Origin of the sequence: Neobacillus niacini (assembly GCF_031457145.1) — a bacterium.
GTDB lineage: Bacteria > Bacillota > Bacilli > Bacillales > Cytobacillaceae > Neobacillus > Neobacillus niacini_J.
Genome location: NZ_JAVDVZ010000002.1, coordinates 748901 through 806571, shown reverse-complemented (window position 1 = coordinate 806571; position 57671 = coordinate 748901). Strand labels below are relative to the sequence as shown.

The following is a 57671-nucleotide window of genomic DNA, read 5'->3' as shown; positions in this document are numbered from 1 at the left end:
CTTTGTTCGTCATTTTCAAAAATCTTGGGTTAATCAGTAATCCACTTTCACTCATTATTACTTATACAGCAATAGAAATTCCGTTTACTACGATCTTGATGAGTGGATTTATCTCAAATGTTCCAAAGGAATTGGAAGAAGCGGCTGTGATTGATGGCTGTACAAAACTGCAAGCACTGCGTTTTGTTGTCTTCCCATTATTGCTGCCTGGGATTGTAGCAACAGGAGTATTTACCTTCATTTATACATGGAACGAATTTTTAATTGCACTCATGCTGACCAATCAACAATCCAAGTTCACGCTCCCAGTTGGACTAAGTACGATGATGGGTGAATTCAGTATCAACTATGGAGCCTTGGCGGCTGGAAGTGTAATCGCTTTAATTCCTGCAGTTATATTATTTGCCTATGCACAGAAGCACCTAGTAAACGGTATGGGTGGAGCTGTAAAAGGCTAATTATAAAAAATATTAAGGGGGCATTACAATGATTAAGAAAAAAATGACAACGGCTTTTTTTGCACTAACAATGGCAACCGGAATGTTGCTTACAGGCTGCGGTGGTGAAGAACAAGCTGCAACTAAAACGAAAAAAGAAGCAGCCAAATCGGATGAACCTGTAACACTCCAATTTTGGGATGAAAACGCAGGCCCAGCACGTACCCCTGTTTGGGAAGAAGTAATTAAACGATTTGAAGAAAAGAACCCTAATATTAATGTTGAGTATGTTGGTATTCCGAATAGTTCAGCAAAATCAAAATATGATGCAGCGATTGCAGCAGATGATATGCCAGATATTGGCTCTGTGCAAACAACTTGGCTGCCAGAATTCTCTATTCGTGAAGCTTTGCTGCCACTAGATTCTCATTTCGAGAAGTCTGACATCAGCAAGAAAATTAACCCAAGTGCTACTGGTGTAAATAAGAAAATCACTCAAGATGGCAAGCTTTATGGTATTCCGTATGCACAAAATTTAGATGCTTTATGGATTCGTACAGACTGGTTTGAACAAGCTAGTGTACAGGAGCCTAAAACATGGGATGAGTTCTTTACAGTTATTGAAAAAATGAGAGATCAAGCGAATAATCGTTATGGATTTACCATCCGCGGTGGTGCAGGTGCATCCTTCACGATTCAAAGAGCAATGTTTGCTTATAGTGGTTTAGACTTTTTTGATAAAAATGGTAAGACGAACATCAACGATCCGAAACACGTAGAATTTGTTGAGAAGTATTTCTCTTACTATGACAAATTAACACCAAAGAGTGATATCACAAATGGTTATAAAGAAATGATTGCAGGCTTTGATACAGGTGTAGTAGCTATGGTACACCACAATCCTGGTTCTTATGGTGAGCACAATAAAGCGTTACCAGCAGGGTCTTACAAGTTAATTCCACTTCCAACAACAGAAAAAGGACAATATGTTGCAGAAGGTGGTAATGCAGTTAACCTGGCTATCTTCAAATCAACAGAGCATGCTGATGAAGCATGGAAATTCGTAGAATTTGTTAACTCAGAAGAAGCACAAAGCTATTGGAATCAACAAACTGGTCAAATTCCTACAAACTCTGATGTGTTAGATGATAAATGGGTACAAGATGCACAGCATATCAAAACAGCCTTTGAAGTTTACAATAATCCTGATACAAAACTATATGAACCGCCATTCTATCTGCCAGATTATCGTGCAATCCTTGATGGCGTAGTAGACCCAGGTGTACAAGCAGTGATGAGTGGAAAAATGTCAGCAAAAGACTTCCTAGATGAGTGGGCAAAAGCAATTGAAGATTCTAAAGCAAAATATGACCAAACTTTTAAAAAATAATTAAATCTACATTCTGGGTGTTGATTCTATTAACACCCAGTTTCCCTATATGGACCATTAAATTAGATGAATGAGAAGGAGATAGGATAATGGGAAATACAACAGATAAAATCAGAACAGAAACTCCGTTGGTGATGGCGGAAAAGGCATGCCAAGCATTAATGAATACTTTCCGTGCTGAGGACTTACCTCCAGTAAATTGGTTCCATTATCACCAAGGGGTTTTTCTATATGGAATGTACAGAGTTTGGGAAGCAACGGGTAAGGAAGAGTACTTTAATTACATCCAAGCATATTATGACCATTTAATTGATGATGAAGGAAATGTTGTTTTCGAGAGAGATCAGTTAGATTCTATCATGCCGGGGATTCTATTGTTTCCTTTATATGAAAAGACGAAAAATCCTAAATATTTGATTGCTGCAAAGAAATTAAGAAGTGCCTTAGATACCATCAACAGAACGACTGAAAATGGTTTCTGGCATAAGGAAAAATACCCTTATCAAATGTGGTTAGATGGTCTCTTTATGGGTGGGCCATTCATGCTTATGTATAGCAACCATTTTCAAGAAGAAGAATTGGTTCAGCATGTATTACTTCAAGAAAAGCTAATGAGAAAACATATGACAGACCTTAAAACTGGTTTGCTCTTCCACGCATGGGATGAGAAAAAAGTACAGCCGTGGTCTGATCCAGAAACAGGCTGTTCTCCGGACTTCTGGGGCCGTTCAGTTGGCTGGTACGGTGCGGCATTGATTGATTTGTTAGAAGTATTGGGAGAAAAGAAACGTGGTCAGGAAGAATGGATTCAATCTCTTCAAAGTTTCATTCCTGCCATCGTGAAATTCCAGGATGAACAGTCTGGTCTTTGGTACAATGTGGTCGATAAAGGCAATCGTCCAGACAATTGGTTAGAATCTTCTTGTTCAGCACTCTTTTTATACTTTATTGCGAAGGCAATAAAGCATGGCATTATTGATGAGTCTTACCGTGAAGTGTGTGATAAAGCCTATGCAGGTTTATTAGAACATATGACGGAAAGCGATGATTCTTCTTTTACATTAAAAGGAATTGTGATTGGAACTTCCGCAGGCACATACGATTACTATGTTTCACGCCCAACATCTGAAAATGATCTTCATGGGATGGGTGCCTTCCTTTTAGCAAGCATGGCGTACTACGACCTGCTTAAGTAAAGCTGTCGGGTACAATATTTTTGATATGACCTTTTCCTGTGCAGCTTTTTTTGCATAGGGAAAGGTGCTTCACAAAGTCAGATAAAAGGTGGTAATTTGAGTTGAAAATATTTAAAACAAGTCTCTCTCTATTTTTCATAATATTGCTAGTATTCAGTAATTTAGCAACAGCATCTTTGGCAAAAACAAAAACCTCTACTCCGGGAGCACCCGTAAACCTACAGATACCGACCCTTGCTTTTGACGAAGACAGCATCACCCTTGTGTGGGAAAAACCTAAGGATTATAAGGATATTGTAGATTTTAATGTTTATATGGATGGAAAGAAAATTGGCAGCGCTCTAAAGGATAACGGCGGGCCTGCAAAAGAGTATATTGATAATTTCTACGAAAATATTGATAAATATGATTTTCATGTCGACATTCTCATTCATAATTTCACCATAGAAAATTTGGAATCAAACCGGTCTTATGAATTTTATGTCACTTCTGTAAATAAAGATGGAGTTGAATCAGCACCTTCAAACAAGATTGATGGAAAAACAACGCCAGTACCAGAGGTTTTCAATATTGTTGATTTTGGTGCCACTCCAAATGATGACACAAAGGATACCAAAGCGATCCAAGCGGCAATAGATGCAGCATCAAAAGGTGCGAAAGTTTTAATTCCAGAAGGAAAGTTTATTTCAGGCGAAATATGGCTTAAATCCGATATGACGTTACAAGTAGATGGTTATTTACTAGGCGCCGATGACCCAGAAGATTATAGCAGGAATTTCTGGGTATACGATTACTCGACAGATGAGCGTTCCTATTCCCTGATCAATGCTCATACATACGACTATGGCAGTCTTAAGAATATCAGAATTACAGGGAAAGGAACGATTGATGGGAATGGATGGAAGCTGGACTCTTCAAAAAACCCAACCATTGATGAAGCAGGTAATGAACTTCCATATTACTTTGCTGGCAATAACTCCAAAGTTACAGGAAATATAAAAGTAGAAAATGGAAAGATGAGTCCGCTAGATCTTAATTCTCCAAATACACAAGGTATTTTAGGAGCCACCCAATCGTATGCATCTCAAGAGATGGGTATGAACGTGAAGTCTGCTTATTCCACACGCTCAAGCTTGATTACGGTACGTGGTGTAGACGGCATGTATTATGAAGGATTTACACAGCTGAATCCTGCTTTTCACGGTATCGTGAACCTTCATAGTAAAAACATTGTCGTAAACGGTACAATTTCAAAAACATACGATGCCAATAATGCGGATGGATATGAGTTTGGTGACTCCCAGCATATTATGGTCTTCAATAACTTTGTTGATACCGGAGATGATGCGATTAACTTTGCAGCAGGTATGGGACAAGCAGCAGCAGGTAAAGAACCTACTGGAGATGCATGGATCTTTAATAACTATATTCGTGAAGGTCACGGCGGGGTGGTAACAGGCAGCCATACAGGCAGCTGGATTCAAGACTTTGTAGTCGAAGACAATATCATGTATAAAACGGATGTTGGTTTACGCAGCAAAACCAATACACCAATGGGAGGCGGAGCAAGAAACATTCTGTTCCGGGATAATGCTTTAGAAGGTATTGACGGCGATGGTCCATTTGTTTTTACTTCTTCATATGAAGATCCGAATGCGGCGATTCTTTATGAACCAGCACAGCAAATTTCGCAATTCAGAGATATGAAGATTGAAAATACGACTATACGCAACCAAGGCGGCAGCAATAAACAGGCAATCCTCGTACAAGGAAATAATGATGTCGGAGAAGTATACCACGAAAATATTACTTTTAAAGATGTAAAATTTGACAATGTTTATTCCGTAAAAATGGATTATGCTAAAAACTTTAAATTCATTAATGTTGCATTCACAAACGTCAAAGATAATAATGGAAATCCTTGGAGAATTACAAACTCTACAGGTCTAGTTTTTGAAAATACTACAGCAGCCCCTGCGGATGCTGCACAAAAGCCTGCGTGGGCTAAAAAAGCGGTGATACAAGCCGTCTCGTCTGAAGATGGTAAAAGTGTGACCTTAACTTGGGATGCAGCAACAGACAATTTAGGGGTAACGGGGTACACTGTTTATAAAGATGGTGAGAAGATTGGATCTGACTATACGACAACGAAAGAAACAAACTTTACTGTTTCCGGTTTAACACCTGCTGAAAAATATACCTTTAAGGTAGAAGCAACGGATGGGATTGGAAATCGTACTTCTGATGGCCCAACAACCAAAGTAATAACAAATGGAGAGCGTGATGTAACTGCTCCTGTGCTTCCTTCAAATACGAAGATTAAAGAACCAACAACTACGATTCCAGCTATTGATACTTTTAGCGGCAAGGAGGTTGAGGTTGTATATCCAGGCTTTACATGGGCTTCCGTTACATGGGAAGCAGCAAGTGACGAAACTGGCATTGCCGGATATAACGTATATGCAAATGGGAAATTGCAAGGATTTGCTAAAACGAGCAACTATACATTATCCAATCTTCAGCCAGGTACAAAATATAATGTTCAAGTGGAAGCAGTCGATCTTGCAGGAAACAAGACACCTTATAACACTTCTTTAGAAATCGAAACAGCAACTCCTTATGCAATTGGAGCACCAACCTTTAATGGAGCATTAAGGACCAAAGTCGAAAAAGATAAAGCAAGTGTGACCCTCTCTTGGAATGAGGCTAAAGCCCAAAACCAAGAAGTCATTGGATACCGCATATATGTGAATGGGCAGCCAATTATACCTAAAGGTGTGGAGTTTACACCTATTAACGCAGAAATGACAACGGCTGAAACGTCTTATACTGTAAAAGGTCTTGATAAAGGAAAAGAATATACGTTTAAAGTTGAAGCAGTCGGAAAAGGAGTGAAGTATTCCAAGAGAGAAAGACTCTCCGATGTCCTTGCAAACGGTCTTCTCAGAGTAGAAGGCTATCGTTGGAGCGGATTTGGACCAAGTAAAATGCTCACTCTAAAATAAGGATTTCCATCGTAACTATATAGAAAGCTTCCATTCATTTGGGGCTTTCTACTCTTTTAATCTATAATATTTTTGTGAGGAACATCTCCCATAAAAAAAGGAGACCAACTCTTTATACCTGCGAACGTTACTAGTTTTTCTATTGTAAATAATGGTAATCAAGCAGTTAAAGCGTTAAGACTATTTGGTCCAGAGGTAAAATAGACTACAGCAGCTAGATTTTTATCTGGCTGCTGTTTTTCGACCAATTGATCGATAATTTCTTAGTATTATAAAATGTGGAAAACGGTTACAATTGAATAAGAGAATATTTGAATTTATATACTAACAGGGAGTTCCTTCTATGACAGCTGTTAAGATTAAACACTTTATTCGCAAACATCTTTTCTATTCTTTTAAATCCACCATAAATACTCTCTATTTACCTATCATTATCCTATTTATTTTAGTTACAGGATGGGTTTCAACATTGCTTGCCACTGCACAAATAGAAGAAAATGCTTATAAAAATGTGAATGATACGATTTTTCAAACTAAGAATTATCTTGATAATATGCTGGCGGATGTTTTTCAGCAGTTTGTCTCCTTATCGAATGATCCCAGAATATTATCGTTAGTCGATAAAGACGTGTCTGAAATAAAGCCGGAATCTTATGTTGAAATTGATAATAACTTAAAGCTTATTTATTCACGATACAATGCCATTCTTGAATCCGTTCTCGTAAATTATAAGCAAAATGGTTTTTTATTATATCATACCAACTACAATTCAAATCCAACGATCAATTATGATGAGTATTTTACAAAATTTTATGGAAACAAAGAGGGTTTTTATTGGAGAAATATCCACGATGACCATGAATTTAATAAAGATAATAAGGTCATGTCATTATTTCGATTGATTGAGAAGAATCAATCATCCTCAAAAGGAATCGTTTTATTTAATTTACGGGCAGAATTTTTTGAACAAGTATTGAATAAATCGTTAATCGGCGAGAATGGATACCTGACATTGATTAGTCCAGATGGAATTTATGAATCCAAAACAGTAAAAAAGGAATACAAGCTGGATCAATCCACTTTTCACTCAGTACAAAATCTCAAAGACGAACATGGGAGATTCTCTTACGAAAATGATGCAGGGGAAGATATGATTGTTATTTACGATACATTACGCTCAAATAAGTGGAAAATTGCTGCTGTTATTCCGCAAGATGAAATCTTAAATAAGGTAAATTACATCAAAGATTTCACAATTCTATTGGTCATATTGATGATCATGAGTGCAATTTTTATTACGAATATAGTAGGAAAATATATTACCCATCCATTTAAAAAAATGGCCAGCCAAATGGGGATGATTGATAAAAAAAATCTAGACTTGAATGTTGAAATGTCGGGTCCAGAAGAAATGAAAATCCTTCATACAGGCTTTAAAGAATTGATTATCCGGATTAATACCTTAATGGACCAAATCCGTTTAGAGCAAGAAGAGAAACGACAATTAGAATTTGCGATTATGCATGCCCAAATTAATCCACACTTTCTCTATAATACGATGTATTCCATTAAAGGATTGTGTGATATGGGTCTAAATAAAGACGCTAGTCAAATGATTACTGCACTTGCAAGTTTTTTTCGAATCGGAATTAGTAAAGGAAGAGAAATCATTTCCATTAATGAAGAACTCGAACACATTCAGCATTATTTGTTTATTCAGGAAATGCGCTATGGCGATGACTTTTCCTATGAAATCCAAATGGAAAAAGAAATCCTTGCCTATAATATTATTAAACTCTCATTGCAGCCTCTTATTGAAAATGCCATCTACCATGGGGTAAAGCAAAAACGTGGCCAAGGGAAAATAACCATTCGAGGATATCAAGTTAAAGATACCATCCATTTAGAGGTGAGTGATAACGGAAATGGAATACAACCAGATAAATTAAATGATATTTTGCTAGAAATAGAAGCCTCGTATCAGGAGAAAAAGAGATATCTTGGTATTGGTCTACAAAGTGTAAATGAACGAATTAAAATTCACTTCGGAAACGGATACGGTTTGACCATTGCAAGTGAACCTGGCAATGGGACAGTCGTTACCATTACGATTCCCAAAACAAAAGGGGAGATTAACGAGTATGCATAAAGTAATTGTAGTAGAAGATGATCGAATTATTCGTCGGGGCATTTGCCAGGCAATCCCCTGGGGAGATCATGGATTTATTGTAGCAGGAGAAGCAGGAGACGGTGAGGTGGCATTAGAGTTAATCGAAAAGGAACAGCCGCAAGTCGTCGTTTCCGATATTAATATGCCATTTATGAGTGGGTTAGAAATGGCGAAGCAGATTAAAGAAAAAAGCCCGGAGACAAGAATTATTTTTCTGACTGGGTATGAAGATTTCAAATATGCCCAACAAGCTCTTAAGTTGAAGGCATTTGACTATCTGTTAAAGCCCGTCGATTCGGAATACTTGCTAAAAAAAGCCAAAGAGGCAGCAGCTGAATGGGAAAAAGAATCAGTCAAAGAAAAAAGAATCATAGAGTCCCTGCCTTTATTACAGCAGAAATTCTTTCAAACGTTGATTCGAGAAGGCGATTACCGGGTTGATGTCGAGAATGAGCTGTTGGCGCTTGATGTTCAAATGGAAGGCCCTTTCTATGCCGTTCTTCTTGTTAGGAATACCATTGAGCTTGATCTAGAGGGACACTTCTTTAAAGAAAAGATTACGAGTTTCACTTCTTCCTATTTTAATGAATTACCATGTTTGGTGATGAATGCAGATGTTGGTGAATATACCATCCTTTTATCACTTGAAAACGATCATGACTCTAGGAAAGGGGAGTTAGCCCAAGCTCTGTTTAATTATCTAAGTAAAGAAATAGACAATTCCATTACCATTACACATGGACGTGCCTATCCTAATCTGTTTGAAGTCGGTAAGTCTTTCCTCGAAGCCAGGGTAGCCATGGATATGAGACATATTATGGGGACAGGGCGTGTCATCTCTTTAGATGAAACGGTCTCAAAATGTAACCAAAAAGCAGAGCATATCCAAGATTTAGAGATGAAATTCGAGAATCACATCAAGTCCGGCTTACCAGAAAAGGCAAATGAAACACTGATGGAGTTAAGCACAGCTATAATCGATCGAAAAACGGTTCCTCTGGCAGATTTAAAGGTCCTGGCACTTAAATTCAGTACTATGCTCTTTTTTGAAATTGAAAAATGGAAAAAGGAAGACTCAACAGATCGTTTTAATTCATCAGTTGTATATAAAGATATCATGGAGTTATCAACCCTGACAGAAATGACAGAAATGCTGCATAGTCTCATCGAACAATGGTATACAGCTATGTATAAAAAGAAAGAAAAGAATTATTATAGTCATGTTGACCAAGCAATCAAGTATATTCAGGAGAATTTCCATGACAGCAGTTTAACTCTTCAAAAAGTGGCCGAATTCATCCATGTCAGCACCCCTTATTTAAGTAATCTATTTAAAATAGAGAAAGGGTTTAACTTTGGGGATTACTTGTTAGAGCTACGAATGAAAAAGGCGATGGAGCTATTGGGCGAGGGAAATATTAAAACCTATGAAGTTTGTGAACAAGTAGGTTATAGTAACCCTCAATACTTTGGTATTTGTTTTAAGAAATACACAGGTTTCACACCTGCTGAATTTAAAAAAAAGTTTAAATAAATAGAACGACTATTAAATCCGCGTGGACGATTCCATTCGGATCTTTTCAATATTGTTAAATTTTTAAGATAATCGTTAAAGATTTTAAGGACTTTGTTAGGATGAATTGTAACCCTTTTCATAGATTATTATAATCAACGTGTAAGGTAATGAACGGAACTGGAGGATGGAAATGATTGCGAATATAGGAATCCGGGCACACGATACTGGTGTTCCATCAATCGAGAATGTAGTAAATATAATCGCAAATAAAGGACTCAACTCTGTTCAGTTTGCATTAGGCAAGTCCTTAAAGGATATCAATTCCGAATTAGGAAGTTTAAGTCCTGGTTTTGCTCAAACGATACGACGTGTTTTTGAAAAGAAGGATATTCAAATAGCTGTATTAGGCTGCTATTTCAACATGATCCATCCTGATTATAACCAAAGAAGAAAAGGGATGGATCGATTCAAGGAGCATCTTCGGTTTGCACGGGATTTTGGCTGCAGCATTGTTGGAACGGAGACAGGTAATGTTCAGGCTGAAATTGTCTATACAGAAGAAAACTTTGCAGAAAAGCCGTTTCTTGAAGTAGTCGAAAGTGTCAAGGAGCTTGTGGAAGAAGCTGAAAAATTTGGAGTGATTGTCGGTATTGAGGGAGGAATCAGCCATCCGGTTCATACACCTGGGAGGATGAAGAGATTACTTGATCTTGTCCCATCTAACAATCTTCAAGTGATCTATGACCCCGCCAACTTTATCTCCCTTGATAATTTTTATCATCAAGAAGCTGTTATCCAAGAGGCATTTAACCTGTTTGGAGACAGAATGGTGATAGTGCATGCGAAGGATTTTATTATTGAGGATGAACAAATCAAAATCGTTCCGGTAGGTCATGGATTGTTAAATTATGATTTTCTATTTCACTTATTAAAAAGGAAAAAACCATTTATCAATATTTTAATGGAAAGCACAAAGGAACCATACATAGATGAAAGTTTGGCTTTCTTAATTGATAAATACGAAAGTGCATAGGTAGGGATAAAACAAATAACAAAGAAAGTTGGGTGTCGAAATGCGAAGCTTCATGGATGATAATTTCTTACTAAACAACGAAACATCGGTTACTTTGTATCATGTATATGCAAAAGATATGCCAATCATTGACTACCATTGCCATTTAAGTCCTAAGGAAATTTATGAGAATAAGAAGTTCAAAAACATTACAGAAATTTGGTTATCTGGAGATCACTACAAATGGCGGTTAATGCGCAGCAATGGGATTGACGAAGAGCTCATTACTGGCAGTGCCAGTGATTATGATAAGTTTCTGGCCTGGGCAAAGACCGTTCCAATGACAATTGGGAACCCACTGTTTAATTGGACACATTTAGAGTTACAACGATTCTTTGGGATTGATGAGCTATTAAATGAAGAAAGTGCTCCGGTTATTTGGGAGAAGGTAAATGCTTTACTTAATAGTGAAGGCTTTAGTGCGAGAGATTTTATTGAAAAATCGAATGTTCATGTGGTGTGTACCACTGATGACCCTGTAGATAGTCTTGAATATCATCAACTATTAAAGGAAGAGTCTGATTTTAATGTAAAGGTACTGCCAAGCTTTCGACCAGATAAAGGGCTGGAAATTAATCGCGATGGATATCTCGAGTGGGTGAACAAACTGCAAGAAGTTTCCGGAACCCCGTTCGATACTTATGATGGCTTTTTACAAGCGCTTGAATCAAGAGTTCGTTTTTTCCATTCGGTTGGAGGAAGAGTTTCGGACCATGCGATTGATGTCATGATGTATGCGGATACATCCAAAGGAGAAGCAGCACAGATTTTTAAACAGGCATTGAATGGTCAAAAGGTTTCTATTGAGGATGAAAAGAAATATAAAAGCTATACATTAACATTTCTAGGGAAGCTTTATTCCGAATTAGGATGGGCGATGCAGTTCCATATTAATGCTATAAGAAATAATAACTCAAGAATGTTTAACCAACTAGGGCCAGATACAGGCTATGATTCTATTAATGATGAAGAAATTGCCAAGCCGTTGGCAAGATTATTAAATACAATGGAACAAGACAATGCCCTCCCTAAAACCATTATCTATTCTCTAAATCCAAACGATAATGCTATTATTGCAGCGATGATTGGTAATTTCCAAGGAGGAGGCATTCCAGGAAAAATTCAATTTGGAACAGCATGGTGGTTTAACGATAATAAAACCGGAATGCTCGACCAAATGCAGGCATTAGCTAATGTTGGTCTATTTACCCGCTTTATCGGTATGCTGACAGATTCCAGAAGCTTTCTTTCCTACACAAGACATGAATATTTTAGGAGATTATTCTGTTATCTTATCGGTGAATGGGTCGAAAATGGCGAGGTTCCAAATGATACAGAATTCTTAGGAAAGATCGTCCAAGGGATTTCTTATAAAAATGCAAAAGAGTATTTTCAATTTTAAATGCCCCAATTATGAGGAGGAGCATTCATGGAACTTTTAAATAATCGTTTAGTAAAGGACCGCCAAAAATACCCTGAGAAAGTATTGCAATTTGGTGAGGGGAATTTTTTAAGAGGATTTGTTGACTGGCAAATTGATGTCATGAATAAACAGGGTAAATTTAATGGCAGTGTTGTCGTTGTTCAACCGCGTGGACAGGAAAAGATTGAGAAGCTAAATGCACAGGATGGCCTGTATACTCTGTACTTACAGGGAATGAAGGAAAGTAAAGCTGTTCAGGAGCACTCCATTATCACTAGTATCAGCAGAGGCATAAATCTTTTTAACGAGTATGATCAATATCTTGAGCTGGCAAAGAATCCAGAACTGAGATTTATTTTTTCAAATACAACAGAAGCGGGAATTGCCTATGATGAAAATGATTGTTTAGAAGATCGCCCGCAAAAAAGCTATCCAGGAAAATTAACCGCCTTTTTATATGAGCGCTACAATGCTTTTCAAGGAAATAAGGATAAAGGCTTTATTATCATCCCCTGTGAACTGATTGAGCGAAATGGTGAAATACTAAAGGATATTGTTCTGAAGTATGCAGAACTTTGGAATCTAGGGGGAGAATTTGCTGCTTGGATTCACGAGGCGAATACATTCTGCAATAGTCTTGTCGATCGAATCGTTCCAGGCCATCCAAGAGATAGAATTGAAGAGATTACAGTGGAGCTTGGATATAAAGATAATCTACTAGTGGTCGGTGAACAATACCATCTATGGGTAATCGAAGGACGGCAATCAATTACCGAAGAATTTCCAGCACATTTGGCTGGACTAAATACTTTGGTGGTTGATGACTTGACGCCATATCGAACAATAAAGGTGCGTATATTAAACGGTGCCCATACGGCAATGACGCCGGTTTCCTACTTATATGGATTGGATACCGTGTCTGAAGCGATTGAGCATGAAGTTGTAGGGCAATTTGTTAAACAGCTTATTTATGATGAAATCATCCCGACGCTGGACCTGCCAATGGAAGAATTGATTTCATTTGCAGAGGCTGTGTTAGATCGATTTAGGAATCCATTTATGCAGCACTTTCTATTAAGCATCTCACTTAACTCGTTGTCTAAGTTTAAGACGAGAGATTTGCCTACTTTAATAGAATATTACAATTGGAAGCGTGAATTGCCATATAAACTTGTTTTCTCTCTTGCCGCTCTCATCTCTTTTTATAAAGGAAAGAGAGGGGATGAAGAGATTGATTTAGCAGATGACCAGGATGTACTGGATTTATTCAAAGTGCAATGGAGTCAATACAGTGGAACAATTGACAGCGTTAAGGACATCGTTTCTAGTGTGTTAGGATACGAGAAGGTTTGGGAGACGGACTTAAACCAAGTGCCTGGACTAACCGCTGCTGTTACGATTGATCTCTTCAATATTGAAACAAAGGGAATGAAAAAGGCCCTTGAATCACTTTTAGGGCAGAAAGCGGCCAACTAGATGGGGGGAAATCTAATGTTGGATATTATCCAGATCCATAATCAAGACAATGTTGTGGTTGCCTTCAGAGATTTATCAACAGGTCAAACTTTTACTGTAGATGGGGTAACGATTACACTAAAGGAAGATGTGCCAAGAGGACATAAGGTAGCCATTAAAAACATTTCGATAAATGACCATGTCGTTAAATATGGCTATCCAATTGGGCATGCCATAAAAGAAATTTCTGTGGGGGAACATATTCACACCCATAATACAAAAACGAACTTAGACGGTATTCAGGAATATCAATATAATCAAAAGCTAAATATCACTCAATATGAAAATGAGAACCTGACATTCAAGGGATTCAAAAGAAAAAATGGTCATGTAGGAATTAGAAATGAGCTATGGATCGTTCCAACAGTAGGTTGTGTGAATGGCGTTGGGGAAAGAATAATTAAGCTGTTTGAACAAGAAGTTGGCGATATTAGCCCATTCGAAAATGTCCTTGTGTTAAAGCATAATTACGGTTGCTCCCAATTAGGTGACGACCATGAAAATACAAAGAAAATTCTAAGGGATGCTGTGCTGCACCCAAATGCCGGTGGAGTGTTAGTCTTAGGTCTTGGCTGCGAAAACAACAATTTATATGAATTCAAAGAAAGCTTGGGAGAATATGATGAAGATCGTGTTAAGTTTTTAGTCTCCCAAGAAGTTACCGATGAAATTGAAGCTGGAGTTAACCTGCTTAAGGAAATCTACGAGAATGCAAAGATTGACAGGCGGGAACCAGTACCTTTATCCGAATTAATGGTTGGTTTAAAATGCGGTGGTTCGGATGGATTTTCAGGGATTACGGCTAATCCGTTATTAGGAAGATTCTCAGATTTCTTGGTATCTCAAGGCGGAACGACGGTGTTGACAGAAGTACCTGAAATGTTTGGTGCGGAAACGATTTTGATGGAACGGGCGGCAGATGGTGAAGTATTTGATAAAACAGTCGAATTAATTAATGAATTCAAGGAATATTTCATTCAAAATAAACAGCCAGTTTATGAAAATCCATCACCAGGGAATAAAGCAGGTGGTATCACTACTTTGGAGGATAAATCATTAGGCTGTACGCAAAAAGCGGGAACATCTGTGGTAACAGATGTCCTTAAATATGGAGAAGTGATTAAACAGAAGGGTCTAAACTTATTAAGTGCCCCAGGCAATGACCTTGTAGCCTCTTCCGCTTTAGCTGCGGCAGGGTGCCAATTGGTTCTATTTACAACAGGCCGTGGGACACCGTTTGGAGCCTTTGTTCCAACCGTTAAGATTTCCACTAATACACCAATCTCCGAGGCGAAACCGCATTGGATCGATTTTAATGCAGGTGTACTCTTGGAAAAAGAACCAGATGTCGTTTTACGGGAATTTATTACTTACATCATCCAGGTGGCAAGCGGAGAACTGGTAAATAACGAAAAGAATGATTTTAGGGAGATTGCTATTTTTAAAACAGGAGTTACTTTATAGGAGTAGTAAAAAAACGATAGGTCAGCGTAGATAAAGGGTTCCGTTTTCGGGTGCTTTCTTATTAAAAGACACAAGAATTGGCGTATGAATTGGCATACGTCTTTTTCTTTATTTTGCAAGGTTTCTAAGATGATGGACAATAAGTATTGTACAAACAAAAAAGAGGTCAAAACTTATATCATTTGCAGTACCGTAATTAGTACCAATTTTATTGATCTTTCAGGCGCTGAATCCTGCATCTAGGATCAAGAGGGTTTGCTCTTATCGGTTACGGGATGAGGTTAAGCATCCGATCTGATAAATAGACGGAAAAATTTCGCTTATTTAGTAAATAGCATCGAAATTAGCATAAATAGACGGAGAGATTCCGCCTATTGACTCAAAAAACGCGAAATTAGAGAGGTTTGCTTTGAATAACCGGAAAACCTCCCCTTATATACCCCGAAACGAGCTCCATTCTGCATCTAACCGGAAAATCTCCGCTTATTTTACTTTTGTTGGTTATTGGTAAGGTCAAGACATCTTAAAAGGGAGTAGGTTTTTTCTCGAAAATCCAAGAGAACCTCATTTTGATGCATTACGGTGAACCGTATCACAAGTAAGTGAGGTTATATTTCTATATATAAAGTATTTGTACTCCTAATAAAGAAACTCGCCAATTATGAAGTTTTACTATTTTATATACCAATAACGATGCCAATAAGACTGTCATTTCGGCACGTATTCCAAGAAAAGTACTTCAAAACGGAACCCTTTGCCAGGAAGACCTATCGTTTTTTAAATACCGAGTTTTTTTAAGAAATCAACTGTTTCCTGATGCTCTGGTTTAATCAGCCTAAATAACTTTTTATCTGTCTCCACAAGTGGGTTTCCGTTTTCATCTGCAATGGGTCTAGTGAACGATGTACTCTTTATTACCTTCCACTTTCCAGCATTAACCTCGAGTTGAAGGTCAATAATTCCAAGTCGGCTGCCAAAAGCACCTGCCATGACAACTGGTTTCCCCTTGATTTTTCCTTCATTAATATTTGCATGCGGTAAATCTTTAAAGTTGTTTCCCGGAAATATGCTATGAGAATGTCCAGCTAAGATTACATCAATATCTTGAATGTCACTTAGGTAATAGACTGCGTTTTCTGTTTCTGGGTGATAAGGTTCACTATCTATTCCCGTATGGGCAAGTGCAATGATAATATCCGCACCTTCAGCCTTCATGATTGGTACATACTCCTTAGCTGTCTCAACGATTGGGCGGGCTATTACCTTGCCATCTAGGTTTGCTTTGTCCCATTTCATAATTTGTGGCGGCATAAATCCAATGACACCAATATTAATATCGTGATTTGCCCCTTGTTTATCAACCATTGTTCTTTTTAAAATGACATATGGCTTAAAGTATGGCTTGTTTTCTATTGCTGAGTAAACGTTCGCATTAACGACTGGCATTTTTGGACCCTTCAAAACTGTTTTTAGAAATTTTAGACCATAATTTAATTCATGATTACCAATTGTTATTGCATCATACTTCAAATAATTAAAGGCACGGTAAACTGGATGTGTTTTTCCTTTTTGAATTCCTTTGATTCTTACCAAGTATTCCCCTAGCGGATTTCCTTTTAAGTGGTCACCAACATCAAACAATAGCGAATTCACTGCTTCGCTTCGAGCATGATGGATAAGGCCCGAAGTTTTTACAAGCCCTATTGTATTGTCCGTTTTAGTCTGATAATAATCATAATTGACTAAAGCAGCATGTATATCAGTAGTTTCTAGAATTCGTAAATCGATAATTCTATTGTTGTCTACTGTGTTGTTTTCTGCATTCATAATAGACGTAAATAAAGTCCAAATGACTGTGATAATGAAGAGTAAAAGGAATAAATTTTTCTTTTTCAAAATATCAGCCTCCTCTAAACTTCTAATTATTTGTATTATTTGGCAGAGTGTAATGGTTGATACATAAGAAAAAAACTCATTTTCATTAATTTGTGACATTGGTCAGCGCAGATGTGTCAAAGAGTAATTTATAATAAAGATTAGGATAGGTATGTTTTTATTTTGTAAACGTTTACATAAATTCCTTGAGGAGGTGAACATCCCATTGGAATTACATAAAAGAATTACAATTCTCTCAGGTCATTTTGGAAGTGGAAAAACAGAGATTGCGATTAACCTGGCATTAAATGAGAAAAAAATACATGAGAAAACAGCGATTAATGACCTAGATATCATTAATCCCTATTTTCGCTCAAGAGATGTTTCAGATATTTTTCAACAACAGGATATAGAATTAATTGCCCCTGCAAATCGCCTTTCATCCTCAGATTTACCAATTGTTTCCGGTGAAATCTACCGTGTTTTACATGACCATCGGTATAGAGTGATTATCGACGCCGGTGGTGATAAAGACGGAGCAAAAGCATTAGGACAATATTATCATGAATGGAGGCAGTTAGAACCTGAGTTTTTATTTGTCTTAAATGCTAACCGTCCTTATGTTAGTACCTTAGAAGGAGCGAGGTACACGATTGAACAGATTGAAAGGGTTGCTCGTTTAAAAGTAACGGGAGTTATTAACAATTCCAATATTGGGAATGAAACGAGCATGGATGACATCCTTAACGGATATGAATTAAGCTCACGGATATCTGACATGCTTTCGATTCCACTACTATATACAACAATCTCTGTTGATTTAGAAAATAAAGCAGAGTGTTTTGCAAAAAATCATCAGGTAATGTTTATCAAGCGCTATATGAAATTACCTTGGGAAAGATAGGAGTTGATTTTCAGTGGAAAGAAAAGTTGTTTTTAATGAGGCTATTTGTAAATCGTGCGGACTTTGTGTTCAGGTATGCCCGACAAACATAATTTTTCTAGCTGACTATTTAAATGGAAGAGGCTATCGTCCGGCTGTCGTAACCGATCAGGATCACTGCATAAGCTGTGCGAAATGTGCTCAAATTTGTCCGGATACTGTCATATCGGTGTACAGACCAGTAAAGGTGCTGCAGACAGTTTAATTTGAAAGGAGTCTTAGATATGGGGAAAGTGTTAATGAAGGGAAATGAAGTCATCGCGGAAGCCGCGGTCCAAGCTGGTTGTAAGTACTTTTTCGGCTATCCGATTACACCGCAAAGTGAGCTTGTTGCATATATGGCGAGGAGACTGCCTGAGGTCGGCGGATTGTTCCTTCAGGCTGAAAGTGAAATTGCTGCAATTAATATGGTATATGGTGCTGCAGGAACAGGCGTAAGGGTGATGACTTCTTCCTCAAGCCCTGGTTTCAGTTTAAAACAAGAGGGTATTTCTTATATGGTAGGTTCCGAGCTTCCTGCAGTGATTGTAAACATTGTTCGTGGTGGTCCAGGGCTAGGAAATATTCAACCTGCACAATCAGATTACTTTCAAGTAACAAAAGGCGGCGGTCATGGTGACTACAATATCCCAGTGTTGGCACCTGCTTCCTTACAAGAAATAGTAGAGTTGACGAGTGAAGCATTTGACATTGCAGACCGCTATCGGACACCTGTGATTCTTATGGGGGATGGAATGCTTGGGCAAATGATGGAGCCAGTAGAGTTTGGAGAGCGGACACAATCTGAACTTCCAGATAAGAAATGGGCAACTACCGGTACTAGAGGCGATGGCTCGCCTAAGATTATCACCTCTCTTGACCTAAATGCTGAAGCGCTAGAGCGGCGTAACCATACGCTACAAAAGAAATTCGCGAGAATAAAAGAAAATGAGGTTCGCTATGAAACATACAAAATCGATGATGCGGACTATATCATGGTCGCTTTTGGTACGGTTGCTCGAATTACGATGAATGCCATAAATAAGGCAAGGCAAGAAGGTGTGAAGGTAGGATTAATACGTCCGATTTCGTTGTGGCCTTTTCCTGAAAAACCGTTTTTAGAAACAAGAGATAGGGTAAAAGGGTATATTTCCGTTGAAATGAGTGCGGGGCAGATGGTTGAAGATGTGAGATTGGCTGTTAACGGACATGCAGAGGTGGACTTTTATGGCCGGACAGGCGGAGTTGTCCCGACCCAGGAAGAGATTTATGCGAAGATTATGAGTGTGACCGGAGGGATTACCGTATGACAATGAAGACAGTTTTTAAAAAGACAAGCGGTTTGACTGACACCCCTACTCATTATTGTCCAGGTTGTACTCATGGTGTGATACACCGACTTGTTGGTGAAGTTCTAGAAGAAATGGATATTTTAGAAGATACGATTGGGGTTGCCTCCGTAGGATGTTCGGTTTTATCATACGAATACTTTAATTGTGATATGACACAGGCCGCACACGGTAGGGCACCAGCCGTTGCCACAGGTGTGAAAAGGGTTTTGCCTGACCGCTTTGTTTTCACCTACCAAGGTGATGGAGACCTTGCCTCAATAGGTATCAGCGAAGTCATACATGCCGCAGCTAGAGGGGAAAAGATTACGGTGATTTTTGTTAATAATGCGATTTATGGAATGACAGGAGGACAAATGGCACCGACTACCTTGATCGGTCAAAAAACAGCTACCACCCCTTTTGGACGCGATGAAAGTATTCAAGGCTCACCGATTAAAGTCTGTGAAATGCTGGCAACTTTAGATGGAGCGGCCTACATTGAAAGGGTTTCAGCACATGATGTGCCGCATATTCAAAAGGCAAAACGTGCGATTCGGAAAGCGTTTGAAGCACAAAAAAATGGCCTTGGCTTTTCAATGGTAGAGATACTATCAACATGCCCAACAAACTGGGGACTTGACCCTTACGAATCTCTTGATTGGGTGAAAGATAACATGATTCCTGTTTATCCTCTAGGTGTTTATAAGAACAAGGAGGGAGGAAAATAACGATGTTGGAAGAAATCATAATTGCAGGGTTTGGCGGGCAAGGAGTTATGTCCATGGGACAGTTGATTGCCTATGCGGGGATGCTTGAGGGGAAAGGTGTATCTTGGCTGCCATCCTACGGTCCTGAACAACGTGGAGGTACGGCAAATTGTGCAGTTGTAATAAGCGATGAACAGGTAGGGTCACCGCTAGTTACAAGGCCATCAACAGCCATTGTACTCAACAATCCTTCCTTTGATAAATTCGAGCCACTTGTCCGTCCAGGAGGGCTATTAATGATTAATTCTTCGCTAGTTACAAAAATTTCAGGGCGAAGTGACATCGAAATGATTGAATTAAGTGCTACCGATATGGCAGCTGACCTTGGGAATTCACGGGTCGCGAATATGATTTTATTGGGTGCCTTTATAGAACTAACAAAAGTGGTTACGAGTGATTCAATCATCGAATCATTGAAAAAGGTCTTGTCAGAAGAAAAGCATCATCTTATCGAGTTCAACAAGCAGGCACTGGCTAAGGGTGCCTCAATGGTGTCTAGAAGCGCGTAAATTGAAATAAGCCAGCCAACATCTGTTAGGCTGGCTTATTTATGGTTTTTTAAGAGAATAATAAACAGTGATATGCTTCACTTAATTGAAAGTGATTTTCAGTTAAGTTAGTAGTAAGAGATTATTAGGAGGGAAATTAAGATGGAAAAAAATTCAGTAAAAGCCTACCAGGAGTTCAGCGAAGAAAGATTTACAAAGCGGGTAATCTACAAAAAAGGTGAAACTACAGCGTTTGTGTTAAATTTCATGCCTGGACAGCAGCTACCAGTCCATAAGCACCCTGGTACGGAATTATACCTATATGTAGTAACAGGAAGCGGTACTTTAATTATTGATGGTCAGGAAACCGTGATATCTGAAGCAGATTTAGTTCATGTAGGCGGTGAAGAAGAGTTTGCCTTTAACCATACAGGTACTGAACCCGTAACCTTATATGTAGTTTTAAGTAAGGTACCAAGCGAAGAATACGCTAAAAATATTTAGTAAATGAGCGATATAAACAGAAAAAGCCAGCTTAAGATCAGGCTGGCTTCTTTCTATTCTTTGTTTGACCTTTATATTTAATTCCGAAGAACCACCAGTTCCAGTCACCAAACAACCTCATCAACGCAGGAACGAGAACCATTCTAACGATTGTAGCATCAATGAAAATGGCAATCGCAATCCCGACTCCTAATTGTTTAATAGGCATGACACCTGTAAATGCAAATGCACCAGTGACCACAATCATAATCGCAGCAGCAGAGGTAATAATCTTGCTTGTATACGTTAATCCCAAAATGGTAGATTCCGTATTATCTCCGGTTTTTAAATAAAACTCTTGAATTCTCGAAATCAAAAATACTTCATAATCCATTGATAGCCCAAAGACAAGGGTGAACACAAATACTGGTAGGATTAGTGCAATATCAACGGGCTCTATTCCTAAATGACCTTCCTGAAAAATCCAGACGACAATCCCGAACGTGCAGCCTAGGCTTAATATATTCATTACAATTGCCTTTAGTGGGATAAGGATTGACCGGAAAGCAGCCATAAGAATGAAAAAGGTTGATACGACAATTAACAATAATCCATAAGGTGCCTTATTAAATATCTCATCAAAGATTTCCTGCTCAAACTTAATCGCTCCCCCGAAATGGGTAATCAAGTCTAAATCTCTGCTTGACCAATCACGAACCCATTCTCTAGCTTCAGCAGAATGATCAGTAGTCATTAAATAAACCTCGATTAGCATTTTATTATCTCTGACAAAGTAGTCGAGAATTGGTGCAGTCTGTTCTTTTTGCCCAAAACGGAGCATTTGCGATAATAATTCCGGGTCTTCAATACCCATCACAGAAAAAGGAGAATCAATTGTATCAACTAAGTTATCCTTCGATAATTTCTCAAGGAAGCTGTTTACTTTCTCAAGATTACTCGCTTCAATCATATTACCTTTCGTTTCAATAACGATTGATACTTTATTTTCAGTTCGTTTGTCTTTAGGAATAAATTGATCCTCAAAGGCTTCAAAAGCTACTCTGGATGGATATTTCTCAGGAAGCGATTCTGTTCCTGGAATTGACATTGTCATTTGGGCAACAGGAACAAGTCCAGCTAGAAGAATGACCAGGGATAGCCCTGCCATTAGAACTGGGTGCCTCATCACAAACTTGGCAAACCTATGCCAAATGCTTGTTTTCGTATCCTTCAACCGAAGAATGCTAAACCTGTTAATTCTTGTGCCAATAACTGCTAGTAAGGCAGGCAGAAAGGTTAAGGCACAAAAAGCAGAAATCAATACAACTGCCATTCCACCAAGCGCTACATTTTGAAAAATATCAATTTGAATAAACCATAGGGCAGATAAACCAATAAAAACACAGAGGCCTGAAAATATGATGGAACGTCCAGCGGTTGCTACGCTAATTTTAATGGCTTCCTCAACCGGCTTGGTATGTAATTCCTCTTTGTAGCGATTTATTAATAATAAAGCAAAGTCAATGCTTAAAGCGAGTCCTATCATTGGGACAATATTTAGAATAAAGATGGTCAAATCGGCATGATAACTAAAAAAGAATACTGCTCCCATTGTAGTTAGAATGGATATAACTCCGATAACAATCGGTATCGATGCCGCGATTAATCCTCCAAAAGCAAGGACCAAGACAAGCAAGGCTATTGGCAGCCCTATCATTTCTGCTTTCGCTAGATCCTCTTGACTGGCGATATTTAAATCTTGAACAATGATAGGCTCTCCCGTCATGGTAACGGAAAGTCCCGGCTTATTTTTAAGAATTTTGTTCAATTGATCAATCTCATCTTTGAGGTCCTCTGCTTTTTTATCAAAAGCTATCAGACCATAGGATAATTCATCCTTAATCATTCCTTCTCGGTCTAAAGGGCTGGTAATGCTTTTAGCACTATCGAAGTTTTTTAAATTCTCAAAGGTTTCATTGATAAAATGATTCCATTCCCGATTACTAACGTTACTTTCTCTTTTGAATACAAGGATTATGGAGGACTTTGCTTGTCCAAAATCATCTTCAAGCAGCTTTCTTGTTTCCTTGTATTCACCTTTATATTCAAAGCCATTACCACTTAGAACGGAAGGCAATTTAAGTGCGAAAACCACTGATATTCCAATGATTAGTACCCAAAAAACAAGAATCCATTTTCGATATCGATATGTGAATGCCCCTAGTTTCTCCAAATTTAAACCTCCTTTTTGGTTCCCTACATTAGTATATCAGAACCAGTTCATGTCAAAAGGTTTCTATTTTGTGTCAAGCAATAGATAGTAGAAGATATGAGAATCATTCCCTCATTTTATTACGAAAATACAGTTTGATTTACTGCGAAATTTTTTCTCGATAACGAAAAAATTTGAATTTTAAATCTGTTTAATAACTAATTTACATTTGTTCAACCATTTTGTTATAGTTACATTTGTGTATATTAACAATAAAAATATATGCTTTTCAAAATAGAGAGGATGGACATTATGACTCAAAATGTTACTAGTGTGATTGATCATACATTATTAAAAGCTGATGCAACCAAGGAAGAAATCGTGAAGTTAGTAGAAGAAGCAAAAGAATATTCATTCGCTTCTGTATGTGTGAATCCAACTTGGGTAAAAATAGCTGCAGAAATGCTTAAAGATACCCCAAAAGTTAAAGTATGTACGGTAATTGGATTTCCTTTGGGAGCATCAACACCAGAAACAAAAGCATTTGAAACAAAGAATGCGATTGAAAATGGTGCAAATGAAATCGACATGGTTATCAATATTTCTGCACTGAAGGATAAACAAGATGAACTAGTAGAAAGAGATATCCGTGTAGTTGTTGAAGCAGCGAAAGGCAAAGCACTAACGAAGGTTATTATTGAAACTTGTCTATTAACAAATGAAGAAAAGGTAAGAGCTTGTGAACTCTCTGTAAAAGCTGGAGCAGATTTTGTAAAAACCTCTACTGGCTTTTCAACCGGCGGGGCTACAGTTGAAGATATCCGTTTAATGCGTGAAACAGTAGGACCAGAGATTGGTGTAAAAGCTTCTGGAGGCGTACGCAGTTTAGAGGACGCGCTAGCAATGGTTGAAGCAGGAGCTACTCGTATCGGCGCGAGTTCTGGAGTATCTATCAGTAAAGGTGAACGCTCTTTAAGTGATTATTAAGCTTAAGATTTGACTTCACCAGAGGATTTAAAAATGGCAGGATGACAATCCTGTCTCTTTTTATGGATTAATTTCATTGTTATTGCTAATGAAGGGAATAATTGTAAAGATAAGACCAGTCGGTGATATTCTTTCAAACGAGAGATGGAAGGAAGGTTTCATTTTGTGATGAAGAAAATCGGATTCATTGGTGCGGGGAAAATGGCACAAGCTATGATTGAAGGCATGCTAAAAACAAATCAAATAGCAAGAGAAAATATTATGGCAAGTGCTATTTCAGACAAAACGGTTGATAAAATTAAAACAACCTACCAAATAGCAGCCACAAATAATAATAAAGAAGTTGCAAGGTTTTCGGATATTCTGTTTCTAGCAGTAAAACCTGACTTACATTCAAAGGTCATAGCAGAGATACGTAACCAAATTCATCGTGATGTCATTATCATAACCATTGCTGCAGGAATTACTTTAGCAGACATTGAACGTGAATTTGGTTTTGGTATCAAAACGGTTCGGACTATGCCTAATACTCCTTCATTAGTCGGTGAGGGGATGAGTGCGATTTGTCCTAATGATAGTATAAGTGAAAATGAAATTGTGGAAGTAGAGCAGCTTTTTCATACATTTGGTAAAACCGAAAGAATGGATGAAAAATTAATGGATGCTATCCCGGCAATAAGCGGGTCATCACCTGCGTATGTGTATATGTTCATTGAAGCGCTAGCAGACGGAGGTGTACTCCAAGGTATCCCAAGGGATAAAGCGTATCGTCTTGCAGCACAGTCTGTACTTGGTGCTGCTAAAATGGTTCTCGAAACTGAAGTTCATCCAGGAGTCCTTAAAGATAATGTTTGTACCCCCGGAGGAGCAACAATAGAAGCCGTATCGACTCTAGAGAAAATGCAATTTCGTGGCTCCATACTTGCTGCAATGGAAAGCTGTACGAAAAAGGTAAAATCATTAACTTAATCGAAAAGAACCTACTTTGCTGTAGGTTCTTTCATTTTTTCATAAATAGGTTTCAGATCTTCTACTAACTGTTACAGAAGTCATTAAGCCAACAAAAATAATCGTTAATAACGAGTAGAAAAATTTTTCTAACCCGACTACTTGAATCCCGCTAGTAATAACGAGACCATCAATTAAAAAGATAATAATTCCAATATTAACAGAGGTAAATTTGGTAAGAATTTGGGCTAGTAAATCTGTTCCTCCCGTACTTGTTTCATAGCGGAGCATGAGGCCAATACCAACTCCTACTAGTATGCCACCTATTACTGTACTCGGTAATATTCCAAGCTGTATTTTTCCATTAATGAAGGAAAGCAAGTCAATGCAGAAAGATGAGATAATTAGTCCATGCAGGCTATAGTAAAAGTAACGTCTTTCAAAGAACCAAGCCAGAATATATAGTGGAAGACTTAAAACAATCATACTTAGCCCTGTTGGCCAACCGTAAAAATAATGAATGATTAGCCCTAAACCGATTACACCACCGTCAAGCAGATGATAGGGCACTAAAAAACCATTAACTCCCAAGCTTAATAATAAGCTGCCAATGAGCATTGCGATAATTTTTTGTTTCATTTTACAATCACTCCAAACTTGTCCCTACATAAAAAGTATGAAGATGATTTACAATTAGAAGTGTTGAAAATAAAAAAAGAGAATGGAAAACCATCCTCTTGAAATCTATAAGTTAAAAGAAAAGATTTAAGATGAAATAACAAATTGCTGCTAAGCCTGCTGATATAGGTAGGGTAATAACCCATGTGATCAGCATTCTTTGGGCTGTATCCCATTTTACTCCTTTTAGTCGGTGAGAGGCACCAACCCCTAAAATCCCGGAAGAAATAACATGTGTCGTACTTACGGGTACATGTAAGAAGGTAGCACCAAAAATAACAGCTGCACCAGTTAAATCTGCTGCGACCCCGTTAATTGGTCTAATTTTCATAATTTTTCCACCAACGGTTTTAATGATTTTCCATCCTCCAACAGATGTACCTAATCCCATTGCCAGCGCACAGGAGAATTGTACCCAAAATGGAACTTCTGCATCCGCGCCAAGGTAACCGTTGGCAATTAGAGCCATAGTGATAATCCCCATTGCCTTTTGTGCGTCATTTGTTCCATGTGAATAGGATTGAAGTGCAGCAGTGGCAATTTGCATATAACGGAAATTACGATTGGTTTTTGCTAAATTTGCATTTTTAAACACTACTTTAAAAATACTGTAAACAATATAACCGACGGCAAAAGCTAAGATTGGTGAAAGAATTAAAGCTTGGAGAATCTTCAAAAATCCAGAATAGTTTAGAGCACCAAATCCTGCTGAAGCTAGCGCAGCACCAGCAATTGAACCGATAATCGCATGAGAGGAGCTGCTTGGAATTCCGAAGTACCATGTAAGTAAGTTCCAAAAAATTGCTGAAATAAGTGCAGCAAGAATAACGACAGAACCATTTTCAAGTGTAAAAGGATCAACGATATCCTTAGAAATTGACTTAGCGACACCTGTAAAGGTCATCGCACCAACAAAGTTCATAATCGCAGCTAAAAGAATGGCATGCCGTGGTTTAAGAGCCTTTGTAGAAACCGAGGTAGCGATTGAGTTGGCAGTATCATGGAACCCATTTATAAAGTCAAATGCAAGGGCACCAATGACAACTAAAATAATTAATATACTCATTCTATTGCTCCTTATGCATTTTTCATGATGATGGCTTCAAGTGTATTCGCAACTGACTGGCAGCTATCGGCAATATCCTCAAGATTTTCATAAATTTCCTTAAACTGAATAATTCTTATTGGATCTTTTTCTACTGTAAATAAATGCTTAATCGATTGACGAAGGATATTATCGCATTTAGATTCATAATCTTTTATTTTTATTGCGTGTTCTCTCATATGTGGCAATTTTTTATTCGCTAACAATTCAATCGCTTTATCAATCTCATGGACACTTGATTTTATGGCGTCAACAAATTGAAGCATAAAATCATCAGCCTGTGTGATTGAATACATTTCAAATAATGCAGCTGTCGCTTCTAAGCCGTCCAACACATCATCCATACTGTTTGCTAGATGTAAAATATCTTCACGTTCAATAGGAGTGATAAATGCATCGTTTAATTGTTTAATTACTTCATGAACAAAGGAATCCCCCTTTGTTTCAATCTCTTTCATTTTTTCTGAGAAAATTTTCAAATCACTTACATTTTTTATTTTATAGTCAGCAAAGTAATCTGCACCTTCCGTTAAGTTAGAAGAAATATTACTTAAGAGAGCAGAAAATTTATCAACTTTTTTTGCCATGTTTAAATCCCCCTAATAGTATGTAAAAATTTTTTACACCAACGGACAACATTTTACCGAAAATTAACTAAAAAAACATAAAAAATTATACTAATTTACAAAAACTTAACAAAAGAATATTTCGAATATTAGCTTACCTAATTAGCTTTATTTTTTTTAATGTTACCTGAACAAATATTATTATGTATTTTTTTGAACAGACTATATTCCTTTGTATGTTAATTAATATTCTGGGTATTTTAAAGGTACACGGCAGCAATGTTTATTAGTAATAAGCCGTGTCATTAAACGAATGAATAAAAAAAGGAGTGTTCTGAATGAATTTCATTTGGGCATTAATCGTTGGTGGCGTTATTGGCTGGTTAGCTGGTCTTATTGTTGGTAGAGATGTTCCAGGAGGTATTTTCGGTAATATTATTGCTGGGTTTGTTGGTGCGTGGCTCGGTACTTTGATTTTAGGAAATTGGGGACCAAATGTTGCCAATTTTGCCATTGTCCCTGCCATTATCGGTTCTGTGGTCTTAGTCTTCTTGCTATCACTTATCATGAGATCATTTAGGAAAACAGACAGATAATTCAAAAGGCCTCCTAAAATGGGAGGCCTTTTGAATTACTGTCCAGCTCCAGCGCCCTAGCGGCTAGTGTCCTTCGCTCTCCGCCCTACGATAAGTCAACATCGAATCGCCTTCTGCTCTTCGTGTTTCCTTTATCTCAGTTGGAGCGCTCCACAAGGAACGCTTCGGCAGCATAAGCTTCGCACGAAGGAAAAGCGTTAGCTTTTCCGAGGAGGCCATACGCCGCTGACCAGGGCGCTTGCGCTTTTCTTATAAGGTATAGACGTCAATACCTTTAAATATAGGAGGTTGATCAATAAAAGGGGCATAGGAAATGATCACTTCATCTGTAATTGGGTGAGTGAATTCTAACTTTGCAGCGTGCAGAGCCTGCCTCTTGAAAAGCGGTTTTCCTCCATACAATTTATCGCCAACTAATGGGTGGCCAATGTGACTAAAATGGACACGTATTTGATGGGTTCTTCCTGTTTCTAGCCAGCATTTCACATAACAATTACTCTTATCCTCTTTAAGGACCTGATAATGTGTTTTCGCATCTTGACCAGTTGCAGATACTCTTCTTTTAGTAGGATGATGCCGATCTCTTCCTATTGGTTCAGAAATGGTTCCCTTTTCCTTTTTTAGGTGATCATGCACAATTGCAAGATAGGTTCTTTTTATTTCACGCTTTTCGAGCATTCTATCTAAGATTGCACCAGCCAATGCATGTTTTGCGAAAAGGATAGCACCAGATGTATCCCTATCTAATCGATGGATCTGCCGCACACTACTGTTTTCTCCTTTTGATTGGACATAGTAATGTGCTGCATTTACAAGTGTGTTTATATCATTATCATCATTAGGATGGGTATTCATATAAGGTGGTTTATTAAAAACAATAACATGGTCATCTTCGTACAATACTTGCACATCATAAATGAAGGCAGGTATAGAATTTTCTTCCTCTTCAGCAAATAACTCAATTAGAACCTTATCCCTTATTACCAGTGGTAAATTCCAATTCGCTCTATTTCCATTTACCAATACTTTATGTTCCATGCGGAATAAATGAGTTAGTTTCCTTGGGACCTCCCATTCAGTTCGAAAGATAGCCTCAATGGTTTTTCCTTCCCATTTCTTTGGTGTAATAATTTCCATCCAATTTCCTTTTCGAGTGTATCTAAGCATTTTTACTCCTTTTATCCGGGATATCGCCAAAAGATATGACGTGGTTATAATTACCACCGTAAATGTCCCTTTTGATATGCTATTCTTATGTATATATATTACGATAGATTATTGTTATCGCAAAGGTGGGTTACAAGTGAAAATTGTTTTTGCCTCGACGCCGGGTCAGGAAGAAGAAATTTGTGGACTTGTGAGGTATATTTATTCAACTGTTTTTCCACTCTATTTTACGGATAAGGAAATTAGTGAGTTTGACCAATTAAAAGTATTGCATACTCCAGATGACTTTAATACATTGAAGGACGCTTTTCAAGTAATGACAAGTCTGCAAACCGTGATTTCAATACTTGAGTCTCCAACTCTAGATGATCAATATGAAGCATTATTTAATAAGAATGTTTCCACATTACAAGAATTTGGTCTTTTCTTTCCGTTTGAGTTTGAACAATTTGTTGAAGCAAAGAATATGAAAAACAGTGTGTTTAGTATTTACATCAAAGCCGCAAATGAACTACTCATATAAGTTCGGGGAAAATGTCTGCAATTGCAGGCATTTTTTTATTAATTATCCTTGGAACTGACAGAGATACAATATACAATAAATAGGTGTAAGTTTATTGGAAAATCAAACAATATAAAAAAGGAAAATAAGAAGGGAGATAAACATAATGGATTGGAAAGAAAGTGCAAAAAAGTGGATCGAGTTTTCTGATTTAAATGAAGAGTTAAAGCAACAGCTTGAGGAAATAAAAAAGGATGATAAACAATTAGAGGAAGTTTTTTATAAAAATCTTGAGTTTGGTACCGGTGGAATGCGAGGAGAGATTGGGGTAGGAACCAATCGGATGAATCTATATACAGTACGCAAAGCGTCTGCTGGTTTAGCTGCATACATAGACGAACAAGGTAGTAAGGCAAAACAACGTGGAGTGGTCATTGCCTACGATTCAAGACATAAATCTCCAGAGTTTTGTATGGAGGCTGCCAAAACACTTGCCACCAAAGGGATAAAAACATACGTATTTGATGAATTAAGACCAACTCCTGAACTATCATTTGCCTTAAGGTATTTAAATGCCTTTTCCGGTATAGTTATTACAGCAAGCCATAACCCACCAGAATACAATGGATATAAAGTATATGGTTCTGACGGCGGTCAGCTGCCACTTGATGCAGCAGACGAAGTAATCTCAAAGGTAAACGAAATAGAGAATGAATTATTAATTGAGGTAGATACTGAAGAAAATCTTAGGGCACTTGGGTTAATTAACACGATTGGTGCTGAGATTGACCAAGCTTATTTAGAAAAACTAAAAACGATTTCTGAAAATCCATCGATTGCAAAAGAAACAGATGTGAAAATCGTCTTTACACCATTACATGGAACAGCCAATAAACCAGTTCGTGCGGCTTTAGAAGCATTGGGTTATACGAACGTAACTGTTGTGAAGGAACAAGAACTGCCAGATCCTGAATTTTCAACAGTAAAAAGTCCAAACCCTGAGGAGCATGCTGCATTTGAATTAGCCATCAGGGATGGTAAAAAAGTTGGGGCGGATCTTTTAATTGCAACAGACCCGGATGCTGACCGTTTGGGAATAGCTGTTCGTAATCAAGAAGGAGAATATGTTGTTTTAACAGGGAACCAAACCGGGGCTTTATTGTTAGATTACATACTTACTCAAAAACAAAGCAAAGGGACACTTCCTGCAAATGGAGTTGTGCTCAAAACGATTGTGACATCAGAGATTGGCAGAAAAATTGCTCAAGCTTACAATTTATCTACCTTTGATGTGTTAACAGGCTTTAAATTTATAGCCGAAAAGATTAAGGAATATGAGTTAACTGGAGAGTATTCTTTCCTATTTGGTTACGAAGAAAGCTATGGTTACTTAATTGGTGACTTTGCACGGGATAAAGATGCTGTACAAGCGGCAATTTTATCGGTAGAAGTGTGTGCCTATTATAAAAAGCAGGGCAAGTCGCTTTATGAAGGATTACTACAAGTTTTTGAAAAGTATGGTTACTATCAAGAAGGGCTTAGATCGGTAACATTAAAGGGTAAAGAAGGTGCAGAACAGATTCAAAGCATTTTAGCTTCATTCCGTTCTGAGCCAATCAAGAACCTTGGTAACTTAACGATTTCAATGTCAGAGGATTACCTAACTGGCATCCGCCAAACAGCTACTAGTGAAGAAAAAATCGATCTACCGAAGTCGAATGTCTTAAAATATTCCTTTACTGATGGTTCATGGGTTTGCTTAAGACCATCGGGTACAGAACCGAAAGTGAAATTTTATTTTGGTGTAAATAGTGAAAGTTTAGAGGAAAGCAGAAGTAAATTACAGGTAATTGAAAAGGATTTTATGGCACTAGTTGACGATAAAATCAAAATGGTCACAGGTAACTAATTTCCATATCTCATCTTAGTACTTCATCATGAAGGAGTGAAATACATGCTAAAGGACCAAATAGGCATTGTCACAGGGGCTTCAAGAGGAATTGGTAAAGAAATTGCTGTTAAACTTGCAGAGCAAGGGATGAAGTTAGCAATAATAGGGAGTTCGGCACAAATTTCAGAAACGGCTGATGAACTAAAGAAAAAAGGTTTCTCTGATATACTGCCTATTCAAGCTGATGTTACAAAGGAAGAAGACTTACAGCAAGTGGTTACGAAAACCATTGAAGAATATGGTCAAGTGGACATATTGGTTAATAATGCAGGTGTTGGATTCTTTAAATTAACAGAGGAAGTAACGCTTGAAGAATGGAAAAAGGTATTTGAAGTAAATGTACAAGGCGTGTTTCTTGCTACGAAAGCCGTCCTGCCTCATATGAAAGAGCGCAGGTCGGGAACCATTATTTCAATCGCTTCAGATGTAGCCAGATACACGATTCCAAACGGTGCTGCTTATACGGCTACTAAATATGCTGTGCAAGGCTTTTCTGGTTCAGTAGCACAAGAGGTACGAGAATATGGCATCCGGGTAGGCACCATTAACCCAGGTATGGTTGATACGTATTTTGCAGAATCTACACAAGGATTACCAGAGAAACAAGATTGGCTAAAAGTTGAAGATATTGCAAATGCAGTGGTCTATATGGCTTCCGCACCTAAGTATATGCTTATTGATGAGATTGTACTTCATCCTCTTGTGCAGCAATATCCAATTGCTTAATATAGAAGTATTTAAAAACGGCTTCCGGATAGGAAGCCGTTTTTTTGGTGGAATTCTTTGGTCCGGTTGTTAAATATTTCTCAACAAAAATGGTATCCACTTGTTTTTTCAGGAAAGACTATACATCGGTAACTCTTTATCTTCAGTTTCAACTGTTTCGTTAGCATGGTCGATATAACGAAGCAGTGAATATAATTTTTTTTCAATGACTGAATAGTCACGTTCAAAGTGATAAGCATGCAGGAATTGCTCTATCCGTTTTGATAAAAATTGGTCTTTTGTTCGTACCATAAGTATCAGTAAATTATCCCATTCTGATCGATGTGTATAATACAAAGCTCGATCATAATCCATTTTATTCATTTGTTTTATCTCCTCCTTACTAGGAGTTGAATTTATTTTATGATATTTTGCAGATAACTTTCACAGAAAATGTTGGACAAAGCGATAGACCGCGTTTTTCAACTTTTACCTGTATAACGCGCGAAAGTATTGGTTTAGAAAAGGAGGTAGTATGAAGAAGCTGCTATGCATTTTGTTGTTATTATCATTCAGATTTGAAAATGCCTCATTGGCAAAAATAGTTGATACTAACAAACCTTATTCGTACGATTTAATGAAACAGGATATAGTAAGTATTGAAAAAAAGTATAAGGTAGTAAAAGTAAAAAAAATCGGAAAGACCCATTTTGGAAGAACAATTTATGGTATTAAGCTTGGTAAAGGAAAACAAAATATTGTTTTAATTGGAGCACATCATGGACGTGAATGGATGACAAGCATGCTTTTAATGAAGCAGCTTAAGGGGTATACATATGCATATGAGAATCAAACAAATTTTGGCAGCCTTACAACGGATATACTAGACGATGTTTCCATCTGGTTTATCCCGATGTTAAATCCAGATGGTGTGACCATTCAACAAAATGACCTAAACCAGTTCCCGAATAAACACCGAAAATGTCTATTAGCTATGAATGAAAAATTAGAGGATTTTGATCGTTGGAAGGCAAATGGACTAGGTCTGGATTTAAATCGACAATATCCTGCTGGATGGCGAGAGCTAAGTAATCAGCCAGACTCTCCTTATTATCAATTCTATAGGGGTAAGAAACCATTGGAAGCAGAAGAAGTGAAGGCATTAACAAGATTTATTCGTAAAATTAATCCTGTGATTGCGGTCGCATATCACTCAGCAGGTCGAGAGATTTTTTGGAATTATCATAATGGTAAGCATCTTAAACGGGATAAACGTATTGCAAAAAAAATATCAAAATTGACAGGATATGAGCTGGGGAAACCACCCAAACAGGCTATCGGAGGAGGTTTTACCGACTGGTTTATTACAAAATACCAGCGCCCAGCCATGACGATTGAAATTAGTCCACTTGTAGGTGAAACTTCCCCGCCTCTTGAGGTCTTTGAGTCAGAATGGGAAAGCAATAAATATGTTGGACTGATTCTAGCGGAAGAAGCAAAGAATTTGTCCAAAGCGAAAACAAGCAGGTAGACTTGTTGTTTTTTACATCTTGTTTCATCATTCCCAGATTTACTTCATACATTGATGTAAGAGGTAAAAGGGGGGAATGGCGATGAATGGGGACGATCGCAAAGCACTTGAATACGCAATTAGTGAAATTACCGAAATCGCACGAGGTTTTGGTTTAGATTTTTACCCTATGCGGTATGAAATTTGCCCAGCAGAAATCATATATACTTTTGGTGCATATGGTATGCCGACCAGATTTTCACATTGGAGTTTTGGCAAGCAGTTTCATAAGATGAAGCTTCATTATGACTTAGGACTAAGTAAAATATATGAACTGGTTATAAATTCAAATCCATGTTATGCATTCTTATTAGATTCCAATTCACTTATACAAAATAAGTTAATCGTTGCACACGTACTTGCTCATTGTGATTTCTTTAAAAATAATGTTCGTTTCCAAAATACGAAGCGGGATATGGTTGAAAGCATGGCTGCAACTGCAGAAAGAATCCGTCTTTATGAAATTCAATTTGGCAAAAAGGAAATCGAGACGTTCCTGGATGCAGTGCTGGCAATTGATGAACATATTGACCCTTCACTAATGAGACCAAAGCTGGCATGGTCTCTCGAGGATGAATCGGAAGACGAAATACAGCCAACTGCATCTCCTTACGATGATTTATGGAAGTTAGATGACAAAGACAAGAAGCAGCCAAACCAGCCAAGGAAAAAACAATTTCCGCCAAGACCAGAAAAGGACTTATTATTATTTATTGAAACCTATAGCCGCGAGCTTACAGATTGGCAGCGAGATATTTTGACTATGATGCGCGAAGAAATGCTGTATTTCTGGCCACAGCTTGAAACGAAAATCATGAATGAGGGTTGGGCTTCGTATTGGCATCAACGAATTATCAGAGAGATGGATTTAACGAGTGGCGAGGCAATTGAGTTTGCAAAATTAAATGCTGGAGTCGTACAGCCATCAAAAACAGGAATTAACCCATACTACCTTGGCATAAAGATATTTGAGGATATTGAGGAACGATATGATAATCCGACGGAAGATATGATAAAAAGGGGAGTTATGCCTGGTTCTGGTCGGGAAAAGATGTTTGAAGTTCGCGAAGTGGAATCGGATATCTCATTTTTACGAAATTATTTAAACAAAGACCTCGTGATGAGAGAAGATATGTATCTTTTTCAAAAGCAAGGAAGGGATTATAAAATAGTTGATAAACAATGGGAACAAGTCCGTGATCAGTTGGTAAATATGAGGGTAAATGGAGGCTTCCCATATATAACCGTCAATGATGGTGACTTTTTGAAGAACGGTGAGCTTTATTTACAGCATTGGTATGAGGGTGTAGAATTAGATGTAAAATATCTTGAAAAGGTATTGCCGTACATCCAGCAATTATGGGGAAGACCAGTTCATATTGAAACCATGATTGAAGAGCGAAGAATGTTGTTCTCCTATGATGGAAAAGGTGTACACCGAAAGTATTTGTAAATCAACAGGCAGCTACTTGAATTCAGGTAGCTGCCTTATTTTGTATTAGGCTGTTTTCGGAAAGATTGTTGTTAAAATCTTAAAGTCGATTTTAACGTGGAAATAGTTATTTTGCGCTTTAGAATTTAGTTTGTAGGCTCTTTTCTTATAAAATTTATTCTATTTTCTACGGAAACTTAGCACAATCATTAAATTTTGTCCCAAAAAGCAACAAAGTTTAAGAAAAGAGCCTTTATTAATAGGGGGTATAGTCTACATTTGGCGTATAGTTATTCGCTGCATTCCATAATAAAAATTCATTGATCCCCTGTGAATGTAAAGCCCGGATTTGCTCCTCAACTTCTGTCTTGCCATAGACCTTATAGTTCCCCTTTCCAAGATAAGAGGCAGTAAAATCTTGAATCCATGGCCGGGATATTGGGGGATTTGTGATCTTCTTTAAACGCTCATTTTCAACCTTAGCATAACCTTCAACAAGTCGATAAGGTTCTAAGTCTGGCTTTTGTATCCCAAAAATGGATGTCCAATGACTAGGATAAATCATAGCGGAAATAATATCGACGTTTTCGGCTATTCTTGTGAAATTTTGACCAATTCCACTTGCCTCAGGGATAACAGTTGCATTTCCGAAGACATCGACTGAAACCTTTACGTTGTATGGAGAGAGTTGTTCTTTTGCATATTTTACAAATTCACTTACCGCTGTAACCCTATCCCCTTGAAATGTCGATTTATCGTAAATAAGCTGCATTTCTACTTTTTCAAATCTTTCCGGGAATCTTACATAATCAAATTGAATTTCTTTAAAGCCTAACTTTATAGCTTCCACTGCCATCCCTATATTATAATCCCAAACCTCTTTGAGAAAGGGATTTGTGAAGGAATCTCCTCTTGGATTTTTCCATAATCCTTGAGTTGTTTTAAATGAAAGATTGGGATTTTTAGCTGCTAACATATTGTCTTTAAAGACAACAATTCTTGCGATAGGATAAATGTTATTTGCTTTTAGCGTATTCATGAGAAAAGAAGGATTCAAAATATAGGGACGACTAACTGAAAAATAAGGTGAATTTTTTGCAGGAGTAAAGGTAAGATGACCTTGATCATCTTTAATATCTATAACCATCGCATTTAAATCGGTATTTTTAATAAGTGAAAGTAAATCATGAAACTGAGGTTTACTAGTTGTTGGGGCATTTACATAGATACCTCTGATAGGCTCTTGAACATCTGTGGAGGATAAAACCATTGCATGATAAGGAAAAACGCAAGACAGTATCAACACAAATATGACTAGGATATATTTTCGCATAGTATCTCTCCTCTGTTATTTTATTCCCTATTAGAGTGTACATTTGGAGAAATTTTATAAAAAAATAGGGCTGTCTTGTAATAAAAGACAGCCCTATTTTTAAATACCTATGAATACCTAAAAAATCAATTTCAGGCCAACTAGGAAAAGCCCGATGAGAAAACCGCAGACAGCACCATTTACACGAATCCATTGCAGGTCTTTTCCAACATTATTTTCAATCATGTCAATGAGTGTTCTATTATCCAATTTTTCTAAGTTTTCCTCGACTAGTTTCCCAATTTTTGAATGATTATTATCGACAAAAATAGAAATTTGCTGTTTAATCCAAGACTCAATAGCGATTACTTTTTCCTGATCCGATTTCAAGCTTTCGAGTGCTTTTGATAAAAGAGGGAGGAGATGCTCCTCGAAAAAGTTAGGTAATTCAATAATCGTGATTGCTTTTTGTTTAAGTTGTTCTATAAATTCTATGATTTTATCCCCTAATTGCCATTCAGCTATCATTTGATCCTTTATAGTATTTAATTCCAAAGCTAGGTTTTCATCTGTTTTAATATCTTGAAGCTTGGTATTTATATGGAAAAGTAGGGTTTGTCTATTGTGATTATAGGGGTCCTTGAAGCTTACTACCCCTTTTTGTATAAGACCTTGAATAATATTCCCTAATTTTTCTTCATTCACTATATTGGTAAATGACTTTAGAGCAAATTGCATAAAACCATCCGCTTTAATATTTTCCAATGCATCAACTGCCATCCTGCCAAGTCTTTCTTTTGTACTTTCTTTTTTAGACCACTCATCAATTTCCTTAAGAATAAAATCAAGTGCTTTTTCGTCATACTTCCTGCTTAACAGCTGATCAATAGCGAGTGGCACATAATTGCTAGCGTCTAAATCCTTAAGCTTAGATTTCAATTCTACTTCGATGATTGGTGCTAACTTCTTACTATCAACAGACTGAAGTAAATGCTCGATGAGCTTAATCGTACCATTTCTTACAGGCAGCCCTGTTAGTGCTTTCTCGGCTATATTAAATAGCTTCTCGGTAAATGGAATACTCGATACTTTCTTTCTGATACTTTCTTTGGTCAACCAATCATTTTCTAGCATGGAAATAATAGCGGCAATGATTCTTTTCCGGTTATTAGGTAATAGTGCAGTATGAGGTATAGGTAAGCCTAAAGGGTGGCGAAATAATGCAGTAACTGCAAACCAATCAGCTAATCCCCCAACCAACCCTGCTTCAAATCCCCCCTGAAGAATGGTTCCCCAAAGGGAATCCTGAAAGGGGAAAGTAGCTACGAAACCTACTCCCATAACAGCTAGAGAAATCTTCGCTAAATGCTGCGATCTATTCTTTTTTCTCGACATCTTGTATCCCCTCATTTTTTCACTAAAATATGTTTATTGCTATTATCTCAATATCACACAAAAAAGCAAAAAAAAAACTCCTCTTCGCTATCGAGAGGAGTTATTCATTTTCTTTTTTTCAGGTCGAATATGTGTAATGAGACCATCCAAATCAGTAATATAAAATTGTGTTTCAGGTGTAGTTTTTAGATAATTTTCTTGGATTAATTGGTAATAGTTCACTCTGCGATTTGGATCAAATTGCAGCATGGGGAATTCCTTGCGCTCCTTAACATACAAGTCGACTGCTTTTTGAACCATGTCCATTTCGGCTGGTATGATCTTTTCGTTTTCTTCAAAAAGATCATAGGTTTCTTTGGACATATAAAACATCTTAGATGGTATTCCACCTAAAATATTGGCTAATTGTTTAAAATCGATGCTGTTATCGTCTTGAACAATAATTGTACGGTATACACCTTTTGGCAGATTATCTGAAAATTGTCTTACAGCCTTCCGAACTTGATCTAAGGAGACATCAATAATCGGATAGTCTGTAGTCTGATTTCTTTCTTTTTGTAAATCATAATCTTTCTGAGTATTTTCATTAACAGGTTTTTTAAAATATTTTAGTACCATAACATACCCTGTAAGTCCTCCAATTCCAATGCCTATAAAAGTAAAAATAACTGTAAGCCAAGGTTCGAAGCCGTACCGGGCATCTAAGAACGAACCCAGTTTATAAAATCCAAAAACAGTTAAAGCAATTGTTAAGCCGAAAACCATATTCAGTGAGAGGGTTTTCATTAAAAAGTTTGTGAATTCATTCCAATGTTCCTCGTTAAAGTTTTTTTCATTGTTAATAAATTTTCGAACATCTTTTTTCATTTCTTCAGATACATTATTTTCTTCGAAGAAAGCCTCTATATATTCACTTTTAGTTTTATCATTATTTTTCAAAAAACAAGCAGTTTTTTCTGTTTTTCCTTTAGTGTAATGAACGTAAATAAATTTTTCTTCAAAACCTAATTCAAGATTTTCAGTCACTCTGCCTAAGTACTTAGTAAACTTGTGTCTCATAGTATTACGCCCCCTTACTATCTTTATGCACAAATGACCGGGAACGGAATGATACCTCTTTCGCTTCCTTTAGAATTTTTTTAGCCTCAAGCTTAGCGTCGGATATCATTAATTTTGCTTCGTGTTCACTATGCCTCACTATGTCTCGAGCATCTCTTCTAGCTTGATTTAGAATTTCTGCACTAAGCTCCAGATTTTTTTCTGCTTCTTGCTTATATTGCTCTGTTAATTGAAGCTGATTTTCTATATGTATTTTCCTGCTGTTCATGACACCAACTAACCTCTTGAAAACAAGTTTCTTTAAAATAAAAACTAAAACAGTAAAAATAATAGCCTGATAAACCATGGTACCTAAGGAAATAGGGAGTCCAAACAGTATAATATCACCCAAATCATTCAACTCCTTTCATTTTAGTTGTCTAGCGCAAGCAGCCTAGGGGCTCGGGTCATAAGCAAACCGTCAAGAAGGTTAAAGAGCAACCTTCATGCCGGCTCGTCTTATGCCTGTCGCTCCTGGGAAAAAATGAACTGCTTTTTTCCTTGGGCAAGGCGCTTCCGCTTTTCTAATTATGTTAAGCGGTGAGCAATATAAACCATAGTAAGTGTTACAAATATGTACGCCTGAATAGCACCAATAAATACACAGAAAGCTTGCCAAATGAGCATTGGCAATGCAGCGAGGGCAGCGGCTGCAATTCCATGGGTAACAGCACCAGCCAGTAAAGCTAGCATTACCTCCCCAGCATATATATTACCAAATAATCGAAGCCCTAGTGTTAAGGTGGTAGCAAATTGTTCCAAGATATTGATTGCAAATAAGGCTTTAAAGGGTTTGAAGAAGCTGAGCAGGTAATGTTTAAGGCCGTGGAGGCGAAGGTCGATGAAGTGGGTGTAGGCAATTATCATAATAGCTAATGTCATGGTAACATGTGCATCCGCAGTAGGTGATCGCCACCATGAAACGGGGTGCTCTTCAATTGTAAGGATAGAGAAAGGGACACCTAATAAATTGGCGATAAACAAATACATTAACAAAGATATCCCAGTGGACAAAATAAATAAATTATTGTTAGTACCCATTGAACTATTCATAATGTCCCTAACAAAGTCCAAAATCCATTCCATAAAATTTTGCCACTTTTTTGGTACACCTTCTGTCAGATTTCTTGTGCATAAATAGGCAATTGTAAAAACTAGTAGTGCAGCAATGGTTGTAGTTAAGATTATGGATAAATCAAAGGTTAAATTAAATAATACAACTTGAGGCCTAGAGTGTTCCATGATATCTAACCCCTTTCTTAAAGTTAGGTTAAATAAGCCTTATTGCTTAGGATATAGGAAATATTTACTAGATTTCGCTTTCATTATAAGACTAATCAAATATTATTGCAACATAGTTCACAATTTATTGTTAATTTTCAGAAAAAATAAACTTATCATAGTTAGAAACAAAATTAATGTAAAGTGGGTAATGTTATTAATATTGATTAGAATAGTAATTATAAAGGAAAAAAGGCACCTATCTATGTAGGGTGCCCTAAATTATTATTAGTGGGAAAAAACTAGTTTATAGCCATTGTTTCCTTGAAGGATATTTGAATTTCTTTCACTTCATCGTTATAGGATAAACAAGTTTCTGTATCCTCGAAAAACCATACATCATTACCTTCTACATAAAAGCTAATACCATTTATTTCTTTCGTAAATCCAATATTTGATGGTGCCTCTGCTGAAAATGCCAAGCTAAAACCCTTGTTTTTCTCACCAAAACCATCGTATTGTGGGAACATTCTCACCGTATTGATTTGGAACTCATTCGTAAACCAATTTGCAGCTTTTTCATCAATAGAAATGATCATATTAAATGCACCAACCTTTTCCAAATGGTAATATCCATAATAAGATTGAAACCTGTCAATTAGAAAGAAATGTTTGTTCATTTCTTATAATATTAGATTAAGGCTTTTAAATAGATTTGCATGTGATATTTTTCACAATAAATTGATCTATTGTAGCGTTTTAAAAAATTGTTCAAATTTCCGTAATATTCAACATCAAAAGTGGATAATAAAGATATATAAATCTGGAAGCGTAATGTTTTATTTTTTGTAACATGTTTAAAGTGTTAAAGATGATAAAATGAATTTACTACGAAAAGGGAGTTAGGAATATGGAACAAAAACTTGATAAATTGACTGAGAATATATCAGATATTAAAACGTTAATTCATTCTTTTAATAAAACCTTAGAAAATATCGAACACAGACTTGCTCGTTTAGAGCAAATGGACAGTATTGAGCACCGTGTAGAGGTTAACCAAATCGACTTATCAGATATTAAGGAATCACTTCAGCGTATTGAAGACGTACAGAGTAATGTAGTAAATGACCTAAAGAGAAATTTAGGTAATGGTGAGGAAGTTAAGCATATAAATCGCCGCCTTGATTCACACCTAATTAAATTAGCCAAAGCAGAAGAAGAAATTATTATTTTAAAAAATAGATAAATGTAAAAGAAGATCAGATATAATAATCTGATCTTCTTTAATGTGTTGAACAAATAAATTGGAATCGCTTTCGATTTATTTGCCAAATAATGTTTTGAGACCTTTATAAATTAATGCTAATGAAAAAATAATCATTGCTAATGAGCCTACGATATCAAATATTGGAGTTAAGAAGCTTAAATATGATACCAGTTCGACACTCATTAATACAAAACCAGATAGTATTGCAGCTAAAAATAATAAAATTAATTCCATTGTTATTTATCACCCCTTTAGTTTAAAATATGCATTAAAGTGAGAGGGTGATTGGATTATAGATGAATTATTACAAAATTATTACAAAAAAAACAGACCAATCATTTATTAGTCTGTTTTGAAATGCCTATTTTAGGAGAGTACTTCTGTTTGAGATAAAGGCATTTTATTCGTATTTGGTTCTTCATCACTTACGTTCTTAGTAACCTCGATATATTTAATATGATGGTCTTCCATATCAAGTATTTTGAAGGAATATGGGTCGTGATGAATGGAATCTCCTTTTTTTGCTTCATAATTTTCTGTTAATATCCAACCGCCAATGGTGTCAATATCCTCATCATTAATGTCGACTCCAAGCAAGTCATTAACTTCCGTAACTAATACTTTGGAATCAATAATATAATGGTTTTCCTTAATTTTACGTACCATTGGAATCTCATCCGAATCAAACTCATCACGAATTTCGCCAACAATCTCTTCGAGGATATCTTCAACCGTAACAAGACCCGAGGTACCGCCATATTCATCCATTAATATAGCCATATGCATTCGATCCTTCTGCATTTTTACTAGCAAATCATGGATTGGTATGGTTTCTATGACTCTAATAATAGGACGAGTATAGTGTTCAAGTGTTTTCGTTGAAAGGGTTTCTTTACTAATTAAATCCGTAACCATTTCCTTGATATTAACTAGACCAATTATATGGTCTTTATCACCATCTATAATTGGATATCTCGTATATTTTTCTTCTCGGATTACTTCTAGAAACGTATCAAGCGTATCTTCTTTAGATAATGAAACAATTTCTGTTCTTGGAACCATAATTTCTTTGGCAATCCGGTTATCAAATTCAAAAATTTTATTTACATACTTAAACTCAGATTGGTTAATTTCGCCACTTTTATAGCTTTCAGATAGGATAATTCGAAGCTCTTCCTCGGTATGTGCCATTTCACTTTCAGAGACAGGCTTAAGACCAAAAATGCTCGTTACAATTCGTGCTGACCCATTTAATAACCAAATAAAGGGGTACATCACTTTATAAAAGAGGATTAGAGGTCGTGACATAACAAGAGTAATGAATTCAGCTTTTTGAATAGCAAGTGTTTTAGGTGCCAGTTCTCCTACGACAACATGTAAGAAAGTAATCGTCGCAAATGCAATCCCAATGGATAATATGTGGGAAACACCTTCAGGAATTTCTAGTCCAGTAAAAAGGGGAGCGAGCAAATGCTCAATGGTTGATTCCCCAATCCAACCTAAAGCAAGGGCAGTAATGGTAATTCCTAACTGACAGGCTGAAAGATATTCATCCAGGTTTGAAATTACTTTTTTTGCTGAAATAGCACTCGAATTACCTTCCTCAATTAACTGATCGATTCTTGAACTCCGAATTTTTACTATAGCAAACTCTGAAGTTACAAAAAAAGCAGTTAACGCAATTAAAATGGCTATGATAACCAAGTTAAATATGTCCAAATAAGTTCCCTTAGCTCGTCATACACGAGGTAAGGAGTCACCTCCTAATAATTTAAAAGAAAACTAGATATGAAGAAATTAGATTTGTAACGCTTTAAAGTTAATTAACAATTGATGTATAATAATCAATTGTCCGCTTTCGAGACCATTGCGATATCTGCTAATTCACTGATACGATAGACAGCCCCATCAAATCACCTCGGGTAATCTAAATTTTAAAATAATTATAGTAAATTACAACTGTACAGTCAAACGTTCTAGTTCGTATATTAGTTGGTATCAACATTTTATGAATAAAGTCCTGTCTGTATGAGTCAGAAAATAATAAATCTCAAAAATAGACGAATAAATAAAAGTCTCCTATAAAGGAGACACAGCCAGTGGTAATGTAATTGTAAATATGGTGATATCAGGTGTCGAGGAACAGGTTAATTCACCTTTATGTTTTTCAATAATTTCTTTGCACACGAATAGCCCAAGCCCAGTGCCAAGTTTTTTTGTTGTGAAAAAGGGCTCGAATATTGTTTTACTCAATTCAGCAGGAATCATTGGCCCATTATTGGAGATGGATAAAATCACATGAGTGTTATTTTCTATGTGACTTTTAATCTCAATGGTTGGGTTTGGAATTCTGTGATGGTTTAACACGTCAATGGCATTAAAGATAATGTTAATAAAAACTTGCCGCATTTCATCTGCATAGCCATGAAGGGTAATTTCATCCACAATCTCTTTCTTTATTTTCACTTTACCGTCCAAAATACTTGGATATAAGAAATTTAAGACCTCGTCAATTAATTTATTTTGATTAAATTGCTCTTTTTCTTTTCCAATTAGTTCCTTTTTAGATAAAAGTAAAAATTGTGAAATCCGGAAATTCAGCTGGTCTAACTCACTTGAAATAATCTCTAAATATTTCATATCGGGATGGTCAGCCTTTAGAAGTTGAATAAACCCTTGTATAGAAGTGAGAGGATTTCTAAATTCATGAATAAAACTAGATGTCATTTGTCCAAGAAGGGTTAACCGGTCCTGATGAGTCGAATCGATAAACATTGTTTTTTCTTCAATGATCTTGTTTTTTGCTTCAGTATAATGAGAAACCGCATAATACAGAAATTTATCAAAACAGAAATTTATCTTATTAATCGATTCTTGAAGGTCGGACCATTGTAAACCAGCCTTACTTAAATAGCTGTACAACACAGTTCTTCCATGATTAACATTATAAACAAATTCCCCAATATTAATATTGGCTAGAGCTCTTTCTTCAGATACTTCTAAAGCGTGCTTTTGGATAATGTCCAGAAGCTCTTGTTCACTCATTAGATGCATGTTAAAAATGACATTGAAAAGAGCTATAGCATTGTCAAGAATTTTTTCTTTAAAGGGATCACCATTAGAAATGATAATTGTATTTTCCCATTCACGAAGCAAAATCTCTTTATTTTTATCAAAAAAGGCTATTAAATCTGATTGTACTTCTGATAGCATAACAGTCTTTCCTCCTAAGGCATTGCCGAACTTACTAAAAAATAATTCGAGATAATAGCTGATAATCCTTTTTAAAAAAATAGTTAAATTTTATCAATTTTTATTCCATGATGTATAGATATTTAAATTATATCATGAATAGTGGTTTTTCCTTGTAAAAGTATTAAAAAAAGAGTATATTCTTTTATGAAATCAATTAAATATTTCCACAGGGGGAGCTGCTTTTGGTGGCTGAGAGTGAATGTTCGAGTTCTGACCCTATGAACCTGTTAGTTAACGCTAGCGTAGGGATGTGGTTTGCTGAATATATTAATCAAGCAATGCAGACAATCCTTAATGGTCCTGCATTGCTTTTTTGTTTATACAGACGCCATATAAATTTGTAGGAGTAAATCTATCGAACGTTCTCCAGGAAAAACAAACAGGGGGGAACATGTATGGAGAAAAAGCGTAACAACACATTATTTTTAGTAGAAGTAGCAGTATTTTCAGCACTAGCGTATTTATTGGATATGGTTTCAGGCTTGTTGTCGTTAAAGATATGGCCACAAGGAGGATCCATTTCGATTGCGATGATTCCAATTTTTCTAATGTCATTTCGTTGGGGATGGAAAGGCGGAATTCTATCCGGATTTTTACTTGGCTTACTTCAGTTCATTCTAGGTTTTTCACAAATCTATACGCTTCTTCAAGGAATTATTGATTATGGCGTTGCCTTTTCAGTCGTTGGTCTAGCAGGAATTTTTGCTGCACAAGTGAAAAATTCTCTTGCAAATAATAACAAAAAAAGTTGGATCACTTATGTAGTTTTAGGTACATTTTTGGGAAGTGCACTTAGATATCTTGCTCATGTCTATTCAGGTATCGTATTCTTTGGTGAATATGCACCTGCGGGTCAGCCAGTAGCTGTTTATTCCTTTGTTTACAATGGAACGTATATGCTTCCAAGCTTTATCGTTAGTGCAATCATTGTAATCCTGATTATTAGTGCGGCACCGAAAAAAATGATTTAAGAAGAAAAAGAGGAAAGTCCTTGACTTTTCTTTTTTTTTGTCATTATTTCGAATTTTTGTCACATTATTTATTAATTATAAGTGGTAAAATTACCTTATAAATAAAGATAATCATTCTCAATTAACATAAGTAAGGGTGATAGAGATGTTCGGAACATTTAAGGTAGGAGAGAAAGGAATAATTGTTAATATATCTAAGGTTGGCCAAATGGTGCAACGACGGTTACTGGACCTAGGGATTACGGAGGGCTCGGAGGTTTGTGTCAAATGTATCATGCCATTTGGCGGACCAGTGATGATTGAATCATGTGGACAGTGTGTTGGACTCCGTCGGAAAGAAGCGTGCTTAATAGAAGTGGAGAGAGTTTAATGGAAATTGCCCTGATTGGAAATCCTAATACTGGAAAAACATCATTGTTTAATAACTTAACAGGATCCTATGAGTATGTTGGCAACTGGAGCGGCGTTACTGTTGAAAAGAAAGTCGGAGTTTTCAAGAATAATAAAGGAAGATTAATTGATTTACCTGGTGTTTACTCTCTTAATCCATTATCAAAGGATGAAGGAGTAGTAACTTCTTTTTTCTTGAAAGAACCTGTAGACAGGCTCCTAAATATTTTAGATGCATCTCAATTAGAACGTAATTTACATTTAACATTACAGTTACTTGAGTATGAGAAGCCAGCGCTAATTGGCTTGAATATGGTTGATGTTGCAACAAAACGAGGTATTCAAATTGATACGGAAAAGCTGTCACAGATACTAGGGGTACCTGTAGTTCCTGTAGTTGCGCGGAGTGGTAAAGGCTGCGACCGCTTAATTGAAGTTATTTCAACAAGCTCCAATCATTCAAAAGTTAAAAGACATGTTTATTATGGAAATGCTGTCGAAGACGCAATAAATAAAATAGGTATCGAATTAATCGGAAAAACCGATCATTCACCTAGATGGCTGGCTATTCAACTATTTGAGGGGAATGATTACGTAAAAAGTTATCTTTCTGATTTGGTAGAAGCTCATAAGCTTGAAACACTTATTACTCAATTAGAATCTGTAGTAATAAATGAATACAACAATGTAAAATCACTGGCAAACTATATATATGTGAAGAGAAAAGAAGTGATTGAGAAAATTCTAAAGGCCTCTGTTCAAAAAATGAAAACCAGCGAACCCTTATCTGAGAAAATAGATGCAATTGTTACCAATCGTTATTTAGGAATGCCAATCTTCCTACTTTGTATGTACTTGATGTTTATGCTGACTTTTGATTGGTTGGGAACACCATTATCAGATGTTCTTGACGGATTATTAACCGGACCGGTTACAATAGGGTTTGAAAGCATCTTAAATGCTATTAATGCTTCAGACTTTATTCATGCACTCATTATTGAAGGACTAATTGCAGGTGTCGGTGGGGTTCTAGTGTTTGTTCCACAGATTTTTATTCTTTTCTTCTTTATTTCCTTGTTAGAGGATTCTGGTTACATGGCTCGAGTTGCACTTGTTATGGACCGGATTATGGAGTCCGTTGGCCTTAATGGAAAGGCATTTATTCCAATGATGATTGGATTCGGCTGTAATGTACCTGGAATCATGGCTGCCAGAACAATAGAAACACCTCGTGAGAGACTAATGACTATATTATTAACACCATTAATGTCATGTTCTGCACGCTTACCTGTATATGCCTTATTCGTAGGTGCATTTTTTGTAGGACATAAAGCCCTTGTAGTATTAAGTTTATACGTTCTAGGAATTGTGGTTGCTTTAATATTAGCAAAAATATTTACGAAAACATTATTAAAATCCGAAACTTCCCTGTTCGTTATTGAACTGCCGCCTTATCGGTTACCCCAAGTCCAATCGCTTTGGAGAAGCACCTGGGATAAGGGTAAGGGTTTTGTTAGAAAAGCAGGAACATTTATCTTTGCTGGTTCTGTATTCATTTGGCTGTTGTCATATGCCGGACCCAATGGATTAAAAGTGGATATGGATGATAGCTTTTTAGCGATGATAGGGAATTTGTTTGCACCGCTATTAGAGCCGATTGGATTCGGAACTTGGCAGGCAGCTGCATCTTTAATCACTGGATTCTTAGCAAAAGAAGCAATCATCTCTACCATGAATATTATTTATTTCGTTCCAGAAAATGCGAGTTTGCAAGGTTTACTTAGCGATTACTTTACACCACTTGCAGCATATAGCTTCATGGTTTTTATTCTATTATATATTCCTTGTTTAGCTACTGCGGCAACGATATATAAAGAAACTGGATCAAGAAAATGGACGGCGTTTTCAATCCTGTATGCTTTATTTATTGCTTATATTTTATGCTTGGTTATTTATCAAGGCGGAAAACTATTTGGACTAGTCTAAGATTAGGAAGGTGTTCCATATGATAGCAAATATTGTAATTGGCGCTGCGATTTTTGGTTACGCCACTTGGGCATTGGTGAAATTTGTTAATAAATCGAAAAAAGGAAAATGCGCAGCTTGTGATTTAGAAAAATCTTGCTCTAGTCAAAGTCAATGCGGCAGTTCTCCTAAATAAACTATAAAACTGCTATCATCTAAAGGATAGCAGTTTTTTTCTTTTAAATTGTAGTGAACTTGTGTAAAATTACACTAGTAGGTATTGAAGGTAGGTTTTTTCATGAACAGAGAAGAAATTATTAAGCTAGTTTCAGATAAATTACGATTAATCCGTGCAGAAGCAGGCTATACACAGGATAAAATGGCAGATATTATTGGTGTATCGAAAAAAACCCTTGTTCAAATTGAAAAAGGAAGGGTCCTTGCAAGCTGGTCAACTGTCGTATCCATATGTGCTTTGTTTAGAGAAACAGAAACTGTCCAATTTTTATTTGGAAATGAACCACTCGAGGTCCTGGAGACAGTCGCTCGAGAGGGTGTAGATTATCGAAAAATGAAAACGTTTGGCGGTCGCATTTGGTGGCGTGAAGTGTCAAGAAAAAATGGTTTTATCCTGCAGCAGAATATTCTTAGTAAACATTTTCGTATTTTGGATGACAAACATTATCGGATTTATAGCAGCTTTGATGAGAAACTATCTAAAATACGTTTTAAAGAAATAACAAAGAATGAATAAGTATTGTGAAAAGCCCTCGATTTTTTTCGAGGGCTTTTCTAATTTTTGGTTAATTTTTCCCCCTTTTGGGAAAAAGAAAATGATGTCCTTCATTTCGTATTTTTTAAGGAGGTATTATGAAAAAGGTTGTTAATAATTGGAAGAGATGGCATATGAACCAGGTGATGGTTCTTTCGTTCTCTCTTTTAGTTTTAGGCTTTTTAGGAATTGTATATGCATATTCAATGGATGTGGATATTTCCTCACTAAAGAACGAACTTCCCCAAGCCACAGTCTTTTATGATTTAAAAGGTGAGGTTGCAAGTAAGGTATCTGCGAATAAAAATGAAGGTATTTCAATTAGTCAGGTCCCTGACTCGATGAAAAATGCAGTCATTGCAATAGAGGACCGACGATATTATGAGCACCATGGTGTTGATTTTATCGGTATCACCAGAGCACTGATTCGGGATGTACAAGCTCGCGGTATGGTAGAGGGAGGCAGTACCATTACCCAGCAATTAACGAAAAATACATTACTGACATCACAAAAAACCTTAAAAAGAAAAGTAGATGAAGTATTTTTAGCGATGAAAATTGAGAGGCAATATAGTAAACAGGAAATCCTTCAAATGTACTTAAACCAGATATATTTTGGTGATGGTGCTTGGGGAATAAAGCACGCGGCAAGAAATTATTTTGCAAAAGAGGTTAAAGGCCTGACCATTAGTGAATCAGCATTACTGGCAGGTTTAATTAAGGCCCCTTCCGCTCTAAATCCCCATCAGCACTTAGAAAAAGCAACACAGAGAAGAAATCTTGTATTAGCCCAAATGAAAAAGCAGGGCTATATAACAACACAGCAGTATGAACAAGCAATAAATGAAAAAGTTATCTTAAATAATAAAGGAGGAGATCCATTCCGAGGGAAATATCCTCACTATGTTGACCAAGTTTTTGAAGAGGCCATTAAAGAATATCATTTATCTCAAGATGAATTACTAACAGGCGGTTATCAAATTTATACAGAACTTGATTCTCTAATGCAGAATGCTATGGAAAAAACCTATCAAAACGAGGCTTTATTTCCAAAAGGGACTGATCAAATCGTTCAAAGCGGCGGGATACTCATTGATCCGAAAACGGGCGGAATCCGAGCAATCGTTGGTGGACGCGGGGAACATACCTTTAGAGGGTATAATCGTGCTACGGGGTTAAAGGCACAGCCGGGTTCGTCGATTAAACCGCTTGCTGTCTATACACCGGCATTAGAAAATGGCTGGAATATTACCGATATGTTAAAAGATGAACCAATGAGCTTTGGTGAGTATGAACCCAGCAATTATAACCATGAATATGCAGGAGAAGTGCCTATGTATGAAGCGGTGAAGGATTCAAAAAATGTTTCCGCCGTCTGGTTGTTAAATGAAATTGGGATTGAAAAGGGATTGGACGCAACCAGAAGGTTTGGGATACCTTTAGAAAAGGGTGATCGTAATCTATCTCTTGCCCTTGGTGGCGTTGAACATGGTGTATCTCCTCTAATAATGGCTGAGGCCTATACCGTTTTCCCTAATAAAGGAGTACGAACGAAGGCACATGTAATCAAAAAAATTATTGATTCCGAGGGAAATCTAGTGGGTGAGTGGAAGGATAGAAAAGAAAGAGTCACAACCAAAGCTGTTACTGACCAAATCAACACGATGCTACTGGGAGTGGTGGAACAAGGTTCGGGAAAAAGTGCCCAAATTCTAGGCAGAGAAATTGCAGGGAAGACAGGATCAACACAAGTACCCATTGAAGGGGTTAAAGGAGTTAAGGACCAATGGTTTGTGGGCTACACCCCGGAAATAGTTGGTGCAGTGTGGGTAGGGTACGATAAAACAGATGAGAAACATTACCTAAAAACGACTAGCGGTTCAGGAGCAGCCATTGTGTTTCGTGAAGTCATGAAGGAAGCATTAAAAGCGACCCCTTCAGCTAGTTTTGATGTCCCGCACATTGATACGTTGATTAAAGAGATGGAAATGGAAGAAGAGGATCAGATTCGAAAATCGCTAGATGAGCATTTTTATGATGGGACTAAAAAATGGGAAGAAAAGTGGAGAAAACAAAAAGAAAGGTGGGAAAAGCGCTGGAAAAGAATAGGACCTAACTTTAATAATTAAATGGAAAGGCACGGAGAAATCCGTGCCTTTTATGATAGAATAAAATCCAAATAAAAAAATGAACGAAATAAGTTTACACACGTCTAATACATAAATAGTAAAAAAGGGATTGATGGAGAAAGAGAGGAAAAGACGGATGGATCCATTAATAAAGAGTGCAAAAGAAGGGGATCATCTAGCATTTGCTTGTATTTTCAAAGAAAATTATCCATTCCTTGTAAAATATTTAATAAAAATTACAATGAATCCCGATATAGCTGAAGAACTAGCACAAGATACAATGGCCAAATGCATTCAAAAAATTCATCTCTATAATGGTCAAAGTAAATTTTCAACTTGGCTGATCGCTATTGCCACCAATGCTTACATTGACCACTGTAGAAAGCAAAAAAGGGAAAACAAATGGAAAGGCCAAGAGGAAGTTTATCGAAAGCTAAAATGGCATTTTGAAAGCCGAAATGAGGAATGGAACGATGCTCTGGAGGCATTAGGTAAATTACCCGTAAATGTCCGGGTTCCCATTGTACTAAAGCATTATTATGGATACTCGTATGATGAAATTGGTACTTGGATGAAAATATCACCTGGGACAGTTAAATCAAGGGTTCATAATGGAATTTTGGCAGTAAGAAGGGAGCTGAAACTAGGTGAAGAAACAGAAGGTCGTCATACTCGGCAGCGAACAACAAAATAAACATGACTTGGATGCTATTCACAAGCTGCAAGAAGGGTTAAGCAAGGTTGATCAATTCCCAGTCTATACTCCGGATCTACAATGGTTTGAAAAAATGGTCCTAACAGAAAAGCAAAATAGCAGGAAAAAATTTATTAAAGAATTATCTTTGTTTCTAATGATTGCCTTTTTCATTTTAAGTGGAATCATTGTTTCATTTTATCAAATGCCAATTGTTTTTATCCTTATACAAATTATTACCCCAGTTTTTATTGCACTATATACCATTACTAGGGTTAGTAAGAAGGTGAAGATGAATGAATGAAGACTACTCTATAACAGTTATTATCTTCGCTGCGGCAATCCTGCTGCTCCAAAGTATCTATTTATTCCTGGATGCTAGGAAACACAATCACAATTATTGGTTATGGGGTATCGTCGGTCTCATTCAAGCACCAATGCCAACTCTTTTTTACTTATTATTTGTTCGAAAGATTTATCGAAAAAGGGCAGATTAATTAGCATGGAGAATTAATGATGTTAAAGAAAAGGTATTATCAAATGTATGAACTCCAAAAAGGCAGTAGTGTGGCAGGATAAAAGTTCACAAAGGTTTCACAATATTACTGATAACCTGTTATTTTCATCACATTGCAAACCCCGCTAGTATGATAATTTATATTTGTTTAAACTTTTCCATATTAAAGAGGTGGGATGTAGATGACAGACTATTCAATCGTAAATGTAATTGGAAGTTTCTTAATTCTTTCGTATTTTATCGGGTATATGATTGTTAAACATTAAACTACAGACAAATGTCTGTAGTTTTTTTCTATTTATTGGGAATATATATAAGAGTGAGGTGGATAATTTATGGATAAATTCAGAATTGAAAAGGATACACTAGGTGAAGTTCAGGTTCCAAGAGATAAATTCTGGGGAGCACAAACACAGCGGAGTCTCAAAAATTTCGATATTGGTACCGAAAAAATGCCATTAGAAGTGGTTTATGCATTAACCTTAATCAAAAAAGCAGCTGCTATTGTCAATCATGAATTAGGAAAATTAGCAGAAGTAAAGATGAAGGCTATTGTTTCAGTTTGTGAACAAATCCTTTCAGGAAAATATAACGATCATTTTCCACTTGCAGTCTGGCAAACAGGGAGCGGCACTCAATCTAATATGAATGTAAATGAGGTGATTGCGAACCGTGCAAATGATTTATTAATGAGTCAAGGAAGTAATGAGAGGGTTCATCCAAATGATGATGTGAATATGTCGCAGAGTTCTAATGATACGTTTCCAACTGCCATGCATGTTGCGGCGTACATAAAATTAACGGAGAATTTACTTCCCGCTATCAATGAATTAAAGACCACTTTGATAAAAAAGGAAAAGGCTTTTAAGAATATAGTTAAGATTGGTAGAACCCATCTGCAGGATGCTACCCCATTGACACTCGGCCAGGAAATAAGTGGTTGGAGGGCAATGCTAGATAAGGATGAAACGATGGTAGTGGATTCAAGCAAATATTTAGGCAGCCTAGCTATTGGTGGTACTGCGGTTGGAACGGGTATAAACGCACACCCTGAGTTTGGAGATAAAATGGCGGAACAGCTTTCAAAATTGACTGGGTATCCCTTTCAAGCTTCTAATAATAAATTTCACGCTTTAACGAGTCATGATGAAATCGTCTTTGTACACGGTGCGTTAAAAGCATTGGCTGCCGATTTAATGAAAATTGCAAATGATGTCAGGTGGCTTGCAAGCGGACCGCGCAGTGGAATAGGAGAGTTGATTATTCCGGCCAATGAGCCAGGGAGTTCTATTATGCCGGGTAAAGTAAATCCCACCCAAAGTGAAGCGCTAACGATGGTAGCCTGCCAGATTTTTGGGAACGATGCCACCATCGGATTTGCAGCAAGTCAGGGTAATTTTGAATTAAATGTGTTTAAGCCGGTAATTATTTTTAATGTGATTCAATCTATATCGTTATTAACCGACAGTATTCGTTCTTTTAATGAAAAATGTGCAGTTGGAATAGAGGTAAACGAAGAAGTAATCACAAAGCATGTGGAAAGATCTTTAATGCTTGTGACAGCTTTAAATCCGCATATTGGCTATGAGAAGGCGGCTGAGATTGCGAAGCTTGCCTTCAACGAAAATAGTACGTTAAAGGAGGCAGCCATTAAAACAGGATATGTATCGGCGGTGCAATTTGATGAATGGGTTAAACCAGAGAAAATGGTATAAAATATTGAAAGCCCCTTCCATAATGGAGGGGGCTTAAGCCATGTTATTTATTTGTTATACTGTACTTTTTGAAAATTAGCGTTGGAATCCGCCGCCAAGTTGTGATTCTGCCATTGCAACAAGACGCTTAGTGATTTCTCCTCCGACAGAACCGTTTGCACGAGAAGTAGTATCTCCACCAAGTTGTACACCAAATTCTGATGCAATTTCATACTTCATTTGTTGAAGCGCTTGCTCCACTCCAGGTACTAAAAGTTGATTAGAGTTGTTGTTACTAGCCATAGTTGAATAACACTCCTCTTAATAAATTTGGGGTCAGTATGGAATTGAACCATTATGGTTAAGATAAACCATTGCCACCTTGGCCTAACCCATCTTAAAAGTTATTAGATGTTGGAGATGTTTCATACTTTCCTTTGTGTGGCTGGGTTAGCTAGGAAAAAGTGAATGTCCTTTTTCCCCGAGAAAAAGTGAACTTCGCTTTTTCCTAGTACTTGCACCGGCTTAAGTCCCTTTAGTTGGTAACCTATCGATGTAATGTTGTTGCTTGTTGCTTGCTTTGTAATATTTATTATGATTAAAAATCGCTAGCTTATTCGATTAATTAATTAGTAATTTATTCCATTACATAGCACAGTAATAGTAACACAAACTAACCACATACTTTTATATAAAGGGTGAATAGAAATGTCAATATGCCCAATATGCAACGGTTTACGTGAAGTATATTTACAATGCACTCAATGTGGGAAACAAATGGTGGATAGCGGAAGGTTAATGGATTTCTATGATGATTATAGTCCGTACATGGAAATAGATTTGATGAAGATGGAGGACGGTTATTCTGACACTAACTCTGGTAAAAAATGCCCACATCTATATACATGTCCAACCTGTCAAAAGGATGAGGTAATCTTTATTAAAGAATAGAAAGCACACAGGAAAAAAGGTCCCGCAAACGGGACCTTTTAAGTTTATAATATTATTCATTCGTTGCGCGAATGCGAGACTCATTTTCTACATCAAAGAAATGAGCTTTATTCATATCAAATGCTAGGTCAAGGGAATCTCCAGGGTGAATGTCAGCTCTTGAATCAATACGTGCCACAAAGTCCTGACTATCAATGCTAGAGTAAACCATTAATTCTGCGCCAGTTAATTCAGCTACATCAACATGTGTTGTTATTTTTGTACCAGTTGAAGCTTCAATGAATAAAGGCTCATCATGAATGTCCTCTGGACGAACTCCAAGGATAATTGGCTTTCCAACATAACCTTGCTCACGAAGGACCTTCATTTTACCTTCAGGCACTGCGATAGATGTTTTTCCTGCTACAAATTTGCCATCTTCAAGCTTTCCATTAAAGAAGTTCATTGCTGGTGAACCGATAAAACCGCCAACGAATACGTTTTCAGGCTTTTCGTATACTTCTTTAGGTGTACCTACTTGTTGAATAAGACCGTCCTTCATAACTACTAGTCTTGAAGCCATTGTCATCGCTTCTGTTTGGTCATGCGTTACATAAATAGTAGTTGTATTTAGACGACGGTGTAACTTAGCGATTTCAGCACGCATTGCAACACGAAGTTTTGCATCTAGATTAGAAAGAGGCTCGTCCATTAAGAATACCTTTGCGTCACGGACAATCGCACGTCCTAATGCAACACGCTGACGTTGACCACCAGATAATGCTTTTGGCTTTCTTTTTAAGTAAGCTTCTAATCCTAAGATTTTAGCTGCTTCATTTACACGACGATCAATTTCATCCTTCGGAAACTTACGAAGTTTTAGACCAAAGGCCATATTATCATAAACTGTCATATGTGGATAGAGTGCATAGTTTTGGAATACCATGGCAATATCACGATCTTTAGGAGCTACATCGTTAACTCTTTTTCCGTCGATGAAAAAGTCACCTTGTGAAATTTCCTCAAGTCCAGCGACCATCCGTAGTGTTGTTGATTTACCGCATCCTGATGGACCAACAAATACGATAAATTCCTTGTCTTGTATATGTAGGTTAAAGTCTGTAACTGCCGTAACTTTATTATCGTAAATTTTATAAATATGATCTAATTTTAATTCTGCCATTGTGTAAACCCTCCTAAGTTTTGATTAACTTCAGTTTAAATGAAAAGGTTTACAAAATATATGGACACACTGCACAAAGTTCCCAACTTATTATTTGTGCAGATTGTCATGTTGGAATAATAAACAGGATAAAAATACAGTAAATGCTCCATAAAAGTCCTTTAATTGAACTCCAGTTTTATCAATGAATTTGTCTATTCGATATTGAAGGGTATTCCGGTGAATATATAATTTTTTAGCTGTCATACTTGCATTTAAATTATTTTCAAGAAAAACCTTAATGGTTCCATACAACTCAGGGTCTTCCAAAAATACATCAGAAAAATCCTTGTATACCTTCTCTTTAACATGTTCAGGTAGATTGGCAGCCACAAATGGCGGAAAGACTTTTTCAAAAGAGACAATATTTGAACCTGGAAGGTGATTCTTTGCGAATTGAAAATACTCTTTTTCTTGTCGGAACTGGTTTCGCAATTGATTGGAATATGGGTAAAGTTTGCCTATATAAAAAGAAACCTTAACATAAAAGTCACTTTCTAACGTATCAGAAATAGAACCTAACTCACTTTCAGTTAGAGATATTTGTTTTTTTTCTTCAATAACACATCCATTATGACTATCTTCCCAGAAATATTGGACTTCATCTGAAAAGAAGCCTCTTAGAGCTGATTCAATTTCGTCTTGCACTACCTCATTTCCTTTAATATGAAACTGAATGATACGAAAATTACTTTCAGTACTTGTTGTTGGCAATGGTCCATTTAACATTAAAAATTCATACCATTTACCTAATGGCTTAGATGGGATGTTCACCTGTTGGTAAAGTACTTGCAGAAGGTTTAACTCTTTTTCTGTTAGCTTTGTTTTTGGAATAGCAAGCCATTCCTTCTCAGATTGGTCGTTAAATATGTAAAATTGATTAGAAATATGTAGTGGCGGTTCAGAAAATAGGACTGAATCTTCGTATAAGGACATGATTTTTTTTAGCAAGGTCAATTTCTCCATTTAAGTAATTTTAGAAATAATGCAATAATTATATCATGTATGAAATAAAAAAGACTAACTCCTGATAATCTCAAGAATTAGTCTTTCGAATCTCATTCAGTTGTGTAAGGGGGTTCCTCTTCAATAAGATCTCGTGCTTCTTCAATATTCGTTGAATCATGTCGGGAATGAACAGAACCGCCGGACATTCCTTCATTTATCATTCGGTCAATATCTAGGTAGGCTTTGTCTTTACCTTCGTACAATAAGTCTTTTTTCACTTGAACATCTTTTCCATTTTCCACAACTACCAATCCCTTTCCATGTCTTTCTCTAGTTAGTTTGTGGAATTAAGGTGATTCATTATTCATAAACATGATAAAGCATAAGTTCGTGAATTTGACTGGTTAAGACATCAATA

General features: G+C 36.9%; 57 protein-coding genes and 1 riboswitch (2 of these 58 running past the window's edge). Of the genes, 36 read left to right on the top strand and 21 right to left on the bottom strand.

The annotated features are described in order from the left end of the window. From J2Y03_RS08785 to J2Y03_RS08740, 10 genes are all read left to right on the top strand, one after another. Positions 1-458, top strand: the 3' portion of a protein-coding gene (locus J2Y03_RS08785; RefSeq protein ID WP_310192937.1) for a carbohydrate ABC transporter permease. Its footprint begins 379 nt before the window's first position; only the last 458 of its 837 coding nucleotides appear in the window; the start codon falls outside the window, past its left edge; its stop codon occupies positions 456-458. A 28-nt stretch (positions 459-486) separates the two neighbouring features. After that, a complete protein-coding gene (locus tag J2Y03_RS08780) occupies positions 487-1827 on the top strand; it encodes an ABC transporter substrate-binding protein (RefSeq protein ID WP_310192934.1) in 1341 nt (446 codons plus the stop codon). A gap of 89 nt (positions 1828-1916) precedes the next feature. Further along, positions 1917-3023 (top strand): glycoside hydrolase family 105 protein, encoded by a 1107-nt coding sequence (locus J2Y03_RS08775; RefSeq protein ID WP_396954183.1) that lies wholly within the window; start codon positions 1917-1919, stop codon positions 3021-3023. A gap of 101 nt (positions 3024-3124) precedes the next feature. Further along, entirely contained in the window at positions 3125-6028 is a 2904-nt protein-coding gene (locus J2Y03_RS08770) for a fibronectin type III domain-containing protein (protein ID WP_310192932.1), read from the top strand. Positions 6029-6371: 343 nt separating this feature from the next. Beyond that, on the top strand, positions 6372-8177 hold the full coding sequence (locus J2Y03_RS08765) for a sensor histidine kinase (RefSeq protein ID WP_310192928.1): 1806 nt from the start codon (positions 6372-6374) through the stop codon (positions 8175-8177). Further along, positions 8170-9732 carry a response regulator gene (locus J2Y03_RS08760; RefSeq protein WP_310192926.1) on the top strand — a complete coding sequence of 521 codons (1563 nt, stop codon included), beginning with the start codon at positions 8170-8172 and terminating at the stop codon, positions 9730-9732. Before J2Y03_RS08765 ends, J2Y03_RS08760 begins: the two co-directional genes overlap by 8 nt. A 172-nt stretch (positions 9733-9904) precedes the next feature. After that, positions 9905-10747: a sugar phosphate isomerase/epimerase family protein gene (locus J2Y03_RS08755; RefSeq protein ID WP_310192925.1), complete on the top strand. Its 843-nt coding sequence runs from the start codon at positions 9905-9907 to the stop codon at positions 10745-10747. A gap of 40 nt (positions 10748-10787) precedes the next feature. Beyond that, positions 10788-12188 carry a glucuronate isomerase gene (gene uxaC, locus J2Y03_RS08750; protein WP_310193041.1) on the top strand — a complete coding sequence of 467 codons (1401 nt, stop codon included), beginning with the start codon at positions 10788-10790 and terminating at the stop codon, positions 12186-12188. Positions 12189-12215: 27 nt separating this feature from the next. After that, on the top strand, positions 12216-13685 hold the full coding sequence (locus J2Y03_RS08745; RefSeq protein WP_310192923.1) for a tagaturonate reductase: 1470 nt from the start codon (positions 12216-12218) through the stop codon (positions 13683-13685). Positions 13686-13700: 15 nt separating this feature from the next. Further along, positions 13701-15188, top strand: a complete 1488-nt coding sequence (locus tag J2Y03_RS08740; protein ID WP_310192921.1) for a UxaA family hydrolase — start codon at positions 13701-13703, stop codon at positions 15186-15188. A 777-nt stretch (positions 15189-15965) separates the two neighbouring features. On the opposite strand, the gene J2Y03_RS08735 is transcribed toward J2Y03_RS08740, so the two are convergent. Further along, positions 15966-17084: a metallophosphoesterase gene (locus tag J2Y03_RS08735; protein ID WP_310192919.1), complete on the bottom strand. Its 1119-nt coding sequence runs from the start codon at positions 17082-17084 to the stop codon at positions 15966-15968. Positions 17085-17289: 205 nt separating this feature from the next. Here J2Y03_RS08735 and J2Y03_RS08730 point away from each other — a divergent pair, with 205 nt between their 5' ends. The 6 genes from J2Y03_RS08730 to J2Y03_RS08705 all read left to right on the top strand — a co-directional run bounded on the left by J2Y03_RS08730 (position 17290) and on the right by J2Y03_RS08705 (position 21075). Continuing rightward, positions 17290-17967 (top strand): hypothetical protein, encoded by a 678-nt coding sequence (locus tag J2Y03_RS08730; protein ID WP_310192916.1) that lies wholly within the window; start codon positions 17290-17292, stop codon positions 17965-17967. Positions 17968-17980: 13 nt separating this feature from the next. Further along, a complete protein-coding gene (locus J2Y03_RS08725; RefSeq protein ID WP_310192913.1) occupies positions 17981-18211 on the top strand; it encodes a 4Fe-4S dicluster domain-containing protein in 231 nt (76 codons plus the stop codon). Positions 18212-18230: 19 nt separating this feature from the next. Further along, the gene (locus J2Y03_RS08720; protein ID WP_132085352.1) at positions 18231-19295 is read left to right on the top strand and encodes a 3-methyl-2-oxobutanoate dehydrogenase subunit VorB; all 1065 of its coding nucleotides are present in this window, start codon (positions 18231-18233) and stop codon (positions 19293-19295) included. After that, the gene (locus J2Y03_RS08715; protein WP_310192910.1) at positions 19292-20044 is read left to right on the top strand and encodes a thiamine pyrophosphate-dependent enzyme; all 753 of its coding nucleotides are present in this window, start codon (positions 19292-19294) and stop codon (positions 20042-20044) included. Before J2Y03_RS08720 ends, J2Y03_RS08715 begins: the two co-directional genes overlap by 4 nt. A gap of 2 nt (positions 20045-20046) precedes the next feature. Further along, positions 20047-20592 carry a 2-oxoacid:acceptor oxidoreductase family protein gene (locus tag J2Y03_RS08710; protein ID WP_310192908.1) on the top strand — a complete coding sequence of 182 codons (546 nt, stop codon included), beginning with the start codon at positions 20047-20049 and terminating at the stop codon, positions 20590-20592. 141 nt (positions 20593-20733) lie between these two features. Further along, on the top strand, positions 20734-21075 hold the full coding sequence (locus tag J2Y03_RS08705; protein WP_310192905.1) for a cupin domain-containing protein: 342 nt from the start codon (positions 20734-20736) through the stop codon (positions 21073-21075). A 37-nt stretch (positions 21076-21112) separates the two neighbouring features. Here J2Y03_RS08705 and J2Y03_RS08700 read toward each other — a convergent pair whose 3' ends face one another. Continuing rightward, positions 21113-23287: an MMPL family transporter gene (locus tag J2Y03_RS08700; RefSeq protein WP_310192903.1), complete on the bottom strand. Its 2175-nt coding sequence runs from the start codon at positions 23285-23287 to the stop codon at positions 21113-21115. A gap of 291 nt (positions 23288-23578) precedes the next feature. On the opposite strand from J2Y03_RS08700, the gene deoC reads away from it, so the two are divergent. Further along, positions 23579-24253: a deoxyribose-phosphate aldolase gene (deoC, locus tag J2Y03_RS08695; RefSeq protein ID WP_310192901.1), complete on the top strand. Its 675-nt coding sequence runs from the start codon at positions 23579-23581 to the stop codon at positions 24251-24253. Between the two features lie 165 nt (positions 24254-24418). Next, a complete protein-coding gene (gene proC / locus J2Y03_RS08690; protein ID WP_310192898.1) occupies positions 24419-25222 on the top strand; it encodes a pyrroline-5-carboxylate reductase in 804 nt (267 codons plus the stop codon). A gap of 39 nt (positions 25223-25261) precedes the next feature. Here proC and J2Y03_RS08685 read toward each other — a convergent pair whose 3' ends face one another. From J2Y03_RS08685 to J2Y03_RS08675, 3 genes are all read right to left on the bottom strand, one after another. Continuing rightward, positions 25262-25840, bottom strand: a complete 579-nt coding sequence (locus tag J2Y03_RS08685; RefSeq protein ID WP_132085359.1) for a YitT family protein — start codon at positions 25838-25840, stop codon at positions 25262-25264. 112 nt (positions 25841-25952) lie between these two features. After that, positions 25953-26945, bottom strand: coding sequence for an inorganic phosphate transporter (locus J2Y03_RS08680; protein WP_310192895.1), 993 nt, complete (start codon positions 26943-26945; stop codon positions 25953-25955). A gap of 11 nt (positions 26946-26956) precedes the next feature. Next, the gene (locus J2Y03_RS08675) at positions 26957-27571 is read right to left on the bottom strand and encodes a DUF47 domain-containing protein (RefSeq protein WP_132085361.1); all 615 of its coding nucleotides are present in this window, start codon (positions 27569-27571) and stop codon (positions 26957-26959) included. Between the two features lie 317 nt (positions 27572-27888). On the opposite strand from J2Y03_RS08675, the gene J2Y03_RS08670 reads away from it, so the two are divergent. Further along, positions 27889-28146: a GlsB/YeaQ/YmgE family stress response membrane protein gene (locus J2Y03_RS08670; protein ID WP_310192891.1), complete on the top strand. Its 258-nt coding sequence runs from the start codon at positions 27889-27891 to the stop codon at positions 28144-28146. Positions 28147-28395: 249 nt separating this feature from the next. Here J2Y03_RS08670 and J2Y03_RS08665 read toward each other — a convergent pair whose 3' ends face one another. After that, positions 28396-29313, bottom strand: coding sequence for an RluA family pseudouridine synthase (locus J2Y03_RS08665; protein ID WP_310192888.1), 918 nt, complete (start codon positions 29311-29313; stop codon positions 28396-28398). Between the two features lie 136 nt (positions 29314-29449). On the opposite strand from J2Y03_RS08665, the gene J2Y03_RS08660 reads away from it, so the two are divergent. From J2Y03_RS08660 to J2Y03_RS08650, 3 genes are all read left to right on the top strand, one after another. Continuing rightward, positions 29450-29836 carry a YhcU family protein gene (locus tag J2Y03_RS08660; RefSeq protein ID WP_132085364.1) on the top strand — a complete coding sequence of 129 codons (387 nt, stop codon included), beginning with the start codon at positions 29450-29452 and terminating at the stop codon, positions 29834-29836. A 145-nt stretch (positions 29837-29981) separates the two neighbouring features. Beyond that, positions 29982-31724 (top strand): phospho-sugar mutase, encoded by a 1743-nt coding sequence (locus J2Y03_RS08655; RefSeq protein WP_310192885.1) that lies wholly within the window; start codon positions 29982-29984, stop codon positions 31722-31724. Between the two features lie 45 nt (positions 31725-31769). Further along, positions 31770-32492, top strand: a complete 723-nt coding sequence (locus J2Y03_RS08650; protein ID WP_310192883.1) for an SDR family oxidoreductase — start codon at positions 31770-31772, stop codon at positions 32490-32492. A gap of 108 nt (positions 32493-32600) precedes the next feature. Here J2Y03_RS08650 and J2Y03_RS08645 read toward each other — a convergent pair whose 3' ends face one another. Further along, on the bottom strand, positions 32601-32855 hold the full coding sequence (locus J2Y03_RS08645) for a YhdB family protein (RefSeq protein WP_132085367.1): 255 nt from the start codon (positions 32853-32855) through the stop codon (positions 32601-32603). Positions 32856-33006: 151 nt separating this feature from the next. Here J2Y03_RS08645 and J2Y03_RS08640 point away from each other — a divergent pair, with 151 nt between their 5' ends. Together J2Y03_RS08640 and J2Y03_RS08635 are read left to right on the top strand one after the other, a co-directional pair. Next, positions 33007-34002, top strand: coding sequence for a M14 family zinc carboxypeptidase (locus J2Y03_RS08640; RefSeq protein WP_310192879.1), 996 nt, complete (start codon positions 33007-33009; stop codon positions 34000-34002). Positions 34003-34084: 82 nt separating this feature from the next. Continuing rightward, a complete protein-coding gene (locus tag J2Y03_RS08635; protein WP_132085369.1) occupies positions 34085-35494 on the top strand; it encodes a SpoVR family protein in 1410 nt (469 codons plus the stop codon). A 235-nt stretch (positions 35495-35729) separates the two neighbouring features. Here J2Y03_RS08635 and J2Y03_RS08630 read toward each other — a convergent pair whose 3' ends face one another. The 6 genes from J2Y03_RS08630 to J2Y03_RS08605 all read right to left on the bottom strand — a co-directional run bounded on the left by J2Y03_RS08630 (position 35730) and on the right by J2Y03_RS08605 (position 41122). Then, complete coding sequence (locus J2Y03_RS08630) at positions 35730-36806, bottom strand: putative glycoside hydrolase (RefSeq protein ID WP_310192875.1); 1077 nt, start codon at positions 36804-36806, stop codon at positions 35730-35732. Between the two features lie 117 nt (positions 36807-36923). Then, on the bottom strand, positions 36924-38180 hold the full coding sequence (locus J2Y03_RS08625) for a DUF445 domain-containing protein (protein ID WP_310192873.1): 1257 nt from the start codon (positions 38178-38180) through the stop codon (positions 36924-36926). 87 nt (positions 38181-38267) lie between these two features. After that, positions 38268-39239 carry an AtpZ/AtpI family protein gene (locus tag J2Y03_RS08620; RefSeq protein ID WP_310192871.1) on the bottom strand — a complete coding sequence of 324 codons (972 nt, stop codon included), beginning with the start codon at positions 39237-39239 and terminating at the stop codon, positions 38268-38270. A gap of 4 nt (positions 39240-39243) precedes the next feature. After that, positions 39244-39630 (bottom strand): ATP synthase F0 subunit B, encoded by a 387-nt coding sequence (locus tag J2Y03_RS08615; protein WP_310192870.1) that lies wholly within the window; start codon positions 39628-39630, stop codon positions 39244-39246. A 176-nt stretch (positions 39631-39806) separates the two neighbouring features. After that, a complete protein-coding gene (atpB, locus tag J2Y03_RS08610; protein ID WP_132085374.1) occupies positions 39807-40520 on the bottom strand; it encodes a F0F1 ATP synthase subunit A in 714 nt (237 codons plus the stop codon). 281 nt (positions 40521-40801) lie between these two features. Next, positions 40802-41122: a HesB/YadR/YfhF family protein gene (locus J2Y03_RS08605; protein WP_310192867.1), complete on the bottom strand. Its 321-nt coding sequence runs from the start codon at positions 41120-41122 to the stop codon at positions 40802-40804. 287 nt (positions 41123-41409) lie between these two features. On the opposite strand from J2Y03_RS08605, the gene J2Y03_RS08600 reads away from it, so the two are divergent. Then, complete coding sequence (locus J2Y03_RS08600; RefSeq protein WP_132085376.1) at positions 41410-41745, top strand: hypothetical protein; 336 nt, start codon at positions 41410-41412, stop codon at positions 41743-41745. Positions 41746-41820: 75 nt separating this feature from the next. On the opposite strand, the gene J2Y03_RS08595 is transcribed toward J2Y03_RS08600, so the two are convergent. The 3 genes from J2Y03_RS08595 to J2Y03_RS08585 all read right to left on the bottom strand — a co-directional run bounded on the left by J2Y03_RS08595 (position 41821) and on the right by J2Y03_RS08585 (position 44979). Beyond that, positions 41821-42000: a hypothetical protein gene (locus J2Y03_RS08595; RefSeq protein ID WP_132085377.1), complete on the bottom strand. Its 180-nt coding sequence runs from the start codon at positions 41998-42000 to the stop codon at positions 41821-41823. A 132-nt stretch (positions 42001-42132) separates the two neighbouring features. Further along, positions 42133-43485 (bottom strand): hemolysin family protein, encoded by a 1353-nt coding sequence (locus J2Y03_RS08590; RefSeq protein ID WP_310192864.1) that lies wholly within the window; start codon positions 43483-43485, stop codon positions 42133-42135. A 360-nt stretch (positions 43486-43845) separates the two neighbouring features. Continuing rightward, the gene (locus J2Y03_RS08585; protein WP_310192862.1) at positions 43846-44979 is read right to left on the bottom strand and encodes a histidine kinase N-terminal domain-containing protein; all 1134 of its coding nucleotides are present in this window, start codon (positions 44977-44979) and stop codon (positions 43846-43848) included. Between the two features lie 201 nt (positions 44980-45180). After that, positions 45181-45287, top strand: a riboswitch (TPP riboswitch). Between the two features lie 129 nt (positions 45288-45416). Between J2Y03_RS08585 and thiT the strand changes: the two genes are divergently transcribed. The 10 genes from thiT to fumC all read left to right on the top strand — a co-directional run bounded on the left by thiT (position 45417) and on the right by fumC (position 54174). Next, on the top strand, positions 45417-45992 hold the full coding sequence (thiT, locus tag J2Y03_RS08580) for an energy-coupled thiamine transporter ThiT (RefSeq protein ID WP_132085380.1): 576 nt from the start codon (positions 45417-45419) through the stop codon (positions 45990-45992). A 145-nt stretch (positions 45993-46137) separates the two neighbouring features. Then, positions 46138-46362, top strand: a complete 225-nt coding sequence (locus J2Y03_RS08575) for a FeoA family protein (RefSeq protein WP_310192860.1) — start codon at positions 46138-46140, stop codon at positions 46360-46362. After that, complete coding sequence (gene feoB / locus J2Y03_RS08570) at positions 46362-48368, top strand: ferrous iron transport protein B (protein WP_310192858.1); 2007 nt, start codon at positions 46362-46364, stop codon at positions 48366-48368. Before J2Y03_RS08575 ends, feoB begins: the two co-directional genes overlap by 1 nt. Before the next feature lie 19 nt (positions 48369-48387). Then, a complete protein-coding gene (locus J2Y03_RS08565; protein ID WP_132085383.1) occupies positions 48388-48543 on the top strand; it encodes a FeoB-associated Cys-rich membrane protein in 156 nt (51 codons plus the stop codon). Positions 48544-48645: 102 nt separating this feature from the next. After that, positions 48646-49101, top strand: coding sequence for a helix-turn-helix transcriptional regulator (locus J2Y03_RS08560; protein WP_310192855.1), 456 nt, complete (start codon positions 48646-48648; stop codon positions 49099-49101). 116 nt (positions 49102-49217) lie between these two features. Continuing rightward, the gene (locus J2Y03_RS08555) at positions 49218-51248 is read left to right on the top strand and encodes a transglycosylase domain-containing protein (RefSeq protein ID WP_310192853.1); all 2031 of its coding nucleotides are present in this window, start codon (positions 49218-49220) and stop codon (positions 51246-51248) included. Between the two features lie 136 nt (positions 51249-51384). Next, entirely contained in the window at positions 51385-51942 is a 558-nt protein-coding gene (sigY, locus tag J2Y03_RS08550) for an RNA polymerase sigma factor SigY (protein WP_132086300.1), read from the top strand. Then, positions 51896-52246 carry a YxlC family protein gene (locus J2Y03_RS08545; protein WP_310192850.1) on the top strand — a complete coding sequence of 117 codons (351 nt, stop codon included), beginning with the start codon at positions 51896-51898 and terminating at the stop codon, positions 52244-52246. The genes sigY and J2Y03_RS08545 overlap by 47 nt, the downstream gene beginning before the upstream one ends. After that, positions 52239-52439 (top strand): sigma-Y antisigma factor component, encoded by a 201-nt coding sequence (locus tag J2Y03_RS08540; RefSeq protein ID WP_310192847.1) that lies wholly within the window; start codon positions 52239-52241, stop codon positions 52437-52439. The genes J2Y03_RS08545 and J2Y03_RS08540 overlap by 8 nt, the downstream gene beginning before the upstream one ends. Positions 52440-52794: 355 nt before the next feature. Then, positions 52795-54174: a class II fumarate hydratase gene (gene fumC, locus J2Y03_RS08535; RefSeq protein ID WP_310192844.1), complete on the top strand. Its 1380-nt coding sequence runs from the start codon at positions 52795-52797 to the stop codon at positions 54172-54174. A gap of 75 nt (positions 54175-54249) precedes the next feature. Here the strand turns inward: fumC and J2Y03_RS08530 are convergent, their stop codons facing one another. Beyond that, positions 54250-54456, bottom strand: coding sequence for an alpha/beta-type small acid-soluble spore protein (locus J2Y03_RS08530; protein ID WP_132085390.1), 207 nt, complete (start codon positions 54454-54456; stop codon positions 54250-54252). A gap of 405 nt (positions 54457-54861) precedes the next feature. Here J2Y03_RS08530 and J2Y03_RS08525 point away from each other — a divergent pair, with 405 nt between their 5' ends. After that, positions 54862-55104: a hypothetical protein gene (locus J2Y03_RS08525; protein WP_310192841.1), complete on the top strand. Its 243-nt coding sequence runs from the start codon at positions 54862-54864 to the stop codon at positions 55102-55104. Between the two features lie 52 nt (positions 55105-55156). Here J2Y03_RS08525 and J2Y03_RS08520 read toward each other — a convergent pair whose 3' ends face one another. The 4 genes from J2Y03_RS08520 to J2Y03_RS08505 all read right to left on the bottom strand — a co-directional run. Further along, positions 55157-56266 carry an ABC transporter ATP-binding protein gene (locus J2Y03_RS08520; protein WP_310192839.1) on the bottom strand — a complete coding sequence of 370 codons (1110 nt, stop codon included), beginning with the start codon at positions 56264-56266 and terminating at the stop codon, positions 55157-55159. 90 nt (positions 56267-56356) lie between these two features. Further along, positions 56357-57256: a PucR family transcriptional regulator gene (locus J2Y03_RS08515; protein ID WP_310192835.1), complete on the bottom strand. Its 900-nt coding sequence runs from the start codon at positions 57254-57256 to the stop codon at positions 56357-56359. Between the two features lie 107 nt (positions 57257-57363). Then, the gene (locus J2Y03_RS08510) at positions 57364-57555 is read right to left on the bottom strand and encodes a hypothetical protein (protein ID WP_132085394.1); all 192 of its coding nucleotides are present in this window, start codon (positions 57553-57555) and stop codon (positions 57364-57366) included. Positions 57556-57613: 58 nt separating this feature from the next. Continuing rightward, on the bottom strand, positions 57614-57671 hold the 3' portion of the coding sequence (locus J2Y03_RS08505; RefSeq protein ID WP_310192832.1) for a YheE family protein. Its footprint extends 152 nt past the window's final position; 58 of the gene's 210 nt are visible here — the last part of the coding sequence; the start codon falls outside the window, past its right edge; the stop codon is at positions 57614-57616.

Excerpts from the sequence above, each read along its gene's own strand:
- J2Y03_RS08780 (WP_310192934.1), top strand. The coding sequence starts at position 487 with ATGATTAAGAAAAAAATGACAACGGCTTTTTTTGCACTAACAATGGCA.
- J2Y03_RS08775 (WP_396954183.1), top strand. The coding sequence starts at position 1,917 with ATGGGAAATACAACAGATAAAATCAGAACAGAAACTCCGTTGGTGATG.
- J2Y03_RS08765 (WP_310192928.1), top strand. The coding sequence starts at position 6,372 with ATGACAGCTGTTAAGATTAAACACTTTATTCGCAAACATCTTTTCTAT.
- J2Y03_RS08760 (WP_310192926.1), top strand. The coding sequence starts at position 8,170 with ATGCATAAAGTAATTGTAGTAGAAGATGATCGAATTATTCGTCGGGGC.
- J2Y03_RS08755 (WP_310192925.1), top strand. The coding sequence starts at position 9,905 with ATGATTGCGAATATAGGAATCCGGGCACACGATACTGGTGTTCCATCA.
- uxaC (WP_310193041.1), top strand. The coding sequence starts at position 10,788 with ATGCGAAGCTTCATGGATGATAATTTCTTACTAAACAACGAAACATCG.
- J2Y03_RS08745 (WP_310192923.1), top strand. The coding sequence starts at position 12,216 with ATGGAACTTTTAAATAATCGTTTAGTAAAGGACCGCCAAAAATACCCT.
- J2Y03_RS08740 (WP_310192921.1), top strand. The coding sequence starts at position 13,701 with ATGTTGGATATTATCCAGATCCATAATCAAGACAATGTTGTGGTTGCC.
- J2Y03_RS08720 (WP_132085352.1), top strand. The coding sequence starts at position 18,231 with ATGGGGAAAGTGTTAATGAAGGGAAATGAAGTCATCGCGGAAGCCGCG.
- J2Y03_RS08715 (WP_310192910.1), top strand. The coding sequence starts at position 19,292 with ATGACAATGAAGACAGTTTTTAAAAAGACAAGCGGTTTGACTGACACC.
- J2Y03_RS08710 (WP_310192908.1), top strand. The coding sequence starts at position 20,047 with ATGTTGGAAGAAATCATAATTGCAGGGTTTGGCGGGCAAGGAGTTATG.
- J2Y03_RS08705 (WP_310192905.1), top strand. The coding sequence starts at position 20,734 with ATGGAAAAAAATTCAGTAAAAGCCTACCAGGAGTTCAGCGAAGAAAGA.
- deoC (WP_310192901.1), top strand. The coding sequence starts at position 23,579 with ATGACTCAAAATGTTACTAGTGTGATTGATCATACATTATTAAAAGCT.
- J2Y03_RS08685 (WP_132085359.1), bottom strand. The coding sequence starts at position 25,840 with ATGAAACAAAAAATTATCGCAATGCTCATTGGCAGCTTATTATTAAGC.
- J2Y03_RS08680 (WP_310192895.1), bottom strand. The coding sequence starts at position 26,945 with ATGAGTATATTAATTATTTTAGTTGTCATTGGTGCCCTTGCATTTGAC.
- J2Y03_RS08675 (WP_132085361.1), bottom strand. The coding sequence starts at position 27,571 with ATGGCAAAAAAAGTTGATAAATTTTCTGCTCTCTTAAGTAATATTTCT.
- J2Y03_RS08670 (WP_310192891.1), top strand. The coding sequence starts at position 27,889 with ATGAATTTCATTTGGGCATTAATCGTTGGTGGCGTTATTGGCTGGTTA.
- J2Y03_RS08665 (WP_310192888.1), bottom strand. The coding sequence starts at position 29,313 with ATGCTTAGATACACTCGAAAAGGAAATTGGATGGAAATTATTACACCA.
- J2Y03_RS08655 (WP_310192885.1), top strand. The coding sequence starts at position 29,982 with ATGGATTGGAAAGAAAGTGCAAAAAAGTGGATCGAGTTTTCTGATTTA.
- J2Y03_RS08650 (WP_310192883.1), top strand. The coding sequence starts at position 31,770 with ATGCTAAAGGACCAAATAGGCATTGTCACAGGGGCTTCAAGAGGAATT.
- J2Y03_RS08645 (WP_132085367.1), bottom strand. The coding sequence starts at position 32,855 with ATGAATAAAATGGATTATGATCGAGCTTTGTATTATACACATCGATCA.
- J2Y03_RS08640 (WP_310192879.1), top strand. The coding sequence starts at position 33,007 with ATGAAGAAGCTGCTATGCATTTTGTTGTTATTATCATTCAGATTTGAA.
- J2Y03_RS08635 (WP_132085369.1), top strand. The coding sequence starts at position 34,085 with ATGAATGGGGACGATCGCAAAGCACTTGAATACGCAATTAGTGAAATT.
- J2Y03_RS08630 (WP_310192875.1), bottom strand. The coding sequence starts at position 36,806 with ATGCGAAAATATATCCTAGTCATATTTGTGTTGATACTGTCTTGCGTT.
- J2Y03_RS08625 (WP_310192873.1), bottom strand. The coding sequence starts at position 38,180 with ATGTCGAGAAAAAAGAATAGATCGCAGCATTTAGCGAAGATTTCTCTA.
- J2Y03_RS08620 (WP_310192871.1), bottom strand. The coding sequence starts at position 39,239 with ATGAGACACAAGTTTACTAAGTACTTAGGCAGAGTGACTGAAAATCTT.
- atpB (WP_132085374.1), bottom strand. The coding sequence starts at position 40,520 with ATGGAACACTCTAGGCCTCAAGTTGTATTATTTAATTTAACCTTTGAT.
- J2Y03_RS08600 (WP_132085376.1), top strand. The coding sequence starts at position 41,410 with ATGGAACAAAAACTTGATAAATTGACTGAGAATATATCAGATATTAAA.
- J2Y03_RS08595 (WP_132085377.1), bottom strand. The coding sequence starts at position 42,000 with ATGGAATTAATTTTATTATTTTTAGCTGCAATACTATCTGGTTTTGTA.
- J2Y03_RS08585 (WP_310192862.1), bottom strand. The coding sequence starts at position 44,979 with ATGCTATCAGAAGTACAATCAGATTTAATAGCCTTTTTTGATAAAAAT.
- thiT (WP_132085380.1), top strand. The coding sequence starts at position 45,417 with ATGGAGAAAAAGCGTAACAACACATTATTTTTAGTAGAAGTAGCAGTA.
- J2Y03_RS08575 (WP_310192860.1), top strand. The coding sequence starts at position 46,138 with ATGTTCGGAACATTTAAGGTAGGAGAGAAAGGAATAATTGTTAATATA.
- feoB (WP_310192858.1), top strand. The coding sequence starts at position 46,362 with ATGGAAATTGCCCTGATTGGAAATCCTAATACTGGAAAAACATCATTG.
- J2Y03_RS08565 (WP_132085383.1), top strand. The coding sequence starts at position 48,388 with ATGATAGCAAATATTGTAATTGGCGCTGCGATTTTTGGTTACGCCACT.
- J2Y03_RS08560 (WP_310192855.1), top strand. The coding sequence starts at position 48,646 with ATGAACAGAGAAGAAATTATTAAGCTAGTTTCAGATAAATTACGATTA.
- J2Y03_RS08555 (WP_310192853.1), top strand. The coding sequence starts at position 49,218 with ATGAAAAAGGTTGTTAATAATTGGAAGAGATGGCATATGAACCAGGTG.
- sigY (WP_132086300.1), top strand. The coding sequence starts at position 51,385 with ATGGATCCATTAATAAAGAGTGCAAAAGAAGGGGATCATCTAGCATTT.
- J2Y03_RS08540 (WP_310192847.1), top strand. The coding sequence starts at position 52,239 with ATGAATGAAGACTACTCTATAACAGTTATTATCTTCGCTGCGGCAATC.
- fumC (WP_310192844.1), top strand. The coding sequence starts at position 52,795 with ATGGATAAATTCAGAATTGAAAAGGATACACTAGGTGAAGTTCAGGTT.
- J2Y03_RS08530 (WP_132085390.1), bottom strand. The coding sequence starts at position 54,456 with ATGGCTAGTAACAACAACTCTAATCAACTTTTAGTACCTGGAGTGGAG.
- J2Y03_RS08525 (WP_310192841.1), top strand. The coding sequence starts at position 54,862 with ATGTCAATATGCCCAATATGCAACGGTTTACGTGAAGTATATTTACAA.
- J2Y03_RS08520 (WP_310192839.1), bottom strand. The coding sequence starts at position 56,266 with ATGGCAGAATTAAAATTAGATCATATTTATAAAATTTACGATAATAAA.